Origin of the sequence: Flavobacterium difficile (genome assembly GCF_011392115.1) — a bacterium.
Classification (GTDB): domain Bacteria; phylum Bacteroidota; class Bacteroidia; order Flavobacteriales; family Flavobacteriaceae; genus Flavobacterium; species Flavobacterium difficile.
Genome location: NZ_JAAJBT010000001.1, coordinates 403,700 through 461,370, shown reverse-complemented (window position 1 = coordinate 461,370; position 57,671 = coordinate 403,700). Strand labels below are relative to the sequence as shown.

General features: G+C 33.0%; 43 protein-coding genes and 1 other RNA gene (1 of these 44 cut by a window edge). 22 read left to right on the top strand and 22 right to left on the bottom strand.

The genetic code is table 11. The features are described from left to right. Positions 1 to 26 precede the first annotated feature (26 nt). From G4D72_RS01940 to G4D72_RS01930, 3 genes are all read right to left on the bottom strand, one after another. A complete protein-coding gene (locus G4D72_RS01940; RefSeq protein WP_166075903.1) occupies positions 27 to 1,895 on the bottom strand; it encodes a putative porin in 1,869 nt (622 codons plus the stop codon). Between the two features lie 89 nt (positions 1,896 to 1,984). Further along, the gene (locus tag G4D72_RS01935) at positions 1,985 to 3,550 is read right to left on the bottom strand and encodes a RagB/SusD family nutrient uptake outer membrane protein (protein WP_166075902.1); all 1,566 of its coding nucleotides are present in this window, start codon (positions 3,548 to 3,550) and stop codon (positions 1,985 to 1,987) included. A 12-nt stretch (positions 3,551 to 3,562) separates the two neighbouring features. Further along, entirely contained in the window at positions 3,563 to 6,643 is a 3,081-nt protein-coding gene (locus G4D72_RS01930) for a SusC/RagA family TonB-linked outer membrane protein (protein ID WP_166075901.1), read from the bottom strand. Between the two features lie 200 nt (positions 6,644 to 6,843). Between G4D72_RS01930 and G4D72_RS01925 the strand changes: the two genes are divergently transcribed. Further along, positions 6,844 to 7,545 (top strand): ribonuclease HII, encoded by a 702-nt coding sequence (locus tag G4D72_RS01925; RefSeq protein ID WP_166075900.1) that lies wholly within the window; start codon positions 6,844 to 6,846, stop codon positions 7,543 to 7,545. Here G4D72_RS01925 and lipB read toward each other — a convergent pair. After that, positions 7,542 to 8,237: a lipoyl(octanoyl) transferase LipB gene (lipB, locus tag G4D72_RS01920; protein WP_166075899.1), complete on the bottom strand. Its 696-nt coding sequence runs from the start codon at positions 8,235 to 8,237 to the stop codon at positions 7,542 to 7,544. The genes G4D72_RS01925 and lipB overlap by 4 nt on opposite strands. Positions 8,238 to 8,316: 79 nt before the next feature. Next, positions 8,317 to 9,234: a hypothetical protein gene (locus G4D72_RS01915; RefSeq protein ID WP_166075898.1), complete on the bottom strand. Its 918-nt coding sequence runs from the start codon at positions 9,232 to 9,234 to the stop codon at positions 8,317 to 8,319. Between the two features lie 114 nt (positions 9,235 to 9,348). Between G4D72_RS01915 and lysS the strand changes: the two genes are divergently transcribed. Next, complete coding sequence (gene lysS / locus G4D72_RS01910) at positions 9,349 to 11,043, top strand: lysine--tRNA ligase (RefSeq protein ID WP_166075897.1); 1,695 nt, start codon at positions 9,349 to 9,351, stop codon at positions 11,041 to 11,043. An 82-nt stretch (positions 11,044 to 11,125) separates the two neighbouring features. On the opposite strand, the gene G4D72_RS01905 is transcribed toward lysS, so the two are convergent. The 5 genes from G4D72_RS01905 to ffs form a co-directional block, all read right to left on the bottom strand. Next, entirely contained in the window at positions 11,126 to 13,591 is a 2,466-nt protein-coding gene (locus tag G4D72_RS01905) for a DUF5686 and carboxypeptidase regulatory-like domain-containing protein (RefSeq protein WP_166075896.1), read from the bottom strand. Between the two features lie 77 nt (positions 13,592 to 13,668). After that, positions 13,669 to 14,421: a head GIN domain-containing protein gene (locus G4D72_RS01900; RefSeq protein WP_166075895.1), complete on the bottom strand. Its 753-nt coding sequence runs from the start codon at positions 14,419 to 14,421 to the stop codon at positions 13,669 to 13,671. Positions 14,422 to 14,482: 61 nt separating this feature from the next. Next, positions 14,483 to 14,896: a type II 3-dehydroquinate dehydratase gene (locus tag G4D72_RS01895; protein WP_166075894.1), complete on the bottom strand. Its 414-nt coding sequence runs from the start codon at positions 14,894 to 14,896 to the stop codon at positions 14,483 to 14,485. Beyond that, complete coding sequence (locus G4D72_RS01890) at positions 14,896 to 15,936, bottom strand: M28 family metallopeptidase (RefSeq protein WP_166075893.1); 1,041 nt, start codon at positions 15,934 to 15,936, stop codon at positions 14,896 to 14,898. Before G4D72_RS01890 ends, G4D72_RS01895 begins: the two co-directional genes overlap by 1 nt. A gap of 85 nt (positions 15,937 to 16,021) precedes the next feature. Next, positions 16,022 to 16,119, bottom strand: an RNA gene (gene ffs / locus G4D72_RS01885) — signal recognition particle sRNA small type. Positions 16,120 to 16,207: 88 nt separating this feature from the next. On the opposite strand from ffs, the gene G4D72_RS01880 reads away from it, so the two are divergent. The 8 genes from G4D72_RS01880 to G4D72_RS01845 all read left to right on the top strand — a co-directional run bounded on the left by G4D72_RS01880 (position 16,208) and on the right by G4D72_RS01845 (position 26,361). Next, entirely contained in the window at positions 16,208 to 17,257 is a 1,050-nt protein-coding gene (locus tag G4D72_RS01880; RefSeq protein ID WP_166075892.1) for a glutaminyl-peptide cyclotransferase, read from the top strand. A 161-nt stretch (positions 17,258 to 17,418) separates the two neighbouring features. Then, a complete protein-coding gene (locus G4D72_RS01875) occupies positions 17,419 to 19,476 on the top strand; it encodes a S9 family peptidase (protein ID WP_394367563.1) in 2,058 nt (685 codons plus the stop codon). Positions 19,477 to 19,764: 288 nt separating this feature from the next. Next, on the top strand, positions 19,765 to 20,805 hold the full coding sequence (locus G4D72_RS01870; RefSeq protein ID WP_166075890.1) for a PLP-dependent cysteine synthase family protein: 1,041 nt from the start codon (positions 19,765 to 19,767) through the stop codon (positions 20,803 to 20,805). Between the two features lie 107 nt (positions 20,806 to 20,912). Next, positions 20,913 to 21,578 carry a hypothetical protein gene (locus tag G4D72_RS01865; protein WP_166075889.1) on the top strand — a complete coding sequence of 222 codons (666 nt, stop codon included), beginning with the start codon at positions 20,913 to 20,915 and terminating at the stop codon, positions 21,576 to 21,578. Between the two features lie 4 nt (positions 21,579 to 21,582). Beyond that, on the top strand, positions 21,583 to 22,206 hold the full coding sequence (locus tag G4D72_RS01860) for a hypothetical protein (protein ID WP_166075888.1): 624 nt from the start codon (positions 21,583 to 21,585) through the stop codon (positions 22,204 to 22,206). A gap of 507 nt (positions 22,207 to 22,713) precedes the next feature. Continuing rightward, a complete protein-coding gene (locus G4D72_RS01855; protein WP_166075886.1) occupies positions 22,714 to 23,196 on the top strand; it encodes a T9SS type A sorting domain-containing protein in 483 nt (160 codons plus the stop codon). A gap of 12 nt (positions 23,197 to 23,208) precedes the next feature. Further along, entirely contained in the window at positions 23,209 to 25,398 is a 2,190-nt protein-coding gene (locus G4D72_RS13450; RefSeq protein ID WP_207784835.1) for a collagen-like protein, read from the top strand. A 135-nt stretch (positions 25,399 to 25,533) separates the two neighbouring features. Continuing rightward, entirely contained in the window at positions 25,534 to 26,361 is an 828-nt protein-coding gene (locus G4D72_RS01845) for a M28 family peptidase (protein ID WP_166075884.1), read from the top strand. 69 nt (positions 26,362 to 26,430) lie between these two features. Here the strand turns inward: G4D72_RS01845 and G4D72_RS01840 are convergent, their stop codons facing one another. The 4 genes from G4D72_RS01840 to G4D72_RS01825 all read right to left on the bottom strand — a co-directional run bounded on the left by G4D72_RS01840 (position 26,431) and on the right by G4D72_RS01825 (position 29,836). Further along, positions 26,431 to 27,423 (bottom strand): transporter family protein, encoded by a 993-nt coding sequence (locus G4D72_RS01840; RefSeq protein WP_166075883.1) that lies wholly within the window; start codon positions 27,421 to 27,423, stop codon positions 26,431 to 26,433. Positions 27,424 to 27,433: 10 nt separating this feature from the next. Beyond that, on the bottom strand, positions 27,434 to 28,501 hold the full coding sequence (locus tag G4D72_RS01835; protein WP_166075882.1) for a cytochrome-c peroxidase: 1,068 nt from the start codon (positions 28,499 to 28,501) through the stop codon (positions 27,434 to 27,436). Between the two features lie 11 nt (positions 28,502 to 28,512). Further along, positions 28,513 to 29,304: an MbnP family protein gene (locus tag G4D72_RS01830; RefSeq protein ID WP_166075881.1), complete on the bottom strand. Its 792-nt coding sequence runs from the start codon at positions 29,302 to 29,304 to the stop codon at positions 28,513 to 28,515. 157 nt (positions 29,305 to 29,461) lie between these two features. Further along, on the bottom strand, positions 29,462 to 29,836 hold the full coding sequence (locus tag G4D72_RS01825; RefSeq protein ID WP_166075880.1) for a hypothetical protein: 375 nt from the start codon (positions 29,834 to 29,836) through the stop codon (positions 29,462 to 29,464). A gap of 83 nt (positions 29,837 to 29,919) precedes the next feature. Between G4D72_RS01825 and G4D72_RS01820 the strand changes: the two genes are divergently transcribed. Next, positions 29,920 to 30,339: a hypothetical protein gene (locus G4D72_RS01820; protein ID WP_166075879.1), complete on the top strand. Its 420-nt coding sequence runs from the start codon at positions 29,920 to 29,922 to the stop codon at positions 30,337 to 30,339. Between the two features lie 65 nt (positions 30,340 to 30,404). After that, positions 30,405 to 30,734 (top strand): hypothetical protein, encoded by a 330-nt coding sequence (locus tag G4D72_RS01815; protein WP_166075878.1) that lies wholly within the window; start codon positions 30,405 to 30,407, stop codon positions 30,732 to 30,734. A gap of 49 nt (positions 30,735 to 30,783) precedes the next feature. Here G4D72_RS01815 and hemL read toward each other — a convergent pair whose 3' ends face one another. Genes hemL through G4D72_RS01795 form a run of 4 tightly spaced genes read right to left on the bottom strand, consistent with a single transcriptional unit; the run spans position 30,784 to position 35,799 of the window. Continuing rightward, complete coding sequence (gene hemL / locus G4D72_RS01810; RefSeq protein WP_166075877.1) at positions 30,784 to 32,070, bottom strand: glutamate-1-semialdehyde 2,1-aminomutase; 1,287 nt, start codon at positions 32,068 to 32,070, stop codon at positions 30,784 to 30,786. Further along, entirely contained in the window at positions 32,070 to 32,936 is an 867-nt protein-coding gene (locus G4D72_RS01805; protein WP_166075876.1) for a glucosaminidase domain-containing protein, read from the bottom strand. Before G4D72_RS01805 ends, hemL begins: the two co-directional genes overlap by 1 nt. After that, positions 32,933 to 33,829: a 1-aminocyclopropane-1-carboxylate deaminase/D-cysteine desulfhydrase gene (locus G4D72_RS01800; RefSeq protein ID WP_166075875.1), complete on the bottom strand. Its 897-nt coding sequence runs from the start codon at positions 33,827 to 33,829 to the stop codon at positions 32,933 to 32,935. The genes G4D72_RS01805 and G4D72_RS01800 overlap by 4 nt, the downstream gene beginning before the upstream one ends. Positions 33,830 to 33,882: 53 nt before the next feature. Next, complete coding sequence (locus G4D72_RS01795) at positions 33,883 to 35,799, bottom strand: T9SS sorting signal type C domain-containing protein (RefSeq protein WP_166075874.1); 1,917 nt, start codon at positions 35,797 to 35,799, stop codon at positions 33,883 to 33,885. A 386-nt stretch (positions 35,800 to 36,185) separates the two neighbouring features. Here G4D72_RS01795 and G4D72_RS01790 point away from each other — a divergent pair, with 386 nt between their 5' ends. From G4D72_RS01790 to G4D72_RS01780, 3 genes are all read left to right on the top strand, one after another. Beyond that, positions 36,186 to 41,717, top strand: coding sequence for a GEVED domain-containing protein (locus G4D72_RS01790; RefSeq protein WP_166075873.1), 5,532 nt, complete (start codon positions 36,186 to 36,188; stop codon positions 41,715 to 41,717). Between the two features lie 217 nt (positions 41,718 to 41,934). Then, on the top strand, positions 41,935 to 43,551 hold the full coding sequence (locus G4D72_RS01785; protein ID WP_166075872.1) for a hypothetical protein: 1,617 nt from the start codon (positions 41,935 to 41,937) through the stop codon (positions 43,549 to 43,551). A gap of 306 nt (positions 43,552 to 43,857) precedes the next feature. Beyond that, entirely contained in the window at positions 43,858 to 48,786 is a 4,929-nt protein-coding gene (locus G4D72_RS01780; protein WP_166075871.1) for a GEVED domain-containing protein, read from the top strand. Here G4D72_RS01780 and G4D72_RS01775 read toward each other — a convergent pair. Further along, positions 48,783 to 49,109 (bottom strand): hypothetical protein, encoded by a 327-nt coding sequence (locus G4D72_RS01775; protein WP_207784834.1) that lies wholly within the window; start codon positions 49,107 to 49,109, stop codon positions 48,783 to 48,785. The two genes, G4D72_RS01780 and G4D72_RS01775, sit on opposite strands and share 4 nt — an antisense overlap. 28 nt (positions 49,110 to 49,137) lie before the next feature. On the opposite strand from G4D72_RS01775, the gene G4D72_RS01770 reads away from it, so the two are divergent. The 5 genes from G4D72_RS01770 (at position 49,138) to G4D72_RS01750 (ending at position 54,847) form a co-directional block, all read left to right on the top strand. Then, positions 49,138 to 49,314, top strand: a complete 177-nt coding sequence (locus G4D72_RS01770) for a DUF5522 domain-containing protein (RefSeq protein ID WP_166075870.1) — start codon at positions 49,138 to 49,140, stop codon at positions 49,312 to 49,314. Between the two features lie 41 nt (positions 49,315 to 49,355). Continuing rightward, positions 49,356 to 51,335, top strand: a complete 1,980-nt coding sequence (locus tag G4D72_RS01765) for a urocanate hydratase (RefSeq protein WP_166075869.1) — start codon at positions 49,356 to 49,358, stop codon at positions 51,333 to 51,335. A gap of 11 nt (positions 51,336 to 51,346) precedes the next feature. Then, a complete protein-coding gene (locus G4D72_RS01760; RefSeq protein WP_166075868.1) occupies positions 51,347 to 51,889 on the top strand; it encodes a DUF4136 domain-containing protein in 543 nt (180 codons plus the stop codon). A gap of 63 nt (positions 51,890 to 51,952) precedes the next feature. Further along, the gene (locus G4D72_RS01755; RefSeq protein ID WP_166075867.1) at positions 51,953 to 52,999 is read left to right on the top strand and encodes a DUF6340 family protein; all 1,047 of its coding nucleotides are present in this window, start codon (positions 51,953 to 51,955) and stop codon (positions 52,997 to 52,999) included. An 87-nt stretch (positions 53,000 to 53,086) separates the two neighbouring features. Further along, positions 53,087 to 54,847 (top strand): aromatic amino acid hydroxylase, encoded by a 1,761-nt coding sequence (locus G4D72_RS01750; RefSeq protein WP_166075866.1) that lies wholly within the window; start codon positions 53,087 to 53,089, stop codon positions 54,845 to 54,847. 71 nt (positions 54,848 to 54,918) lie between these two features. Here the strand turns inward: G4D72_RS01750 and G4D72_RS01745 are convergent, their stop codons facing one another. Next, positions 54,919 to 55,782, bottom strand: coding sequence for a winged helix-turn-helix domain-containing protein (locus G4D72_RS01745; RefSeq protein WP_235922421.1), 864 nt, complete (start codon positions 55,780 to 55,782; stop codon positions 54,919 to 54,921). A 135-nt stretch (positions 55,783 to 55,917) separates the two neighbouring features. On the opposite strand from G4D72_RS01745, the gene G4D72_RS01740 reads away from it, so the two are divergent. Continuing rightward, positions 55,918 to 56,469 (top strand): hypothetical protein, encoded by a 552-nt coding sequence (locus G4D72_RS01740; RefSeq protein ID WP_166075865.1) that lies wholly within the window; start codon positions 55,918 to 55,920, stop codon positions 56,467 to 56,469. A 118-nt stretch (positions 56,470 to 56,587) separates the two neighbouring features. Next, complete coding sequence (locus tag G4D72_RS01735) at positions 56,588 to 56,896, top strand: rhodanese-like domain-containing protein (protein WP_166075864.1); 309 nt, start codon at positions 56,588 to 56,590, stop codon at positions 56,894 to 56,896. Between the two features lie 37 nt (positions 56,897 to 56,933). Here the strand turns inward: G4D72_RS01735 and G4D72_RS01730 are convergent, their stop codons facing one another. Together G4D72_RS01730 and G4D72_RS01725 are read right to left on the bottom strand one after the other, a co-directional pair. After that, positions 56,934 to 57,377 (bottom strand): hypothetical protein, encoded by a 444-nt coding sequence (locus G4D72_RS01730; RefSeq protein WP_166075863.1) that lies wholly within the window; start codon positions 57,375 to 57,377, stop codon positions 56,934 to 56,936. A 12-nt stretch (positions 57,378 to 57,389) separates the two neighbouring features. Further along, positions 57,390 to 57,671: the final stretch of a T9SS type A sorting domain-containing protein gene (locus tag G4D72_RS01725; protein WP_166075862.1), read on the bottom strand. 1,449 nt of this gene lie beyond the right edge of the window; 282 of the gene's 1,731 nt are visible here — the last part of the coding sequence; its start codon lies off the right edge, out of view; its stop codon occupies positions 57,390 to 57,392.

The window sequence follows — 57,671 nt, the reverse complement described above, 5'->3', positions numbered from 1 at the left end:
ACGACCTGAAAGGGCACGCCCAATTATTATTTAAAGAAATTCCACTCTAATCCGAAACGCACATGAAAATCTCTAAAGGGATAATTAGGTGCGTTGTAATAATCTACTTTTTTGGTAAAAAGAGCGTTTAGATGTTCGGCCTTTAGGTAAATTCTACATTGTTGAACACGAGCATTCACGAAAAAATCTAAAACTGGAAAATTTCCAACTTTGGTAGTATTTTGAACAAAAAACTCTCCCAGAACAGGCATATAATCGTTAGCGTAATATTCACTAAAATAATTCACTGTAACTCCAGTTTGTAACAACATGGCCTTTTTAAAAACTTTGTTGGTATAATACAACGTATTACGAAGAATGAAATAAGGTAAATTTAAAATTTTATCGTCCTGTTGTACTTCTTGAAAAGTGATACGATTGTCTAAAGCCCAATTTTTATATTTAATTTCTTTAGCAAGATTTAGACTTAAGTATTGAATTGATTTATTGTATTGGAAAGGTTTTACTACTAAACTATCTATATTTATGTTTGTATTGAAGAAATACAAATGGTCGTTAAGATTTGTAAATTTTAATGAAGCTTCAAACCACTTGTTTTTTGTTTCTGCGGATAGAATACTTATTTTTTCATTTTTAAAAGGTGAATCCCAATTGTAATTATCATAATCACTAACCATAAAAACAAAGATATTATCTGGAAGTTTACTTGTTTGTTGGGCAGAAATTTTAACAAAATTATCCTCCGAAAAATCATATTTAGCGGTTGCTTCGTAATTTGATGTTGGCTGATTTAAAATTGCATTTTGTACTAAAACATTGAAATTCCATTTTTTAGCAGAAAACTCATATTGACCACCGACAGAATTAATAGATCTTTTAAGATTGTAATTAGCAGATGGATTAAAAGACACATCACTTTGATCTATCTTATATAGCTGATTAAAAGAATAATCATCTATAAAAAAATTAATTTGACCTAAATTTTTAGTATTGAAACTCAAAGCTACTTTATTATAAAAAACATTGAAACGAGTTTTATCGTTTATATTGGAAAATATAGAGTTTCCTAATCTTGAACTTTTTGTAGTTTGTAAGAACTCATAAAATTTACTTTCGTAATAGGTTTGATGTTTGATTTGTAAAGAATTTCGTTTATTAAAAAGGTAAGATTGCTCTAAAAAATAACGATTCCCTTTTAATTTTGAGGATGCATCGGTAAAATAGACATCTACTCTTTCACGCTGACTAAAAGAAGTATTAGTTCCATCTAATTGGGAAAGATCTATAATACCACCGTTTTCTTGATTAAATATATCTTGTCCAACAAAATTGGCTTTTAAAAAGTATTTTTTATTAAGAGAATTATAATTCGTGATAAATCTGAAATGTCCAGAGCTTGTTAGATTATTAAAATAATCTCCAATAGAGCGAATGGACTTATATGCTACAGTGAAATTTAAATTTGGTTTTGTATTTACTGAGATAAGTGCATCTAAACTTTGACCTTGACGCATTACCGTTTTAAAATAAATATCCGTCAAAGGAGTTGGTACGGAATAATAGTAAATGTCATCATTTTGTAAGTAAGTACTATGTTTAGCATGAAAACCAAATTGTGGTAAAACAAACTGCTTTTTTTTTGAATAATCTAATTGATTGAACAAATAACCTTCATTAGCAAAAGTAAATAAACCGAAATTGTCTTTTCTAAGATAATTATATTTATATTCATCTTGAATGGTAAGCGAAGTATCAATAAAAACGGTGTCCTTTTGAGTATTAAATGTTTTATATAATTTAATATCGGCTTTAAGTTCATTTACTGTTGTAGTATCAGATTCTTGCGCATTAATAACCACACAAAAAAAACTAAGCAAAATAATTAGGTATCTCATTTTTGTTATTTAAAAAGCAAATGTAATGAGAAATTATGGAAATAAAAAAACCCCGAATAAATCGGGGTTTAAATGTTATAAGCTAATGATTAATATCCAGGATTCTGAATTAATGAACCATTTGCATTGATTTCCTGATTAGGAATTGGTAAAGCTAATTTAGGATTATTAGCAAATGAGAATAATGATGGATTAGCACCAGGATAATTTAAACCAGTTGGAGCATAATCTGCAGGATCTCTATCAAAATTAGTAACACCAGCTAAAGAATATAAACGTTTGATATCAATAAAACGGTGACCTTCAAATGCTAATTCTTTTCTTCTTTCATCAAGAATAGCTTTCCAAGCTTGTTGTGCTGAAGTTAAAACTAAAGCAGCAGGAGGCGTTGTAAATCTGTTATTTGTAATAATTTGTAATTGCGTTGCAACACCAGCAAAGTCACCAGCATTTGCTCTTGCTTCAGCTTTAATAAAATACATTTCAGAGATTCTAACTTGAATAAAATCTGGATTGAAACCATTTGTAGCTGTAGCAGCACCAGCACCACCATGTTTAAAAGGAACTAAAATATCAGAATCTTTTACAGCAGTACTTGTTGCATAACTTGGATCAATTAAAGAACCAGTAGTTCCACCAGCAGGTCTTACAATGATATTTGTTCTTGCATCTGTACCAGGAGCATTAACTAAAGCATTATAAAGAGAACGAGATACTTCATAAAATGGAGAACCATTTCTAGCATTACCTACAGACACCCATCCATTGTGTAAGTTAGCACCTTGTGCATTTTGTTGAACTGTTCTTTTGAATTTATAAATAACTTCAGAAGTTGGTCCATTTGTATGCGTATGGAAAATTGTTGCTAACTGAGTTCTTGGAGCAATTACAACTGAAGAACTTATAACTTGATCAGCAAAAATTTCTGCATTAGCATAATCACCTTTGTAAGCGTAAGCTCTAGCTTTTAAAGCTCTAGCTAAAGTTAAACTTGGTGTAACGTTAACTGAAGCAGCAGCTACTGCAGGTAATGAATTAGTTGTATAAGTAGTAATAGCATCATCTAAATCATTATGAATAAATGCATAAGTATCACCATTTGTAGCTCTTGGAATAACCGCATTGAATGGAAAAACTCTATCAGCAATAACACCAGCTAAAGCAGCGTCATTTTTTAAATCAGTAGAGAAATAAGCCATTACTTTTAAGTGACCTAAAGCTCTTAAAATTTTAGCTTCAGCAACTAATCTTTTAATTAAAGCTTCGTCAGCAGCACTAACTGGAACAATTTCTTCTGCTTGTTCTAAAACAATGTTAATTCTAGCCATAGCAGCCAAATTTGATGACCAAATGTTAGCAGGAGCACCTGAAGAAGGATTTAAGAAAAATAAATAATAAGCATCTGAACCAGCAATACCTTGACCTCCGTTATTGAAACCTGGAACAGCCTCGTCAGTAAAAACAGAAGTGAAAACATACTCATCTCTGTTGGTCATAATATTTTGCGCAGAATTTAACATTCTTTGCATATCACCTGATGTTCTTACAGCAAGATCTACATCTGTAATTACTCCTGGGATAAAAGGGTCTAGCACTTCATCGCTACAAGAAAGTAACAAGAAAAGACCCATAAATAAACTAAAATATTTTTTCATAATTAAATAATTTTAAAATTTAACATCTATACCAAAAGTGTAAATTCTTGGAGTTGGATATTGATAGAAATCAGCAGTTCTTGTACTTTCTGCGTCAAAACCATCCCATTTAGTAAATGTGAATAAGTTTTCAGCTTGAAGAGTGAACGCTAAGTCAGTAATAAATAATTTTTTCAAATTTTTCTTAGGTAATCTGTAACCTAATTGAACATTTCTTAATCTGATGTAAGATGCATCTCTTAAGAATCTGTCAGAATTTCCTTGAGCTGCTAAATTAGTAGCTGACAAAGATGGGATGTTTGTGTTTGTATTAGAAGTAGTCCATGCATTTAACATATCTGAAGACACATTAAATTGACCAATATTTCCTACGTCATATAAATTTTCTTCATCTGTATCAAATCTCCAAACATCGTATACAAATGTAAAAGTAGAAGATGCAAAGAATCCTTTGTAATCAAAATCAAATCCGAAACCTCCTTGATATACTGGGATAAAACTCTTACCAGTCGCTCTTCTGTCAGTTGAAAAAGGATTTTCAGTTGGGTTACCATTGATATCAGCAAATAATAAGTTACCATTTGCAGGATTAACACCTACATAAGGATATACAAACGGCTCATAAATTGAACCACCATTTTGTGTGATTAAAGTATAACCTGCTGTGTTAACATCAAAAATCTTACCATCATTTGTTGTAATACCACCTACAGTGTTTTTGTTGTATGATCCGTTAGCACGTAAAGTAAACTTAAGATCTTTTTCAGGATTGTTAATTAAATCATAAGCGATGTTTAATTCAATACCTTTGTTAGTGATATCAGCTTCTGAATTTTTTCTAATAGTTGAACTACCTACAGCTGCTTGAACAGGAGAGTCTAAGAAAATATCTTCTGTTAATCTGTTGTAGAAATCTAAGTTCATTCTTAATCTTGATTTATACATTTCTAAATCAATACCAACGTTTGAGTTAGTAGTAACTTCCCACTGAACTTCAGGGAAACCTAAACCATAAGTAATACCTTGTTGTCCGTTGTATGTGTTATTTGCAACAGAGAAGTTGTTAGAGAAAGTTGGGTTAACAATACCAGCAAACACAGTACCACCAACAATTCTTTCATTACCTGTTGTACCATAAGAAGCTCTTAATTTTAAGACATCTATATTGTTGAAACCATCCATAAAGCTTTCCTCGTCAATATTCCAACGAGCACCTACAGAGTAAAAAGTACCCCATCTGTAATCTTCAGCAAATCTAGAAGTACCATCTCTTCTAATGTTAGCAGAAATACCATATTTAGATTTGAAGTCATAATCAAAGATACCAAAGTAAGAAACTAAGTCTTGTCTTAATTGTGACGCACTAATTTGTGGAACATAAAAGTCATTTGCCCCTGTATCAGCAACATAACCAGCACCAGTATTAGGTACGAAAGTTAATGGATTTAAACCTCTTTGTCTAAAGTTATTTGTATGTAATCTTGAGTGATTATATTCAAAGTTAGCAGAAGCAAAGAAAGTATGATCGTTGAATTTTTTATTGTACTCTAAAGCAAACAAGTTATTATAGTAAAACTCTCTTCTACTGTTAATATCTTCAAAACCATTAAAGTTACCACCATCTAATGAACTTACACCTGGAGTAGAAGAGAACAATAAAGCATTGAAAGAGTTTGGAAACTCAGCTTGGAAAAATCTGTTAGTTAATAACGTTCCATTCACTTTAGCTCTTGCTGTGAAATCCTTCATAAAGTTGTAAGAGAAATCTGTAGCAACATCAAATCTAGATTCATCAGTTAAGTTTTTGTAAGTTTGTAACTTATCAATAAGCATGATTGGAGTAGCTAATAAACCTGGAGTATTGTTGAAAAAGTCTAATGCAGATTGAGAACCTTGATAAACATCTGGTGATACGTGAGGAGCTGATAAATAAGCACCTAAAGCATAGTTTCTGTTAATAGCACCATCTCCTAAGTTAGTAGCTTCGTTATTTTTAGAATAACCAAAAGCAGTATTAACTTGGAATTTGAATTTTTCGTTTTCAGATTTACCGTTAATGTTATTTCTTAAGTTAAATCTTTGTAAACCTGTAGTTTCAAGTACACCATCTTGACTCATGTAACCTAATGAAGTGAAAGAAGACATCTTTTTAGATGAATTTTCAATACTTAAGTTATGAGATAAAGTTGTAGCTGGTCTAAAGAAATAGTCAACCCAGTCTGTATTAGTAGTGTATGAATCAATTTCTGCATCTGTTAAACCAGCACCAATTCCTACACCTAAACCTTGCTCTAATTTCAATAACTGTTGAGCATTAGCATATCTGTATTTTGGATCTTGTAAAGTTGCAACACCATACTGAGATGAATAACGGAATGTAGTTAAGTTGTTACCAAATTTAGCTTTTCTAGTTTTAACAACAATTACACCATTCGAACCTCTGTTACCATATTGAGAAATTGCAATCGCATCTTTCAATACTGTAACTGACTCAATATCATTAGAGTTAATAGTTCTAAAGTTATCAGCAGTAGTTGGGAAACCATCAATAACATAAAGAGGATCAGAAGAACCGTTGATAGTTGCAAGACCTCTAATAATAACTGATGATTTAGCACCTGGCTGACCAGTTGAAGCAGTAATATTTACCCCTGCTAATTGACCTTGTAAGGTATTGATAGCATTGGCATTTGGTCTGTTTTCAATTGTTTTAGCACTTACTGATGCATCAGCAACGTTAGAAGTTTTCTTTGTAACAGTACGGTAACCCGTAATCTGAACTACTTCAATTTCTGTAGCTGCTTTATTAGCCAACACTACATTTACAACATTACCTGCTCCTACGGTAACTTTTTCAGTGGCTTTGTCTAGAAATGAAATTTCTAAAACATCACCTTGAGCCGCTTTGATAGAGAATTTACCATTCTCATCAGTTTGAGTACCTAATTGTGTACCCGCTATTCTTACAGTAGCACCAGGCAGAGCTGCCCCTTCACTTGTTACTGTACCTGTAACAGTTTTCTGTTGCGCGAAAGAAAACTGCATTGTTAACGCTACTAAAAGCGTAAAAATCCATTTGAACTTCGATCTCATATTAATTTTATTTGAGTTAGTTATTCCGCAAACTTCTTAATAATTTCTTAAATAAACAAATAATAGTTCGTAAAATCATCAATTTAATTGTGTTAAATTTTTTTAGCTAAAAAAAATAGATTGTTGAAACAACTATACATGAGATGCAAAAAAGTGTTAAAGGTTGCGTAAAAATTATTTATTTTTGTAAAAAATATTTTATGTTAAAAAAATGTTACAGCAGTTTTTTAGTAGAGTGTGGTACTGATGAAGCTGGCAGAGGCTGTCTTGCTGGTCCAGTTACTGCTGCAGCTTTAATTTTACATTCTCCTAACTTTAACTTAACTAAAGAAGACAAAAAAATCGAGAAATTACTTTTTAAAAACCTTAACGACTCCAAACAACTTTCCGAAAAAAAACGTTTTGAATTAAGACCTATCTTAGAAAACTTATATGATTTTGCATTTACACATATTTATCCAGAAGAAATTGACGAAATAAATATACTTAATGCTTCTATGAAAGCGATGCAAGAAAGTGTATTGAAACTAAAAACATTACCACAATTCATAATCGTTGATGGAAATAGGCCTTTAAATGGGAAATTGGGGATGAAACAGCAAACAGGCAAAGTATTTAACACCCATGAAATTGAAATTTTAAAACAAATTCCAAATACCTCTATAATTAAAGGTGATGCAAATTATTTAAGCATTGCGGCAGCTTCGATACTAGCCAAAACTTATAGGGATGATTTTATGGATAAAATTCACGATGAATACCCAATGTACAATTGGAAAAAAAACAAAGGTTATCCAACTAAGGAACATAGAGAAGCTATTCAAAAATACGGCATAACAAAATACCACAGAAAAACCTTCAGATTATTTCCTGAACAACTTAGTTTGAATTTAGATGTTTAAATGAAAGAATTTTCAAATAGAGTTGAAAAATGTTTTAGAATTTTTTCTTTTACTTCTTGTTCGTTTATTTCTCTTCCTAACTCTACATGCATAGAGGTTACTGCTTTACCGCGGATTCCACAAGGAATAATATTATCAAAATAACCTAAATCGGCATTTACATTTAAAGCAAAGCCATGCATCGTTACCCAACGAGAAGCACGAACTCCTAAAGCGCATATTTTTCTCGCAAATGGAGTACCAACATCAAACCAAACTCCAGTTTCTCCAGGACTTCTTTCTGTTTGTAATCCGTATTCCGCTAAAGTCAAAATTATAGCTTCTTCTAAAAAACGAAGGTATTTATGTATGTCTGTAAAAAAATTTTCAAGATCTAGTATTGGATAACCAACTATTTGGCCTGGCCCATGATATGTGATATCTCCACCTCTATTTATTTTGTAAAAAGTTGCGCCTTTTTCTTCTAACTGTTTTTCAGAAAGCAATAGGTTTGAAAAATCACCACTTTTACCTAAAGTATAAACATGAGGATGTTCTACATAAAGAAAAAAATTAGGAGTAGCTTCTTGAACCTCCGAATTTCGATTTGAAATTTTCGCATCTACAATTTTCTTAAACAATTCTTCCTGATAATTCCATGTTGCTTTGTAATCTTTGATTCCTAAATCGAAAAGTTGAATTTTTTTATTCATAATTTATGTACACGATTTTTTTTGCCATTAAGACACAAAGTTTTGATTTATTTTTTTTGCGAGATGGACTCATTAGACTTTATTCAAATTCTATATTCAAATTCAAATCTTTTATTTTTTTTGAGAATGTTTCGAAATTATATTTTAGAAAAATTGTTTTTTTATCTTCACTTAATTTATAATTTGATTTAGACAAAGATACTTTTTTAATTTTTTTAGCAAATGTGTATTGAAACTCGAAACCCGATTCTTCCATTCCTTTTTTCATCATTTCACCAATTTTCGCAAACTCTTTGTTCATTTTTTCTATATCTTCCTTACTCATCTTCTCTTCTACTTCATTTTCATCCGTTTCCATTTCAACATCTTCCTCTTCATAATCTTCAGCTCGCAAAGTATCCATTTCATGCTCATAAACGGCAGTATCTGAAACTTCTTCATAAATAATTTCTTCTTCTTCAGTGTAAGGCTTCTCAACTACCGATCGTGAAAAACGTTTGCCATCAAATAAAAAAACAACTTCTGTATTCCCTTGTGGTGTAGCAGCATCTAATGCATTCGCTTTTTTTCCAGATAAACTTTTCATTGAAGATAAAGCCGAACCAACATTTCCTACTTCAGCAATCGATTTAAAATCGGTAGTCATTGTATATTTCATTTCACTTTTAGCTTTATTCACATACATTCTAAAAGTATAATTTTTCATAGACTCCATGTTTTTTATCTGTTCTGGAGTCAATGGTTTTCCATCAAGTACACGTTTAGCCAAAACATCTTTAATATCAAAAACGGTATCCATATCTTTTTCCGTATCTTCTGTCAACTCTTTTGTCATTTCATTAGATTTATCTAAATCCTTAGATAGCGCAATCATTTTGGACATGTCGACACTATAGGTCAATTTTCCAGAACCATCTTCATTAAATAGTATTTGTTCTGAAATTGAACAGCTAATTAGAGAAAAACTGACTAGTATGGCTAAACTAAATTTTTTCATTTTTGTAAGTTTAATTTTTTCAAAGATACAATTTAGAAATTATTCTCCTAAAAAATTCGGACTTTGAAACTATATTTCTATTAACTATCTTTGCAAGCTTAAAAACAAAAAGATATGCAACTTTCCGAACAAGAAATCATTAGAAGAGAGAAATTACAAGCCTTAAGAAATTTAGGCATCAATCCTTATCCTGCAGATTTATATCCTGTAAAACACACTTCAAAAAAAATAAAGGAAAATTTTGAAGAAGGAAAAAAGGTAGTAATTGCTGGAAGATTAATGAGTGTTAGAGATCAGGGAAAAGCTGCATTTGCTGAAATACAGGACAGTGAAGGCAGAATTCAAGTGTATTTTAACAGAGATAATATTTGTCCAGACGAAGACAAAACACAATATAATCAAGTATTTAAAAAGCTAACCGATTTGGGAGATTTCCTTGGAATTGAAGGAGAATTATTTACAACTCAAGTAGGTGCAAAATGTGTAAAAGTTGAAAAATTCACTTTCTTAAGCAAAACATTACGTCCACTACCCTTACCTAAAACAGATGAGGAAGGAAAAGTATACGATGCTTTTAACGATGCCGAATTAAGATACAGAATGCGATATGTAGATTTAGTAGTAAATCCGCAAGTGAAAGAAGTATTTGTAAAAAGAACAAAACTATTTTCGGCCATGCGAACTTTTTTCAATGAAAGTGGCTACATGGAAGTAGAAACACCTGTTTTACAAGCCATTCCTGGTGGTGCCGCTGCACGTCCTTTTATTACACACCACAACAGTTTAGACATTCCATTGTACATGAGAATTGCCAATGAGTTGTATCTGAAAAGATTAATTGTAGGTGGATTTGATGGTGTATATGAGTTCTCTAAAAACTTCCGAAATGAAGGAATGGACAGAACCCATAATCCAGAATTTACGGCTATGGAAATTTATGTAGCTTACAAAGACTACAATTGGATGATGGAATTTACCGAAAACCTTTTAGAGTATTGTGCCACAAAAGTAAATGATACTCCAGAAACAACTTTTGGAGAACATAAAATTAGTTTCAAAGCACCTTACAAAAGAGTTACAATGACGCAATCGATCATTGATTTTACAGGTTTTGACATCTCTGGAAAAACAGAAGCTGAATTGTTTGAAGCTGCAAAAGGAATGGGCATCGATGTTGATGAAACCATGGGCAAAGGAAAATTAATTGATGAAATTTTTGGAGCTAAATGTGAAGGCAATTACATTCAACCTACTTTCATAACGGATTATCCTAAAGAAATGAGTCCGCTATGTAAAGAACACCGTGATAATCCAGATTTAACCGAGCGATTTGAATTAATGGTTTGTGGAAAAGAAATTGCAAATGCCTACTCGGAATTAAACGACCCAATTGACCAAAGAGAACGTTTTGAAGCTCAAATGAAATTGGCTGAAAAAGGAGATGATGAAGCGAATGGTATTATTGATGAAGATTTCTTAAGAGCTTTAGAATACGGAATGCCTCCTACTTCCGGATTAGGAATTGGTATGGACAGGTTAATTATGTTTTTAACCAATAACGCGTCTATTCAGGAAGTTTTATTTTTCCCACAAATGCGTCCAGAGAAAAAAGTAACGTACGAGTTAACCGAAGATGAAAAATTCATTGTTTCTTTGTTAGAGAAAGAAAACAATCAACCTATAGCTATTTTAAAAGAAAAAGCAGCCTTAAGCGGCAAAAAATGGGATGCTGCCATGAAAGGTTTAGCCAAACATGGTTTAACAAAAGTTGTAGTTGATGGGGACAATAAATTAGTCGTACTAGTTTAAAAACTAACACATCATGAAACTAAAAACCTCGAAACAATTAAGTTTCGAGGTTTTTTTTATTTGAAGTATTTTAAGTTATGTCTTAAAATCTCAAGCCGAACATTAAACCGTCTTTAGCCACTCCGCCTTGAAAACTTCTCACATAATCTACACGGAAAATTTTTAGTTTACCAAAACCAATTCGGTCAAATCCGACAGTCATTTCTTGATAAGGCTTATTTTGTGGCGCAGCTAATTGATGAAAACCACCTACTAAATTCCAACCTAATTGATTTAATACTGGAATTTTATTCATAAAATATCCATTATCATTATAATTTACATGTGTTTCAAAATACTGATCATTTGTAGATTGAGTATAATAAGGCAATAAATTAAAACTGTTATTATATTGTCCGTCTATTCTAACATGTGTTTGATTGCCATTAAAATGTTTAAAATCTGCAAAAGAAATGTTATCGGCATTGAAAAATTTTCCAACTTTCATATTCAATTGTAAATCACCTTTATTCGCTAATGTTTTATTGTAATTTAAACGAGCTTCTACAAAATCATATTCATATCCTTTTGAAGTTGCTAAAAAGGCTTTCGTATAAGTTAAACCAAGTGTTGGATATTTTCCTTCATTAATATTTAACTTTCCATCTGGTCTTGTGATGTATTTCTGACCAAAAACGATTCTCGAACTCAAACTAAACTTAGTTAAATGATGCTCATCAAAAGCAGCAATAGCATCAGATAACGGATTTAACGGATTATTTGAACTGTATACATCACTAGTTTTATTGATAGCAAAATCAGTAGTATTAAACAGCGGTTTTCTGTTTTCATAAGCTAAATTTGCATTTAAAAAGAACCCATTAAAAACTTCTCTTCCAGATGCAATTTCAATAAATTCTTTTTCATACAATTTCATGAAATTATTTTTAAAAACTAATGAACTTACCGAGTTTTCTATACCAGATATAGGCTCTGAGCTATTAAATTGATTGACTTTATTTCCTCCAGTTAAACGAATGTAAGCATCATTTGTATTATTGAATTTATGATAAAACGAAGCGGTTGGTCTTATTCTTTCATCTGAAAATCCGTATTGAAAATCTGTTGCAATGGAAGTATATTTTCTTTTTTCTTCATTAAATTTTGTATAAGAAAATCCAGAACCTATATGATAACCTTGAACCGTATTAAAATTAAAAGCAGCCAAATTAAACAAACCTTGATAGTTAAATCTGGATTTTTTAAAGCTGTTTTTAAACGTATATCCTGTTATAATTTTTGAGATTTTAAACTTGTTTGAAACGACATCAACAGAATCTAAATACACTTGTGAATTTCTAACTTTATAAACACTATCTTTTTTAATATAGTTCGTAGTTTCTTCGTCTGTTAATGGTACAGGGCGATTCTCAGACCAATAGGAATCTTCTTTTTTGTTAGATTTTTCAGCAAACGTAACCAACTCACTTCCAAACGTTTTTTTGTCGAAACTGTCCACAAAATTATAATTACTAAATACATGAGTAAATTTTCCGTTAAATTTCATCATAAAAATTCCAGCCTTAAAATCTAAAGATTGTAAATTTTTGATCCAAATTTTAGTGTCTGGATTATAATTAAAATTCTGAGTCAATTTAAGCGTCTCTAAAAATTCACTTTGTGCTCTATAGCCTTTAATATCTAAATCTGTAGCATAAATAGCAAAAGAATCGTCTACAATGTATATGTACCCTTCAAAAACAGGTTCTTTATCTCGCTTAGGTGTAACTTTTATTTTATAAACAAAATTATTATAACCATCTGTAAAAGAATCTTCTATTTTGTATTTATAATAATTAAAAGCATTGGAAGCAATGGGAGAAATCATAGGGATTCCAAAATTTATCGTATTCTGATAAAAATCGTAATTGGTACTTAAAGCTGTATTGAAACTAAATCCATTATCGTTACCAGCTACTTTACTTGCAAGAATTTCTTCTTTTATGTTGTTTGGTTTTTCGAACTTAATTTTGGAAACGGTTTCCGATTGGTAAATAATTCCAGCACCAGTAGAATCAAGATTTCCTTCTAAATCTCCAATCTCCACACCCATAAATTTTTTCGGAATATCTTTTACTCTAAAAATTCCTCTTGAGTAAAAATCGGCCTCATATTTATCGGTTTTATCCGTGTTTTTTTTACGATTGGCAATGGCACTTCTTATAATTGCATTCGCAGGATTTTCACCATTTTTAACCACTACTTCTTCAATTGAATATTCTTCATCTGATAAAGTAGCGTTTATAACTGCTGGGAAAGCGTTAATTTCTTTACTAATGGTTTGCGTTTTGTATCCTAAAATTTTAAAAACTAAGGTATAAGTTCCTGTTTTTTTTACGGTTAGTTCGTATTCTCCATTTTCATTGGTTGAAGTTCCATTGTAGGTTTTTTCAATTGTTACACTTGCATAAGGCAAGGCATTTCCTTTTGAATCTGTAACTTTTCCTCTAATTTGTGCGAATGAAAAGTGAGAAATTAGGGCTAGGGCGAATAATACTTTTAATTTCATATTTGGCTTTTATTTAAATTTATTCTGATAAGTAGTAAGATTAGCTTTTTTGTTACATCAAATAATTTGCTGAAAAATTATTTCATTAGTTCTACAGAACCGGATGTATTTTCAGAAATTTTAACTTTTTCCAGTTTCCCATAATATTTTACAGAGGCACTTGTTGAAGCAGTTGCATCTAAACTTTTTAAAGGCAACACAACCACTTGAGAAGATGTACTTGCTAATACTTGAATGGAATTCGAATTCAATTCCTTTGCATCACAATCTGACGAACTAGAAGCGTCAATTGCTAGATTATTTGTTTTCCCTTTAAGCATTACACTTGCGCTACTACTTAAATTTACTGCAATATCATCTGTAGCCATTGTTAAGGCAATGTTTGAACTTGATGAAGCATCAACAAAAATGGAATTACATGTAACCGTTCCTGAAAAATCCGAACTAGTAGTTGTATTAATTTTCAACAAACTTACATTCAAATTTCCTTTTATAGAAAAAGTTGCAGAAGTGCTCAAAGAAATGGTTCCAATACCTCTATTGGATACAGATACCAATAATTTACTTGTATCGATAGTATTTAAATTTGAATCGTTTTCAATATAAATTTTGAGTATATTATTTTTAGCTTCAATTTTTAAATATTTCATGAACTCTTTTTCCCAGGTGACTTCAATGGCTTGTGTGGCACTTTGAGAATACACCACATTTACACTTCCAGAAGCTCTTATCGCTGTAAAGTTGCCAACTGTTCTGCTTTCTTTAACTTGTCCGAATGCTGCAGAAATTAAAGTAAAAAACACAATAACAAACCCGTTGATTTTTTTCATTTTAATATTTTTTTTTAAGATTTTAGTGTAATGTATGATGAAATTTAAAAAATGGTAAACGTTATAAAAAACTTTGAATTCCTAAGACATAACTTTCTAAGCCAAAACCTATGATAACCCCTTTTGCATTTGGTGAAATATAGGACTGATGACGAAATGTTTCTCTTGAAAAAGTGTTGGAAATATGGACTTCTATTACCGGTGTAGTGATCGCTTTTATACAATCGCCAATAGCTACAGAAGTATGTGTATATGCACCAGCATTTAAAATAATACCTTCATATGAAAAACCAACTTCTTGTAATTTATTGATAATTTCACCCTCAATATTCGATTGAAAATAATCCAATTGAACTGATGGAAATTTTGAAGTTAGTTCTTTAAAAAAAGAATCAAAATCTTGGTTGCCGTAAATTGACGTTTCACGTTGCCCCAATAAATTCAAATTCGGACCATTTAAAAGTAATAATCGCATTATTTACCGTCTTTATCTACTACAATTTTATTTTCTCTGTTTGCTAATTCCCACGCCAAAGTAAAAGCTAATTTAACACGCAGGGTTAACAAATCATATTCAATCTTATCAGCTGTGTCATTCGGACCATGGTAATCTTCATGCACGCCATTGAAAAAGAAAATAGAAGGCACTCCTTTTTTAGCAAAGTTGTAGTGATCAGAACGGAAATAAAACTGATTCGGATCATTTCTAGCATTAAAAGTATAATCTAAATTTAATCCCACATATTTGGCATTCATTTGTTCATTAATAGCATGTAATTCAGAACTTAATCTATCAGATCCAATTACATAAATATATTTTCCGTTTTCTTTGTGCGTACCAATAGTATCTCTACGTCCAACCATATCAATATTTATATCGGCTACTGTATTTTTTAATGGAAATAACGGATTTTCAGAGTAATATCTAGAACCATGTAAACCATGTTCCTCGCCAGTTACATGTAAAAAAAGTATTGATCGTTTTGGCGCAAAACCTTCCTTTTTGGCTTCCATAAACGCTTTAGCAATTTCGATTAACGAAACCGTTCCCGAACCATCATCATCAGCTCCATTAAAAACTTCCCCGTTTTTCATACCAACATGGTCGTAATGTGCAGATATTACTAGTACTTCTTCTGGTTTTTCGGCACCTGGAATAAAAGCCCAAATATTTTCAGAATCTCCTAATTTCGGAGAAAATCCTTTTTTCATAAATTCAGAAGGCACTTTCTGATAATAATCTGTAGAACCTGGAGGATTTTTTATTCCTAATGCTTTATATTGTTCTATAATGTATAACCCAGCTTTTTTCTGTCCGGGTTCTCCTGTATTTCTTCCTTCCATTTCATCAGAAGCAATTACATGAAGATTTTTAGACAAGCTGGCTTCATTGATTGTGTTCATGTATTTTGTTGGGTCTACAACTTTACTTTCACGAACAGAAACAATATTTTTTTTGGTAGAACAACTAAGTAAAAACAAAGATGCTGCAAATAGATAGAATGACTTTTTCATTTGTAAGGATTTATTACCATACAAATCTAATTAAAAAAGTTAATACAAATAAAATTTATGAAATTTTTATAGCGAAGAAATAAAAAATGGCAAGCGACCTACATCGCACCGCTACAACCACATACCTTTGCTGCGTTCCCACCCTGGAGGATTTTGTAGGAGCTGGTCGTGTAGGACTTGCCGATGCAAATATACAATCTTTTATTATTTTTACAAATCAAAAAATTAGTTTAAAATAAATTGTAATATTGTAGTATTAATTATTAGGAAAATGAAAAAAATTAACTTACTTATAATCACATCTTTAAGTGTTTTTTTATACAATTGTGGCACTAAAGAAAATTTATTTTCAATTGCTTCAAAAGACTTAAAATTGATTTATAAACCTAGTGAAAGTGTAAATTTACGTATTGAAAACACAGAAAACATAGCTATTGATTCTGTGGTTTACTCTTCAAATGATGAAAAATTAGGTACAGCTGTGGCGAACAAAACCTTTGTTTATAAATTAGATAAATTACCTTTTGGCAATCATAACATTAAAGCTATTGTTCATTTTGAAGGCAAAGAAATGGCTTGTGAAGTCTTTTTTGATTTAGTTTCTAACATTACTCCAAAATTATATGAAACTAAAGATTACACTATTTTAAACACTTATTCTCATGATGTTAATGCTTATACACAAGGTTTAGAGTTTTATAATGGAATTTTATTAGAAGGAACAGGGCAAAATGGCGAATCAACGCTAAGAAAAACCGATTACAAATCGGGAAAAGTTTCCAAATCTGTTTCATTGTCTCCAGACTATTTTGGTGAAGGAATTACTGTTTACAACAACAAGATTTATCAGCTAACATGGCAAAATAAAGTAGGATTCATTTATAATGCGGAAACTTTAGCTCAAGAAAAAACGTTTAATTATTTTGCTGAAATTGAAGGCTGGGGTTTAACACACAACGACAAGCATTTGATTATGAGCGACGGAACTAGTAAAATTTATTTTCTAAATCCAAACACTCAAAAAATGGAACGCTCTATAAATGTATTTACTGACACTAATGCTATTCCAGAATTGAATGAATTAGAATGGATTGATGGAAAAATATGGGCTAACGTATATTTAAAAGATGTTATCGTTATTATTAATCCAGAAAATGGTGCTGTGGAAGCTGCTATTGATTTTTCAGCCTTAAAAACGAAAAACGCCAGAACATTACTTGATGGTGAAGTTTTGAACGGAATCGCTTACAACCCTGTATCAAAAACAGTATTTTTAACTGGGAAAAATTGGGACAAAATGTTCGAAATTAAATTGAAGTAAAATATTAAAATTCAATCACTACAACAATAAGAAAATTAAGAGAAACGAGATATAAATCACTTCGTATCTCTCAAAAACCAACTACTATGAAAAAAATCATCATCGCATCAGTTTTACTAGTATTTAGTATACAATTACATTCACAAAATAAAAAGAAAAAAATGAATACGATTCAACCGCCTAAAGCGAAAATAATTCCAAAAAAATTAGAAAAACACGGAGATGTAAGAACCGATAATTACTATTGGTTAAATGAAAGAGAAAATCCGGAAGTAATTGATTATTTGAATAAAGAAAACGAATATTACCAACAATCAACAGCGCACACCAAACCCTTACAAGACGATTTGTTTTTAGAAATGAAAGCAAGAATTAAGGAAGACGACAGTTCGGTTCCTTATTTTTACAACGAATATTGGTACATCACACGTTTTGAAACTGGTAAAGATTATCCCATTTACGCCAGAAAAAAAGGAAGTCTAGACGCCAAAGAAGAAATTTTATTCGATTGTAATGAAATGGCAAAAGGACAAGCCTATTTCAATTTAAGTGGAATGAGCGTAAGCGGCGATAATAAATTAGTAGCTTTCGGTTTAGATTTAGTTTCAAGAAGACAATACACCATTCAGATTAAAAATTTAGAAACTGGAGAAATTCTTCCAGATAAAATTGAAAACACTACTGGTGGTTCTAGCTGGTCAACAGACAATAAAACTTTGTTCTACACAGGAAAAGACGCGCAAACTTTACGTTCTGACAAAATTTTCAAACACAAATTAGGCACAAATGCCTCTGAAGATGTTTTAGTTTTCCACGAAAAAGACGATACATACAACACATTTGTGTACAAAGAAAAATCGAAAAAATACATCATCATTGGTTCTGGAAGTACGCTTACTACAGAATATCAAATATTAGAAGCAGATAATCCTGATGGAAAATTCAGAGTCTTTCAACCTAGAACAAGAGGTTTAGAATACTCTATTTCTTTCTATAAAGATAAATTCTATATTTTAACGAATGCAGATAAGGCAACCAATTTCAAATTGATGACGACGCCTGAAAACGCAACGGCTAAAGAAAATTGGACCGATTTAATTCCACACAGAAAAGAAGTTTTACTTGAAGGGATTGAAATTTTCAAAAATTATTTAGTGGTTGAAGAACGTTCTAACGGATTAAACAAAATTCAAATTAAACCTTGGGATGGTTCGGGCGACTATTACTTGCCTTTTAAAAGTGAAACTTACACTTGTTTTACAACTTCCAACGTTGATTTTGATACTGATATTTTACGTTACGGCTACCAATCTATGGCAACTCCTTCGTCTGTGATTGATTTCAATATGAAAACTAAAGAAAAAACCATCTTAAAAGAACAAGCCGTTTTAGGTGGAACATTCGATAAAAACAACTACATCGAAGAAAGAATTTGGGCTACCGCAACAGACGGCACGAAAATTCCAATGAGTATGGTGTACAGAAAAGGCATGAAAAAAGATGGAAAAAACCCACTTTTACAATATGCTTACGGTTCTTATGGTTCGTCTATGGATCCTTATTTTTCAAGCACACGTTTGAGTTTAATGGACAGAGGTTTTATCTATGTAATCGCACACATTCGCGGTGGTGAAGATTTAGGAAGAGAATGGTACGAAAACGGAAAATTATTAAAAAAGAAAAATACATTTACCGATTTTATCGATTGCAGTAAATTCTTAATCGCAGAAAAATATACCTCAGCCGAACATTTATATGCGGAAGGTGGTTCTGCAGGTGGTTTATTAATGGGTGCGATTGTAAACATGGCTCCAGAATTATACAACGGTGTAATCGCTCAAGTTCCTTTTGTAGATGTAATCACTACAATGTTAGACGATACTATTCCGTTAACTACTGGAGAATATGACGAATGGGGAAATCCGAACGATAAAAAATATTACGATTACATGTTGTCTTATTCGCCATATGATCAGGTGAAAGCACAAGATTACCCAAACATGTATGTGTCGACAGGATTACACGACAGTCAAGTGCAATATTTCGAACCAGCTAAATGGGTTGCGAAATTAAGAGTGATGAAAACGAACAACAAACAATTATTTTTAGATACGAATATGGAAGCCGGTCACGGTGGTGCCTCTGGACGTTTTGAAGCGTTAAAAGAATTGGCTAAAGAATTTGCGTTTTTATTCGATTTAGAAGGAATTAAAAAATAAAGTATTGAATTTTGAAACACATAGGCACATAGAATTATTTTAATTTTTAGTCATTTCATTTAAAATAGTAAACATAGTTATAAAGACAATTTTAAGCGAAGCGACTCCATACAATTTTAAAAAAACTATGTGCTTATGTGTTTAAAAATAAATTAAGTTCATAGCTAATAAATTGAAGTAAAGTCTTTCCAATAAAAATATACACCACACTTATGTAAACTATTTTAAGCGAAGCGACTCCTTACAATTTTAAAGAAACTATGTGCCTATGTGTTTAAAACAAAAAAGATGAAAAACGAAATCAAGGCCCACAATTCTGTTTTAGAGTTAGTTGGGAACACACCCATAATTAAGCTAAATAAAATTGCCGTCGGATTAACCGGAAACTTTTACGCTAAAGTAGAAGCTTTCAATCCCGGACATTCGGCTAAAGACCGTATTGCGTTACATATTATCAACAGTGCAGAAGAAAAAGGCATTTTAAAACCTGGGGCAACTATCGTAGAAACTACTTCTGGAAACACCGGTTTTAGTTTGGCCATGATTAGCATTATCAAAGGCTACAAATGTATTTTAGCGGTTAGCGATAAAAGTTCACCTGATAAAATAGACATGCTGAAAAGTATGGGTGCAAAAGTATATGTTTGTCCAGCAAGTGTAGCAGCAGACGACCCAAGAAGTTATTATGAAGTAGCCAAAAGAGTACACGAAGAAACACCCAATTCCATTTACATCAATCAGTATTTTAATGCGTTGAATATTGATGCGCATTATTGCAGTACAGGTAAAGAAATTTGGGAGCAAACTAACGGATTAGTCACTCACGTGGTAGTGTGCAGCGGAACGGGTGGCACCATTTCAGGTATTGGAAAATACTTAAAAGAAAAAAATCCTGCGATTAAAATTTTAGGTGTAGATGCTTACGGATCTGTGTTAAAAAAATACCACGAAACCAAAGAATTTGACGAAAAAGAAATTTACTCGTACAAAATTGAAGGTTTGGGTAAGAACTTAATTCCAACCGCAACCGATTTTGACATTATCGACCAATATGTAAAAGTTACAGATAAAGAAAGTGCCATTATGGCCAGAGAAATTTCTAGAACGGAAGGTTTGTTTGTAGGTTATACTTCTGGTGCAGCCTTTCAAGCGGTGAAACAATATGCAGAAATGGGTGCTTTTGACGCAAACAGCAACGTAGTTGTAGTATTTCCAGACCACGGCTCGCGTTATATGAGTAAAATTTACAGCGACGAATGGATGCAAGAACAAGGTTTTTTAGACTCCGAAAACATAGATGAATCGTTGAAAATAGAAATCATAAAATAATATTTTTTAAAATTTCATTACACTAAATCCTCTCTTTATAACATAAGTGAGGATTTTTTTGTGAGAATTTTCTATATTTACTGAAAAAACTAAACTTTTATTACAAAATGAAATTATTTAAATTAACTCTTGGTTGCTTCTTATTATTTATGGTTACAAGTTGTGTGACTAGTTTACCTATAAATCAACAATTTTACAACACAAAAAAAGTAGGTGTAATTTTACAAGTAGATGAAATCGGAATGGCTAAAGCGGGTGGACAAGGCTTGTTAGATATGGCTTTAACACCTGGTAATAAATTTACAGAACCCTTAAAAAGTATCGAGCCAAAATTAAAATTAAATGAAAAAATTAAGGCCGAAATAACTTCTATTCTAAAATCTAAAAATAAAGAATTTGTATTTATAGACCAGAAATTTGATTACCAAACACTTGAGAAATTCGATAAACCAAAATCTGATAAAAAATTTAATAAAAAGGATTTTAGAAAATTTAAAACTACAAATAATGTGGATGAAATTTTATATGTGAAAGTAAAACATGGAATATTAGTAACGTATCAAGGCGTAATTGAAATAAATAAACAAGGTTATGTAAGCATAGGAACCGAAATTATAGATTTAACTGACAATTCGCTGCTACTACAAGATAATTTTCAAACAGCTGCTAAAATTGATGGAAATTGGAAAAAAGGAGAAGATTTTTCAAACCTTTCCTATTCTATTCAAAATGCAATTAATTCTTCCATAACAATTTTGAAAACTAAATTCTAAATACATGAAAAAATTTGCATTTATCCTAACGCTACTATCTGCAAGCGTGTTCGGTCAAACTTTCGAAGGCAAAATATTTTATAATACTACGTATGAAAGTAAACTCCCAAATATGTCAAGTGAACAATTTACTGTAATGATGGGAAACAATCAAGAATATTTAACCAAAAACGGAAATTATAAATCTATTACAAATGGTAAGTTCTTACAATGGCAACTTTACTCTAAAGCAGACCGTAAACTTTATACTAAAATGGCTAATTCTGAAATTATTTTTTGGAATGATGTTTCTATAAATGCAGATGAAGTAGTAAAAATTGAAATAAATAAAGCAGTGACTAAAGTTTTGGGGTACACTTGTGATGAAGTAGTTTTAACTTGCAAAAGTGGCATTCAAAAATACTATTTCAATACAGCATTTGGAGTAGACATTAGCTTATTTGAAGAACATCTTTACGGAAATTGGTACAATTATTTAAAAGAAGCTAAAGCATTTCCTTTAAAATCAATTATAGAAAATGCTCAATTTACACTTGTCAGCACGGCAACAGAAATTAAAGAGATGAAACTTGACGATAAAGAATTTCAACTTCCAGAAAATAGTAAGACCGAAAAAAGTACTTTTTAATAAAATGATATCAAAAAGCGATCGAATTTAACTCGGTCGCTTTTTTTTAGACTAAAACTGTAATGCTCGTCAACTTTAAACAATTGATATCGCAACTTAAAAAAAATATAATCGTTTAAAATTCTTTACTAAAAAGCAAACAAGTCTAATTAAAACCACTATTCAGATTTGTGATCCTAACCAAAAACAAGTTAACTTTACTTGAAAACCTTAGTCAAAATATTAACTTTTTGTCATTTCATAACACATTATCTCTAGTTCATGACAAAAATTTACTTTTTTTGTTAAAATATTCATATATTTGAATATCAACTATTTATTAAAAATACCTACTGATAAATACGTTAAAAAGATGAAGCTTAATCCCAAATAAGCGATTTCATCACTCTATATAGGGTTGCCCATTTAGAAAAAAAACACAAAAGAGTTAAACAAGTACAAAATGCTGTGTATACAGTTCTCTTTTATATTCATGAAAATTTAAGTCAACTATAAAAACAATCCAAAATGAAAAAAAACACAAAACCAGTTGCATTACTGTTATTAGGCTTTGGCTTAACCACAGTACAAGCACAACAAGCACCCAACACCTCTGGTGGTGATGCTTCAGGAAGCGGTGGTAGCGTAGCTTACACCGTTGGTCAAGTAGGTTACACCACACAAACAGGAACAACGGGTTCTGTAGCGCAAGGTGTACAACAACCCTTTGAAATATCTATTGTATTGGGAATAGAAGAAAATCAAATAAGTTTGAATATGCAGGCTTATCCTAATCCAACTTCCAATTATTTAACACTAAATATTGGAGATTTTGACCGTACTAATTTAAGTTTTCAATTATTTGACATAACAGGTAAATTAATTGAAACCAATAAAATTACAAAGTCGATTGAGACCATCCGCATGGAAAATTTATCTAGTGGCAGTTATTTTTTAAAAGTAACCCGAAACAATAAAGAAGTAAAAACATTCAAACTTATTAAAAATTAAAAATATTAGAATATGAAAAAAATTTATTTTGCAGTAATAGGTTTACTTATATCAGCTAGCGCATTAGCACAAGCCCCACAAAAAATGAGTTACCAAGCAGTAATTCGCAACAGTAGTAGTGCTTTAGTGACGTCAACACCAGTGGGCATGAGAATAAGTATTTTACAAGGTAGCGCTACTGGAACCGTAGTTTATGAAGAAACTCAAGCAGCAAGTACCAATGCGAATGGTCTAGTAAGTGTAGAAATAGGAACAGGGACAGCAGTAACTGGTACATTCTCTGGTATTAATTGGGCAACAGGACCTTATTTTATAAAAACAGAAACCGACCCAACGGGAGGAACAACCTATAGTATAACAGGTACAAGTGAACTAATGAGTGTACCTTATGCTCTATTTAGTGCCAATGGCACACCAGGGCCAGCGGGACCTCAAGGACCGGCGGGAACAAACGGAATCAATGGTGCAGTTGGACCAGCAGGACCTCAAGGACCTCAAGGACCAGCAGGACCAACGGGAACACAAGGAACACAAGGAGCTATTGGTGCAACTGGACCGATGGGACCGCAAGGACCAGCAGGAACAAATGGACTTGATGGCGCGACTGGACCAATGGGACCGCAAGGGCCGCAAGGAATACCGGGGGCTAATGGTGCTACTGGACCTACAGGACCTGCAGGAATGAATGGTATCGATGGAGCTCCAGGACCTCAAGGACCAATAGGACCTCAAGGACCAGCGGGAACAAACGGACTTGATGGAGCAACTGGACCAACAGGACCACAAGGACCAACAGGTGCTACAGGACCAATTGGTGCTACAGGACCTCAAGGACCAGCAGGTTTAACAGGTGCTACTGGACCAACAGGACCTCAAGGACCAGCTGGTGCTACAGGACCTGCAGGACCAGTAGCAGGTGCTGATACACAAATTATATACAATAATGCTGGAGTAGCTGGCGCTAGTGCCAATAACACATGGAACAATGGTACAAGTACGCACACAGTTACAGGAACGTCTGTAACAACTAATGAACGTGTGACAGCTTTGGCTGGTGTGGGTAGCCGTGTTGTATTAACTGATGCTGCAGGAAATTTATCTGCTGGAGCTGCTGGAGCTGTTACTGGTACAGGTACAAATAACTTCATGACTAAATGGACAAATGGTCCAGGCTCTGTTATTGGTAATTCATTATTTCAAGACAATGGTACAAGTACTTCTGTTGGTCTTGCAACACCATCTATTATTTACCAATTATATACATACCGCCAGCAATTAACTGCTAACGGAGATGGTCAACATTCATTATTTGGATACCGTACACGCGACTCACAAAACGATGGTACAGCTTATTCTCAAATAGCTGCTAACTCTGCAACTGCTGGTTACAACTTCTGGGGTGATGTGTACACATTTGGTGTAGCAGGTTGGAATTATAATGACTATTCTCGTTGTGGTGGTACATTTGGTGCTGAAGTAAATGGTACTTATTGGGGTTCTCTTGGATACCGTAGTAGTGGTTTATTAAACTATGGTGTATACGGTTCTGCTGCTTACGCAAGTGGTGGTGGATATTTACCTACTTCTGAATTAACAGGTGTTGGTGGTGGTTTCTTCGGAGCGATGATTGGTTCGGTTACAAAAGGTCGTGTTATCGGACAATTGAACTCAGGTGACTTATTTGCTTCATACAACTCAGGAAACACTTATACAACTGGAAAAAATGTAGAATTAGTTGGCGCTGAAGGGGCTCCAAAAACTGCAGTTTACGCAGTAACAAGTATCGATGCGACTATTTATTCTAAAGGAAATGCTCAATTGGTAAACGGTGAAGCATACATCGCATTTGATGCTAACTATAAAGCTTTATTGGGTGAAAATCCAGTAGTAACAGTATCACCAAATGGAAACTGTAATGGTGTTTACATCGCTTCAGTAGACAAAAACGGATTCACCGTTCGTGAAATGAATAATGGAAACAGTACTGTGGCGCTTTCTTGGATTGCTGTAGGTGATCGTATTGATAACCGTATGGAAGAAGCTACAAAAATGGTTTCTGATCCTTCTTTCAACCGTAATATCCAACAAGTATTATTTGATGATGGAAACAAAGATGCTAACGGAAAAGCTATATGGTGGGATGGAACAAATATCCAGTTCGGAACTCTTCCAGCTCACATGGCGAAAGTAAACCGCAAATAATTCAATATTTATTCAATTAAATTGAGGATTCTAAGTATATTAGAGTCCTCATTTTTTTATATGAAAAACCTCATCGTTATTTTTATTTTTTGTTGTTCATCCCTACTTGCTCAAAAGAGTAAGGATTCGATAACAATGCAATTGTTTAAAAAAGTAATTTATACTTTAGCCAATGATAGCATGAAAGGCCGAGCTTCAGGTTCACCGGAAGCCATCAAATCTCTTAAATTTATCAATAAACAATTCCAATTGCTGACTCACAAAAAGCTTAACCAACAAATTTTTGTGGCACAATTAAACGATTCTACTCAAATTCAAGGTGTAAATGGTTATTATTTCATCAATAATAAAGCTAAAAAAACCATTATTGTGGGTGCACATTATGATCATATCGGTTTGGGTGGTCCCTTATCTATGAGTAAAAAATCTGATGTAGTTCACAATGGCGCGGATGATAATGCATCGGGTGTTGCATTACTTTTAGGGATGTCGGAATTTCTCATCAAACCACAAAAAGAAACGGTAAATTATCTTATAGTATTTTATGCGGCACATGAAATCGGATTGTTTGGCTCGGAAGCCTTTGCGAAATTGATTGAGCAGAAAAAACATCAATTCAAATCGATAAGCGGTGTAGTCAACTTCGACATGGTAGGCAGAATGGCTGATGATCAAAAAAAAATAAAATGTATGACTTCACCAATTTTCAATTCTATCTTAAAAGAAATTGATACACAACCCTTCGGATTTTCCTTAAATATAACCGATGAAGACAAACTCTCTCAATTAGACACTAAAGTTTTTTATAACAAAAATGTTCCTTGTATCAATTTTACGACAGGCATACATAACGATTACCATGCTACCACAGATGATCCAGATTATATTAACTATAACGGAATGCTTACTATTTATAATTACCTATCTGTACTTGTTCCAAAATTAGGAAATACTGCTAACTAACATCAGAAGAAAATTTGCTGATCAATAATAAAAATAAAAGCGACCTGTTAAAATTAGGTCGCTTTTTAATTATAATTTATAATTGATGTTCAAACTCCATCTCGACTTAGCTTCCACTAAACCGTTTAACAAATTCTGATGTATTGGCACTTGTACTGTAGTTCCAAAAGACCATTTTTTATAGCCTAGTTCAAATCCAAACTTACTAAAAACTACATCACCGCTAGTATTTTTCACTTCCTGATTGAATTGCGAATTACTTTCATATACTTCTCCCGAAATTCCAACCTGTGGAGCAAAAGCCAAAAGTTCATTTTCTAACAAATAAAAAAGCGTAGAAGCATAATTAAACTGATTCCCAAATTGATAGTACTTTTCATTTTGGTTTTTTACAATGTAATTCACCATATTGTTCCAACCCAATTTATTTTTCTTCAATACATATTCAGTAGTGAATAACACATCCCAACTTCCTGTTCCCAATTGAAAACTAGGATTTATACTTCCAGAATTAGTTTCTTTATATTCACCTGTTGGAAGTTTCACTCCTACACCAGCTTGTATGTTATGCTGAAATGAATTTGAAATGGTGTCGACTTTAGTTTTACAAACTGTCGCTAATGCTAAAACCGTTATATCGCCCAGACCACGAATCGATTTTTTACCTGTAGTTGTTTCTCTATCATGATAATTATAAGGCACAAAAGCAGAAATTTGAAAACCTTTATACACCGGAATTCGAGCCCAAACTTGCACCGTATTAAAATTTTCTTCTAACCAAGGCGAATTGGTATACAATCCGTCATTAGAACGGTATTGCTGATTGAAATAACGCATGCCAATAAAGTTAGAATTTAGCATCGAAGCAAAACCCATACTTCCACCACTAGCTCCACAACCGCAACCATCACAAAAATAAGTTGGCACCGCTGCATTTTGTTTCTTTCCAAAATAATACGGACTTTCCATAACCGACTTAAGTGGAAAAGGATTTGATGCTTTTGGTTTTTCATTTGCAAAACTTACTGCAACTATAAAAAACACAATTAGTATATTTTTCATTTTTTACATTTTAATATTCTGAAAACTTTGGATTGTTCAAAAACTCGTTATCCGTTAAGGTTTTCAAAAAGGCAATTAATTTTGCCTTTTCCTGACTAGTTAATGGAATTCCTAACGTTCCATTATTAGTTAAACTAGGATCTAAAGTGGCTGAGTTCACCATTCCAGAAGAATAATGATTTAAAACAGCTTCTAATGTATAGAATCTACCATCATGCATATATGGAGCTGTTTTTTCAATATTTCGCAAACTTGGGACTTTAAATTTATATTTGTCACTTTCTATTTGAGTTACATTATAACGTCCTAAGTCATTAATCTGAATATTTATAGGTAAGCCATTATTTCTAAAACTGTTATCCGTAAACAAATCGGTGGCATGACACGATGCACACTTCTGATTAAAAATAGCATACCCTTCCATTTCTGTTGTAGTTAAAGAAACGTTATTCTCATTTCTTCTGTACTGATCGAATTTAGAATTACTTGAAGTAAGAAGCGCTAAAAACTGCCCTAATGCTTTAAGCATGTGTTCGGTATCTATAGGCTTTCCGGGAAATGCTTGTTGAAATAATTTTCTGTAAGCCGGATCAGCAGAAAGCGATGCTAAAATCGTATTGAAATTTCCATTCATTTCGATATGATTTGAAATAGGAAGAATTGACAATAAATTTAAATCATTAGTTGCACCATCCCACATGTATACATCTTGAAAGGCCATGTTTTGAATAGGTGGTGCGTTTCGTGTTCCAATGTTATCACCGACACCATGACTAAAAGAATGTCCATGATGCGTAAAAGCATCGCGTTGAATATGACAAAAACCACACGATATGATTCCGTCAGAAGACAATCTGCCATCATAAAATAACTTTTTTCCTAACTCGAAACCTTTTTGAGTTAAAGGATTATTTTCAAAATTAAATGTAGTATTGGGAAAATTAGCTGGTTTTTCAAACACTATTGGCAAATTTTCATATTCTTCTTCCTCGTCTTTTGAACAACTTAATAAAGTGGTAAAAAAAACAAAAAACAGGCAATACTTACAAATAATCTTAACTTCTAAGTTAAAATTCATGTTAGTTCTTATTAATCGTTGTGTACGTGATGTACTTCAAACATTTCAGAAAGATTCTGAGTAATTAAAGATACTTTTGGTCCACCATGAATACCTGCGCCTTCAGACAAATTAATGGTATTCGTTCCGTCTAATACTTTAGACAAATCAGCCATTACATGAATTTGTGGAGTAATTGAACTTCTTACTAAAGCTTTATCGCCTGTTGGAAAACTTAAGTTAATTGTGGTGTAATTATAACTTTGAGAAGTACGTCCTGTATGTGCTTGAAAATTTGTTGGAGTTGCATTAGTTGGAGTTGTAAATGTACCTTCTAATACAAGAAAACGATAACCTGCTGTCCAACCCCACTCCATTCCTGCTTGTTGTGCTTGCGCCCAAAAGTTACCTTGTCCCGTTACTCCTAATTCCCATTGTGCTTGATCTACACCGATTCCAAAAGATATGGCAGCATAATCACCAGCTGGAATGTTAGGCAAGGTAACAACAGTTGAAGCAGCAGTAGCTTCGTCAATGATAAAATAACTTTCACTTTTTGGAACTGTGTAAGTAGAACCATCTGTTTTAGTTAAAACAATATTACTAACAATATATTTTGCTTTATCCACTTGTATTACTTCTCCGTTTGAATTTGTATAATTTGTAGCAAATGCCAAATTTGCTCCACCATACGTATTATCAAATTCAACTTTTAAAGCACCTTTTTCATCAGCAGCAACTGCAGGTGTATCGTCATTATTACAAGATGTCAATGCGAAAGCCATAGCTATTACAGCTACTATATTTTTTATTTGAAATTTCATTTTTTTATTAATTAAAGTGTATGTAAAATGTGTTCGAAAAGCGTGCTTTTCAAATATTTTGGACATAAAAAGTCCATTCAAATCTTTATTAGAATTGAAAACAATTTACGATTAAGAAACAATTTAGGAATGAAACTGTTCTCTTATTCTTGAAACTTTAAGAAATACTTGTGGGTGGATGAAAAATCTGAGAACTATTTAAGTGAAAATAGTTATTGAAATAATAAGTAGGTGTTTGAGTGCAAACAAAATGTACTTTTTTAGATTCCAATTGAAATGATTCTTTATAAAAAAGAATTTCAATTTCTTGTTTGCTTACTTGTTTTTTATCTTTTGTAGGAGAAGAGTCTTCAGTAGCTGCTTTCGCTAATTCTTTTTTAAGATGACATTTACCGTTACATTCTAGTTCAGGTTGGTCTTTGTTTTCGCAGAGCTCATTCGCAATGTACTTATAATTAACCCAATAATCTAAAAAAGGCAAAATAGGCCTTGCCAACAATAAAAAGGTTACTATAATTGCGATTTTTTTCACCCTGTAAAGATAATAAATTTTACATTCTTAGTTAAACCTTATACAATAATATTTGTCAAATACTAAACTTTAAAATTGATATTATGAAAAATGTTGTAAAAAAATTAGTTGTGGCTGTGGCGTTAGTATTTTCAATTGGAATTTCGGCTCAGGAAAGAAAAGAAAAGATTAAAAATGCTACTCCAGAAGAAAGAATAGCAATAAGAACCGATAAACTTACAGAAGAATTAGGCTTAGATGAAAACCAGAAAAAGAAAGTTAGCGAAATACTTGTTTCACAACAAAAAGAAAACCAAGCTTTAAGAGAAGACATTAAAAAGGAAAAAGAAAAAGTTCGTGCCGAAGCAATTGAGGCAATGAAAAAACAACAAGCAACTTTAAAAGCAAAAATGAAAACGGTACTTACAGAAGAACAATTTAAAAAATGGGAAGCCTTACAAAACGAAAATAAAGAAAAAATTAAAAAAGTTAGAAAGGCAAAAAAAGAGAAAAAAGATAAATAATTGATAAAAAGGCTTTAATATTAAAAATATTTTTTATTTTTGAAGAAACTATTAAACAAATTACAATGAAAAATTTATTAGGTGCTCTTGTATTATTCTTAGCTTTCTCAATGAATGCTAGTGCACAAGAGAAGTTTAGAAAAGTTGACGAAAAAGTTGAGGCTAAAACTAATTTAGAAGCGCTTTCGCAAGTTATTCAATTGGATGCAAAATTAAGTCAAGATTTAATTGGCTTATTTGAATACAAATACAGAACTTTAAATGAAAACTTATCTGCTGAAAGAAAGGCTGAATTAACTAGAATAATCGAATTAAAGTTAAGAGCAACACTTACACCAGATCAGATGTTAAGTATTGAAAAGAAAGAAGGCTTGCTGAAAAAGCTAACCAACTAAAATAAAAAAATTCCCATCTAATTGATGGGAATTTTTTTTAACCTATTTTCTATAAAACTTTTGCTACTTCGTCAATACATTTTATGGTATAATCTAAATCTTCATACGTTAATGCATCGGTTATAAACCAAGTTTCATATGCAGAAGGTGCAATGTATATGCCGCGTTTTAACAACTCGTGAAAGAATTTTTTAAAAGTTTCGTTATCACCATTTTTAGCTGTTTCAAAATCGTACACTTCGTTTTTATCAAAATGTACAGAAATCATTGATCCTACTCTATTTATAGTAAATTCGATATTATTTTTGGATAAAACTTCATGAATACCTTTTTCTAGGTAAGCTGTTTTTTCATCTAAACGTGTAAAAATTTCTGAACTTGCATTTAATTCTAGTAACATTTGGTAACCTGCTGCCATTGCAAGTGGATTTCCAGATAAAGTTCCTGCTTGATATACAGGACCTAGTGGCGACAACATGTTCATAATTTCATTTCTAGCAGCAAAAGCACCAACAGGTAAACCTCCACCTATTACTTTTCCAAAACAAACAATATCAGCATTTACATTGTATAATTCTTGAACTCCACCTTTAGCTAAGCGAAATCCAGTCATTACTTCATCAAAAACTAACACTGCGCCATTTTCTTCACAAAGTTGTTTTAAACCCGCTAAAAAACCTTCTTTTGGAGGAATACAACCCATATTTCCTGCAACAGGCTCTACGATAATTGCAGCAATTTCATTTTTATTCGCTTCAAAAAGACCTTTTACATTTTCTAGATCGTTGTATTTTGCTAAAAGTGTATCTTTTGCAGTTCCAACAGTAACTCCAGGGCTATTTGGCACACCAAAAGTACTTAAACCACTTCCAGCTGCAATTAAAAACGAATCGGAATGCCCATGATAACAACCAGAAAACTTGATAATTTTATCGCGCTTAGTATAGCCACGTGCCAAACGAATGGCACTCATACAAGCTTCAGTTCCCGAATTTACAAATCGGATCTTATCAATATTAGGAACCATTGAAATGGCTAATGCCGCAATTTTAGTTTCTAATTCTGTTGGTGTTCCGAATGATGTTCCTTTTTTAGCTTTTTCAACAATAGCATTTACAACAGGTTCATGAGCGTGACCCAAAATCATTGGCCCCCACGAGTTGATGTAATCGATATACCTGTTTCCATCTTCATCAAATAAATAAGCTCCTTTAGCTTCTTTTATAAAAATAGGAAAACCTCCAACACCTTTAAATGCTCTTACTGGTGAATTCACACCACCAGGAATTACTTCATTAGCTTCAACAAATAACTGACTACTTCTTTGATATAACATTATTTCTTTACTTTTAATTTTTGACCAATTGATATTCCAGAATCTAGAATATTATTTAAACTTTTTAACTCCTCTACAGTTAAATTATACTTTTTTGATAAGGAATACAAAGTATCTCCTTGTTGTACAATATGTTCTCCATCAACTGAAGTAACAACTTTCGGCTTAGGCACAAAATTTCTTCCTAAAACTTCATTATCAATTTTATACAATTCGTAGCGTTCAATAATCCCAATTAATTTTGTAGGATATAAAACATCGGTTGCATAACCTGCTTGCTTTAAACCATTGGCCCATGCTTCGTAATCGCCTTTATCTAACTTAAACAAATTTTCATATCGTTTTCTTGTTGATAAAAAAGTAGAATGATCTTTATAAGATTCAGCTGGATCTTTATACTTTCTAAAACATTCTTGTGCTGCATCATCATCGTATTTTACAGATTCGCCAGTCCAACCCGTATGACATTTAATTCCGAAATGATTATTGGCTTCCTTGGCCAACTGACCAAAACCAGCACCCGATTCTAAAATTCCCTGAGCCATTGTTATACTTGCCGGAACACCATGAACTTTCATGTTATTTTTAGCTGTTTCTTTAAAATCCTCAATATATTTTTTAACATCTTCGGTTGTTGCTTTTACCTTAGAAGTCGCCACTAATACTTCACTACCTGTTGCTTTAGTTTCTTTTGTAGGATTTTCTTTTGGAGAATTCTCTTTAGCAGTAGGAGCAGTTTTAACAGGATACCTTTTAGTAACCGGATAACTCTTAGTACTTGTGGTTTTTTTTGTTGTTCTTATTTTAGTACTTCCGCAACTCACTAAAAGAAGCGAAATCAATACTATTACAATTTTCTTCATCATATTATAAGCGTCGTTTTTCCTTTTTTCTCTAAAGCCTTATTCATACCAACTATACCTTGCAAACCACCAGTATGAATGGCAAGTATTTTAGAATTGGCAGGGAAATAATTATTATGTATTAAATCTAGAATACCAAACATCATTTTTCCAGTATAAACAGGATCTAATGGAATTTGTTGTTCCAAGTAAAATTTATTTATAAAATGAATCAACTCATCTGTTACTTTTCCATAACCTCCAAAATGATAATTGCAATTTATTAACCAATTTTCTTTATTTGCAAATTTAGCAATATCCTTTTGTAAAAAATCACCTTTTAGTGAAGAAAATCCAATAATTTTATGTTTATTTTTAGAACCATTAATTATTCCCGAAATTGTACCACCTGTTCCTACAGCTGAACAAATATGAGTGTACTCTAAATCTAAATTGCTTACAATTTCTTCGCAACCTTTTACAGCTAATGAATTGGTCCCTCCTTCTGGCAATAGGTAAAAATCACCAAATTTTTCCTTTAATTCTGCTATAAAACTTTTAGTTTCTTTAAGCCGATAAGTCGTTCTTGAAACAAAGTCGAACTTCATTCCTAGTTGTTCTGCCAATTTTAAAGTTGGATTTTCCGAAATCTTACCAGAAAGTTCTTCGCCTCTTATTATTCCAATTGTTTCAAATCCAAATTCTTTTCCTGCACCAGCTACTGCCAAAATATGATTAGAAAATGCACCTCCAAAAGTTAAGATCTTTTTTTTACTTAGATTTTTTGCCTCTTCAATATTATATTTTAATTTCCTAAATTTATTTCCCGATATTATAGGATGTAACTCATCTTCTCTTTTTATAGATAAAGAAATGTTATTGGGAAATTCTTGATTGATGATTTGAATTCTTGCCATAAAAAAAACCCGAACAAGAATAACTTATTCGGGTTAAATATAATTATTTATTTTTATTTTGTTCCTACTATAATTTTCTTTTCAACAGAAACAGCATCACTTGTAACTACTTTTACAATATAAACCCCATCACTTAAAACATTTGTTGGAATTTCAATTAAACTATTTTTTCCTAAATTTTTCTTAGAGATGATTAATTTTCCAGATACATCGAATACAGAACAAGTAGCAATTTCTTTAGCTGAATTATTCACGATATTCAACATAGAAGTAGTATTATTTTGAAATATATTGAATGAGTTTGCAACCAAATTTAAATCGTTATTAAGTAAAACATCATAGTTTTTAAAAGTGATTTCATATTGAGAAACATTTTCGCCTGCAGCAACATTCAAATTACAAAAACCATTTGTGATATCATGATACAAACCAGATATTTTATCATGTAGATACACCTCATTTGAATCATAAAAATTAATCAATTCCGATACTTTTACTTTGTAAGTTGCATTTTCTGCCGCTTTAAAAGCAATTGGAATTCTTTTATCAGAATGAAATGGCAGCGTTGTAATTACAGCTTTTTTGGTATTTTCATTTTGATTAAAATAAACTAAATTAGGACTAGTTGTATCATCTGGAGCTATAGCATCATAACCAATATCGTAACCATCGGTAGTGTTTGGATTAAAAGCCATTACAACTTCTCTTGATTGTGTATCATTTAAAACAACTTCCAATTTAATTTGAGGCACAGGTAATTTAGAAATTTGTGTATAGTCTAAGCCCGCAACGTTTGGAATGTCTTCCCAATTTTGAGAAGTAGAAACCGAAGTTGATGTTACCAAAGCATTTCTTTCAAAAGTAGATTGATTAGACAAACCTTCTCTAACAAAAACTCTGTATAAATTTTTCATAGTTACAGATCCTGCCGCAACACCTTCCACCATAAAACCTTGCCCTATTGGAGAAAATTGTCTTCTAAAATCCGAACCTGTTGATGGTCCAGTTGTATTAACAGTACCTGATGCGTTATATGTATTCCAAGTTGCTGAAGCCCAAGTACCTGGAGTTCCAACATTCGAACCATTTGCTACATAAGTACCATAACCGCCTACATACGTATTTAGGTTGTGTGAAGCACCTGATTTACTATGCTCCCAGAAATAGGCTTCACCCCTAATTACATTAGGATTACCACCTGCAGAAACAACTCCAGTAGAAGCATTGAAAGAACGTCCACTATTTTCAATTAAAAACATATTTAAATTGATTGCACTTGGATAAGGATTACCAATTAAAGTTCTATTACCAGTAGAAACCGCTACAATAATATTTCCATCATTAGGTCTCCCTCTAAAATCATATCTTTGTGCCAAACCTGTTTTATTTGCTACACCATCGGCGTCTACAACTAAAGCATCTGTTCCAGATGTCCCTTTCATTGTGAAACCTTCACCTGGATTTAAAGTTGTAGTATTTCCTACAAACTGCCAATTTGCATAAACTGGAGTTTGATTGACAAATTTCCATATCCAATAAGGTGCAATTTGTATTGTTCCACCAACACCACCTGTAGCAGTACCATTATAATTACCTAATGGTAAAATTTCTGCAGAAGTTGATGAAATTAATCCTGTTGGTCTATTAAATAATGAAATACCAAATGGATTTCCAGCAGCACCAGATCCTACTGGAGAACACCAATAATTATATTGAAAATTATTAACTGTACCTTCTTGAAAAACAGATAGAGCTCCTGTTCCTGAATTTGATGAACTACCAGTACCTCTCTGCAATAACTGAGAAGTATTTCTTAAAAAAATGTTACCAGTGTTATTTAAATTTACATCTTGTGTAACCGTTATAAATTGATTAGTAACAAAAACATAAGAACCATCTCTTACAAATAACTGAGCACTAGCTACATATGTTGAAAAAAGCAAGATACCTGAAAGTAATATTTTTTTCATATTTTAGTATTATTACGACTTGGTTTAAAATCAAAAGTACGATTAATTTATTATATTTTAAAGTTTTATTAAAAATATTTTAATTTAAAAATATATTTTTTTTTGATATATGTATTTATATGTTAACATTTTACGATATCAAAAATGCATTAATCATAAGTAAATCTATCATAAATATAAGAAAAACATCAATTGGGTTTATTATAATGATAAATTTTAATCTACAAAAAAGAGAGTTTTTTAGTAAAAAAAGATAAAAAACAAAATAAACACAAAATTTTAACAAAAAAAAACAAGTATATGTTGTTAAATTTGGTTTTTATTTAATAACTTTGAATAAACACATATTGTTCTAAAATAAAAAACAAACCCAAATGCCCCCGCGTATGAAAAAAAAATACACCTTCCAGGTTCCATGTAATTTTTTCTTAAAAACACTAGATTGGAACATATTCAAACCACAAATTAACATCTTATTCTTTTTAATTTTCGTTCTATTAGGAACTATAAAATCTTACGGTCAATCACCTTTTATAGATAACACACCTAACGGAACAGAAACTTTTGTTGTTCCTGCAGGTGTAACCTCAATTACAGCCTCTGTATGGGGTGCTGGCGGTGGTGGTGGTGGATCTAGCCTTAATGGAGAAGGTGGATCCGGTGGTGGTGGTGGTGGTGCCACAACACTTACGATCGCTGTAACTCCTGGCGATGTTTTCACCTATACTGTAGGAGCTGGAGGACCCGGAGGTCTTGCCAATGCAACACTCGCAGGAAATGGAGGGAATTCAACTTTTATCAATATTGGTTTAGGAATAAACCTACTTGGAAACGGAGGTACTGGTGGCGCAAGAAATAGAGGTGCTGCGGGAACAGGCGGAACTGCAACAGGTGGAATCATAAATTCCTCAGGACAAAACGGAACAATAGGAGACGCATCTGGACAAGTAGGTGGTAATTCCGGAGTCGTGATAGGGATATTTGGAGGTGGAGGTGCTGCCGTTACAAACGCTACTGGTTCTAATGGAACCGTACCTGGCGGTGGAGGTGGTGGTGCTGAAAGAACCGGAGGTGGGTCAAGAAATGGTGGTAACGGTGCTAATGGTGAAGTTCACATCACATTTACTTGTCCTTTAATTTCAGCTAATGCAGGAGCAGATCAAAATCTTGGGACATGCATAACTACTACAACTTTAACAGGTAGCGCTATACCAGCCGGAATGACTGGCACATGGTCTATTGTCACAGGACCAGGAACAATAGCTTCCCCAAATTCTGCTACAACAGCAATTTCAAATTTAGTACCTGGTACTAGCACAACATTTCGTTGGACTATTTCTAATGGTTCATGCGGATCGGTTTTTGACAATATAGTAGTAAATACTCTATCTGGACCTGCTTGTTCACCATATTGTTTGAATACATATACAACTGCAGTTCACCCAATTACAAATGTTACATTCTCAAACATCATTAACAATACCTCAAATGTTGTAAACGGAACACCTGATCATGAAATATTTTTTATGCCTGTAGGACAAACTGAAAGAGGTGAAATTTACCAACTTTCAATGTCAGGCAATACAAATGGAGCTACTGAACACTCAGTTATAGCTTTCTTTGACTGGAATAAAGATGGAGATTTCATTGATGCAGGTGAATCATTTGGCATGGGATTAATTGATAATGTCACTTTCAATACATCCATATATGTTCAAGTTCCTCTAACAGCTTCTTTAGGACAAACCAGAATGAGAATTGCCATGCACAACAACAACATGGCTTACCCAACAGCTTGTCAAGTAGGAGCAAGAACCGGACAATCAGAAGACTATATAATAAATATAAACCCAGAAACATGCACTAGTCCGACAGCAGGATTCTCATTTACAGCAGTTACTGGTACAACAGCAACAATAAGTTGGACAGCCGCAACACCTGCACCTGCTAACGGATATGACCTTTATATTTCACCTATAAATACTGCGCCTAACCCATTACCTCCTCTTGAAACCATTCCAACAGTAAACGACTTAGCCTCACCATATAACGCAACAGGACTTACTCCTGGTGTGAGGTATTATGTATGGATAAGAGGAAATTGCGGAAGTGGCGATTATGGTGTTTGGAATAGTATGGGTAACTTCATTACTACTTTAACCAATGACACTTGCGCAGGAGCAATAGTAGTACCTGTAAATGCAGGAACAAATTGTGATGTTGCAGTTGAGGGAACATTAGAAAATTCTGTTACACCCAATGCTACTATTTGTGGCTCAAACAACAATGTAGATGTTTGGTATAGATTTACAGCAACTGCTGTTACACATAGAATTACAGTTGTTCCACAACCTTTTATTGATTATGTAGCTTCAACCATAACAGATGCAAATTTAAGATTTCAAGTTCTTTCAGGAACTTGTGGCACTCCAGTAAGCGTAGCATGTGTAAATAATAATGCAAATAGTACTGAATCACAATCCATTGGTGGCTTAGTTATTGGTACCTCTTATTTTATTAGAGTACACAGTTCAGGAGCAAATAGAACAAAATTTACAGTTTGTGTAACAACCGGAAACGCAACACATAGTAGCAATTCAGCTGCACCCGCATCCTATACTATTCATCCAACTGCTGGATTCAGCAATAGATTTATTCAAGACTATAATACTACAGGAACTTTAACTAACACGGTTAATATGAATACCGGAAGAAGTATTACAGGTTACAAAAATTACACAGGATTAACAGCAGCTGTAGGAGTTGCCGGAGGTGGTATAAACGTTGACCTAGGCTTGAGGGAATCAAGGCAATTAATAAAAGCATGGGTAGATTGGAATAGCGACGGATTATTTGATGATGCTACAGAAACGGTTTACAATTCTTCTGGGATATTATCAATAGCGACTTCATTTGGATTTGTAATTCCAGGACCAACTGCCGTAGGAAATTATAGATTTAGAGTGAGATCAACAAATTTCAACAGAACTTACACACCTGCTATTGTAACTAATTTATTACCATATGGATTTACAGTTGATGGAGAAACGGAAGACTACACCATTAGCGTAATTCAAGATTGCGTACACCAAATAGCAACTGTTACAGACAACAGTAGATGTGCTGCTGGTACTGTAACATTAAACGTAACAACAAATGGAGTACCGCCCGCAACACATGTAAGATGGTATGATGCTGAAGTAGGCGGAACATTACTAGCTACAACTAACGTTGTTGCTAATGCTTCTTCATGGACTACTCCAATTATATCAGCCACAACCGAATATTGGGTTACGGCCTTTAATACCGTTGGAGGTTGTGAAAGTTTATATAGAAAGAAAATCATTGCAACAATCAATCCAGTAGCAAATATGTTTATTACTCCTTCTACACCTGAAGTATGTGGAGAAAATAATATCATTTCAATTACAGCAGCTGGAGATTATGTTGTTGATTATTTAATTGATGAAAATTTCAACACAAACTTAGGAGCTTTAACCTCTGTAATAATCGGTGGAGCTGGCGACGCCTTAACAAGATGGCAACGTCAAGTAAGTCCATACGTTCCAGCAGGTGGAGTTTGGAAACCAGCAATTATTTCCAGAAGTGCTGGCGATGGTTTCGCTATGGCTACATCTGACTATAACTTAGACGTAAACACTGCATTAGAATCTATAATTTTAGATTCTTCTCCATACTCAGATTTAACTCTAACATTCAGACATTACTACTCTTACTATGGTGTTCCATATGACGTGGGGTATGTTGAAGTATCAACAGATGGGGGTACAACCTACATTCCTTTACAGACTATAGTAGCAGATGATGGACAAGCAAGTAACTTTGTTTCAGAAACAATTAACATGAACGCTTATATCAATCAAACTAATTTAAAAGTTAGATTTAGATATAATGCTAAATTTTGTGACGGTTGGGCAGTTGATGATGTTAGGCTATACGGTACTAAACCACTGAGTACTTCATTTACTTGGGGCGGTGCTCCAATAGATGTATTTATAGACCCTGCTTGTACAATTCCATATGTTGCTCAATTAGTACCAACAGTCTATGTTAGACCTACTCCACTACAATTAGCATCAACAAGTTGGTCATTTACAGCAACAGCAACTTTAAATAATGGATGTGCAGTTTCCATACCGATTACTATTGAAAATAAAACAAAACTTTGGAAAGGTACTGTAAATACAGACTGGAACGACGCAAATAATTGGGAACCTGCAGGTGTTCCGGATGCAAATACTTGTGTTATTATTTATGACGGACCAAATGACTCAAGAATTATTGGATCATTTTATAATGCTTTTGCAAAATATGTAATTGTGAGACCCAATGGAGATTTATTAGTTAATAGTAACAATACACTTACAATTACAGACAATCTTAATGTGGAAGTTGGTGGTACCGCTACTTTTCAAAATGGATCTAGCTTACTTCAAACTAGCAACATGCCTAATATAGGCAATATAATTTATAGAAGAACTACAAATATTAGAAGATTAGATTATGTATATTGGTCTTCACCTGTTGCTGGTTTTTCTAACAGTGCAGTTTCGCCCGGAACACCATTGGGCTTCCAATTAAAATGGCTTCCAACTACTGGTGGCATAAACAATTTCGGAAATTGGACAAATGCGAATGAAACGATGGTTCTTGGGAAAGGATATGCTATCAGAGGAGACAATAGTCTTCCTAACTCAACTTTTACTAATTATACAGCTTCTTTTGTTGGTGTACCCAATAACGGCAACATTACAATCCCAATTAGTAGAGGAACTTGGAATGGCGGCCCTTATTCCACAGGCGTTTCTTCAACTTTAGGATTAAATGAAGACGACAACTGGAACTTGGTAGGAAACCCATTTCCATCAGCTATCGATGCTATAGATTTCTTAACTTTAAATACAAATATTGAAGGCTTTGTAAATATTTGGACTCATGGAACTTTACCTTCAAATGCAATTTCAGATCCTTTCTATGCAAATTATGTCTTTAATTATACTGCAACCGATTACATTACTTATAATTCATTAGGCGCATCAAGTGGTCCCGGAACATTCAACGGATATATTAATGCTGGGCAAGGATTTTTTGTTTCAATGAGACACGGTTCAGCAGCTACAACTGAAAATTTAATATTTAATAATTCACTTAGAAGTAATGGATATAACAATAATCAATTTTACAAAACAACTGGTAATTCAAAATCACCACAAACTAAAAGCATAGAAAAACACAGAATTTGGTTTGATTTAATCCCACCAACAGGTTCAAGTGTAAGAGCACTATTAGGGTATTCCGAAAATGCAACTAACGATGTCGACAGATTATTCGATGCTTTTTCAAACGAAAAATTAAGTCTAAACATTTTTTCTATTACCAACAATGAAAAAATGTTAATTCAAGGTAGAAAATTACCTTTTGACCCTAAGGATGAAGTGAATATCGGTGTTACAATTCCGCAAGATGGCCTTTATAAAATTGCTTTAAGTGCTGTTGACGGATTATTTTTAGAAGCTAACCAAAATATATACTTAGAAGATAAATTAATAAAGGTCATTTACAATTTAAAAGAAGCTCCTTATTCGTTTATTGGAAATAAAGGAACAATCTCTGATAGGTTTGTTATACGTTTTGAGAAAGATAATGAAACTTTAAATACTAATGAACTTCCAAATTTGATTCAAGTATATGATAATAAAGTATTAACTGTAGCATCTGGCAAAATGAAAATTAAAAAAATTGAAATTTTCGATCTTTTAGGGAAACAACTATTTTACAAAGATAATATTGATGATAAAAATATAGAAATCAACTCCCTGATCAGAACAAACAGTTTAATTGTAGTAAAAATAGTATTAGAAAATAATACAGAAGAAATTAGAAAAGTACTTTATTAAAAAATTATTTCAAATTAAAAAAAAGACTTCTATAAATTAATAGAAGTCTTTTTTTGTGCCAATAAGTGAAAATAGTGATAATTTAAAAAAAAATCAATCTAACATAAAACAAAAAAAAAACAAATTAATCAAAAAAACACCAAAAAATTACACTATTATTTGTATTTTATACATAAAATTATACATTTGCATATATTTATCATAAAACCCCCCAAATATGAAAAATTTATTACTCTCAACTTTACTAGTTGGCACCTTTTATATGGGCCATTCTCAAGTAGGTATCGGAACTACCGCACCAAACGGAGCATTAGATATCAATTCAACCACACAAGGTATGGTGCCACCAAGAGTAGCCCTAACTTCAACAGCTTTAGCAGCACCAGTTGTAAACCCTACTGGCGGACCTTTAGTAGCTGGTACTTTAGTTTGGAATACTAACACAAATTCACCAACCGTTGCTACTGCTGTAGCGCCTGGAATGTATTATTGGAATGGAACCCGTTGGATTTCATTAGCCGGATCACCAGGTGGATTAGATTGGTCTATTATTGGAAATGGAGGTATCGATGGAGGTACTGCCACTACTGGTGGAACACACTTTCTAGGAACTTATGACAATACCAATATGGATATCAGAACTAACGGATTACACAGAGCACGTGTTTCTGCTCTAGGTGAATTTTTTATTGGAGCATTCAATACGGTATTACCAGGAGATTTAATGAACGGTGTTAGTTTAGGCAATGCAACTTTCCCTTTCGCAATTAATGGGTATACAGACCAAGACGGAGCAGCAACCTACGGACTTGTACAAGGTGGAAATACTGCTTTTGCAGGTGTACAAGGAGAATACGAAGGTACAAACTCTGCAGGACCAGGAGTAAGAGGTTTAAGTAATTCAACTGGAGCCGGTTCAACACTAAATGATTCAAATACAGGTGTTAATGGACAATTAGGTACCACTTCTGATTTTGCTTTTGGTATTAAAGGACAAACTACCGGAAATACCGCTAGAGTTGTTGGAGGTGTTATGGGAATAAACAATACTAATGGAACTTATGGGATTTTAGGTTACGAAAGAAGTAATGGTAACAATATTGGAGTATTAGGAAATACGGCTTATACAAATGCTACTTTTAAAACAGCTTCACAAGAAAATAATTCTTCGATAGGTTTAGCAATTAATGGCGGCTTTTTAGGCGGTCATTTAAAAGGGAATCAATACGGTTTAATTACGAAAGGAGATATAGTAGGTCAGTATACAGATGGTTCATCAATTTCCAACAAAGGATATGCAGTGGTAAACACAAATTCAAATGGTGAAAAAGTTGCCACTTACGTCCCTACCTCTACAACTGTTGATGTTTCCACAAAAGGAACAGGAAAATTAGTAAATGGAACAGCAAGAATATATTTTGACAAGAATTACGCCAGCTTAACAGATAAAAACAAACCTACAATCGTTACTGTATCTCCAATGGGAGAAACAAAAGGTGTTTATGTATCTGAAGTTACTGCTGATGGTTTTGTAGTTAAAGAAAATGGAAATGGTAACTCAAATGTTTCTTTTTATTGGATTGCGATTGGAGAAAAAAATAACGCTCAAGCAATGAACGTTCCATCTGAACTACTAACAAAAGATTTTGATGCCAATTTAGACAACTTTTTAACTATCGATGAAGAAGCAAAAGAAACTTCTAAGGCTATGTGGTGGAATGGTACTTCATTAGAATTTGGAAAAATAGCACCAAAAGAAAGTCACGAAGGTACAAACATTCCTGAATTAGCAAAAAGACCGAAAACCAAAAAGAAAGAAGAAGTAAAAAATTAATAAAATCACTAATAATTTCAAAAGCCTTAACATATGTATGTTAAGGCTTTTTTTTTGTACAAAAAAGTAATTATTTAACATTATTTTATAAATAATTAAAAAAAATAGTAAAAAAAATACGCATTATAACCCATAAAGGTGTTTTTTGTCGATAAAATGTGTTTTGTATCGAAAAAAATACACATTTAATACCAAATATGTTTAATTTTTATATATTGCTCAAAGAATATACAATATAAATTAAAATAATTTAATTAATCAAATAAAAAATAATTAATTATTTGACAAATACATAATAAAAATAAAATGAGAACGACCCCCCCTAGTTTGAAACTCGTACTACATGTACTACTTGTATTATTATCATTTATTAGCACTAAAACTTATGCCCAAGGTGCTAATTGTGCTGCTGCAACACTGCTAACCGTTAATGCAGCTCCGATAACAGGCACTATAAGCGACGCAACAGTAAACGATCCAGCAGCTGCAGCATGTGCCGGAGGTGGTGTTTCTAGAGACGGATGGTATCGATTTGTTGCCACAAATACTACAGCCACAGTAACAGTTAGTTCAACCAACAGACAATTAGTTATATATGCTTACTCTGGAATATGTACTGGCTTGACTCAAATTAATTGTGCAAATACTAATACCGCTGCTGGCGCACAAGTTGAAACCATGAACCTAACAGGTTTAACAGCCTTAACAACTTACTACATTAGAGTTGTCAATTCTGCAAATAACAACATGAACTTAGATGCTGTTAGTGTTAGTAGTCCTCCCTCTAATAACACATGTGCTAGTGCAACAAATCTACCTTGTGGCACAACAAATCTAGCAGGTACAACTGTAGGCACTACAAGTATTACTAATAACACAGGTTGTTCTATATCTGATTATGGAGTTTGGTATACTTTCGTTGGTGATGGACAACAAACCACTATAACTTCTACTGCAGGAGCAGGTTATGATCACGAAATGTCTGTTTCATCAGGAAGTTGTGGTGCTTTAACCAATTTAGCATGTGAAGATTCAGGATTGAGTGGTGGCGTAGAATCATTTACTTTTACTACTGTAGCTGCAACAACCTATTATGTTTATATTGCAGATTATGCATCAGGCAGTACAACTACTGGAACATTTACGATCTCAAGAAGTTGTGCTCCCGCACCTGTCCCACCAGCAAATAACTTATGCACCAATGCAACTGTTTTACCTTGCGGAACAACAAACTTAGCTGGTACAACTGTAAATACTGCAAACATAGTACACGGATCTGGATGTCTTATGTCTAATTATGGGGTTTGGTATACCTTTGTTGGAGATGGAAACCCTACAACCATAACTACAAACCCTGCCTTTGATATCAAATTATCAATTTCTACAGGAACTTGTGCTTCAATGACAAATATAGTTTGTACAGATATATCGCCAGAAACTGCAACATTTACAACAGTTCTAGGAACTACTTATTATGTTTATGTAGCTTACTGGACATCAGGAACTACAACAGGAACTTTTACAATATCAAGAAGTTGCATAACTTGCGCTCCTCCTACCGCTACTGCTGCAACAAATATAACTTTTACAACCGCAACAGTAAATTGGACAGCACCAACAGCTTATACTCCTTCAAATGGCTATCAATATGCCATAACTACAAGCGCAACTCCTCCAGGTTCTGGAACTGCAACTACAGCAACATCAATAAATGCTACGGGTTTAACAGCTAATACTTTATACTATTTACATGTTAGAAGTGATTGTGGAGCCATCAACGGATTTAGCACATGGAGTACTATAAGTTTTACTACTGGTTATTGTTCATCAACGTCAACTAGCACTGGAAATTATATTAGCAATTTCACAACAGTTGGTGGAACAGCTAATATAACAAACGCTACAGGTTATTCTGCTACAGGTTATGGTAACTTTATTGGACTGGCTGTAAGTAAAGAACAATTGGGATCAGTAAGTTTTTCTACAACTTTAGTTGGAGGTTCGTCTGGTTTTAACATTTGGATAGATTGGAATAATGATTTTGATTTTAATGACGCAAATGAATTAGTATTCGCCTCAGGTAATTATGTTACCGCTGCATCAGGAACATTTACTGTACCTATTACAGCTACAATAGGAAATCATAGAATGAGAATTAGATCCGATTTTAATTCGACTAACCCATCTTACTGTGGATCCATATCAGCTGGAGAAACTGAAGATTATACATTTACAGTATTAGCTCCGTTACCTTGTAGTCAGAACCCATCTGCAGTAACTTCCTATTTAAATTCACAAACATCTGTTACATTAAGTTGGTCAGCAGCAGCTCCTGTTCCAGCTAGTGGCTATCAATATTTTAATACAACAAACGCAAACGCACCTTCAAATGCAACAGCTCCAACAGGAGCTACAGCATCTACGGTTACATCTGCTACAATAACAGGATTAACACCTGGTACTACTTATTATTTTTGGGTAAGATCTAATTGCGGAGGCACTGGTTCTGGTACTTGGATTGGTCCTACAAGATATACAATGCCAACTTGTGCAGTAGGTCCAGGCACTGGCACAACTTCTTTGGGATGTCCTCAAGTAGTTTCAGGAGGATTAGGATTAAATGGTGCCGACCCTGCGAGTATTGCATGTGGTGCAGGATCGACTTGCACGGACTTAGAAGCAAGTTATTTATCAATAGGAAATACAACTAGTTACACTGTACAATCTATACCATATGCACCACCTTATCAATTCAATTGCTTAAGAAATCAATTGAATGTAACATTAGATGATAGATGGTCAGATGTTGTAAATTTACCTTTTGATTTTTGTTTTTATGGCACAAATTATAACCAGTGTTTGATTAGCGCCAATGGAGTAATTACATTTGATTTAGTAAATAACCAACCTTTAGATTTTTCAACTTATGTAATAGATGATAACTTACCTAATCCAAACTTATATTTAAGTTCTATATTCGGAGTTTATCAAGATATCAACCCTGCTCTAGGTGGAGAAATAGGGTGGGAATTAATTACTTTAAATACAGGTTGTAGAGCTTTAGTAGCCTCTTGGAGCAATGTCCCAATGTTTAGTTGTACCACAAATATTTATCGTGGAATGATGATTTTATATGAAAACACAAATATTATCGAAGTATATATCAACAACAAACAAATTTGCTCTACTTGGAATGGTGGAAATGCAATTGTTGGAGTACAAAACGGAAATGGTACCATAGCAACAGTAGCACCAAACAGAAACGGTTTATCTGCAGATTGGACAGCAACCAATGAAGCATGGAGATTTACACCATCTGGACCATCAATAAGTACAATTACTTGGTATGAAGGATCAGGAACATCAGGACCAGTTGTTGGAACTACAGACGTTATAAATGTTTGTCCAGCTACAACTACAACTTATACAGCAGAAATTGAATATAGTTTATGTAATGGAACTTCCTTAATAGAAACTGACGAAGTTACTGTAACCGTATCTGGTAATAAAATTTGGGATGGCTCTACTAGTACCGATTGGAACGTTGCTTCTAACTGGACACCAGTTGGGGTACCAACTAGTACAGATTGTGTTGTGATACCAGATGTTACAAATGATCCAGTTATTGTTGGAACTAATTTCAATGGTTTAGGAAGAAGTTTAGCTGTAAATGCCAATGCATTTTTAAACATAACCGCTTCTAACTCTGCAACTATCACAGATGCCATAAATGTTAACCCAACCGGAACATTAATTGTACAAGATGATGCTAGTATTATTCAAACCAATAACGTTCCAAATGTTGGAAACATACAATATAGAAGAACTGCTAATGTAAGAAGACAAGACTATGTGTATTGGTCTTCACCAGTTGCTGGTTTTGCTAATAGTGCTGTATCTCCAGGTACAGGTTTAGGATTTCAATACAAATGGACACCAACCATACCTACAAATACTAATTTCTTCGGAAATTGGGCTTTTGCAAACGAAACAATGGTTATTGGAAAAGGATATTGTTTAAGAGCTCCTGATTCATTCTCTTATTCAGTAGCAGCAAATTATACAGCAACTTTTATCGGCGTTCCAAATAATGGTAATATTGTTGTGCCAATTAGTAGAGGAACTTACAATGGTCCTAATTACTCAACTGGAGTCTCAACAACATTAGGAACTCAAGAAGATGACAATTGGAACTTAGTGGGTAACCCATATCCATCAGCCATTCATGCCATTAACTTCCTAACCTTAAATACAAATATTGCTGGTTTTATCAATGTATGGTCTCATGGTACTCTACCTTCAACAGCAATTGCAGATCCGTTTTATGCTAATTATACGTATAATTACACCCCTACAGATTACATCACCTATAACGCACTTGGCTCAACACCTCCCGGTTATAATGGTAGAATTGCAGGCGGACAAGGTTTCTTTGTTTCAATGTTACATACAAGTACTGCTACAACAGAAAACTTAAACTTTAATAATTCATTAAGAAGTAGTGCATACAATAACAGTCAATTTTACAGAAATTCTTCAGAAAATAATACTACCGAAGGTGAAAGTGAAGAAAAACACAGGATTTGGTTCGATCTAGTAACGCCTTCAGGAACAAATGTAAAATCCCTATTAGGATATGCTTCTGAAGCCACAAACGAAAAAGACAGATTATATGACGCCTTCTCTAATCAAAAATTGTCATTCAATATTTTCTCATTAATTGATGAAGAACATTTTCTAATTCAAGGTAGAAAACTTCCATTCGATACAAACGACCAAGTTAAAATCGGTGTAAGTCTTCCTCAAGATGGTCTATATAAAATAGCATTAAGCCAAGTAGACGGCCTGTTTTTAAATCCACAACAAAATATCTATTTAGAGGATAAAACAATAGGCATAATATTTAATTTAAGAGAAGCTCCTTATTCATTTATTGACAAAAAAGGAACAATAACTGATCGTTTCGTAATTAGATATAAAAAATCGACAGAAAACACAATTGAGTTAACAAACCAATTGACGGTTTATGACAATTCCGTTATGACTATTGAATCTGGAAAACTAAAAATTAAAAATATAGAAATTTTTGATACTTTAGGAAAACTCTTACTTAGTAAGAACAACGTTAACCTAAATACTTTTGAAGTTAACAACTTAAACAGAACAAACAGTTTAATGATTGTAAAAGTTACTCTAGAAGACAACTCCGAAGAAGTAAGAAAAATTATTTACTAATAGTATTTTAAGAAACTCCAAAAAGACCTTTGCTTTAGATAGTAAAGGTCTTTTTCATTGGCATAAGCTTCACGCTCGAAAGAAATATTCTTATAAGCCAAATGCCAATTCTTGTATTTAACATAACCTATAAAAAATTCTGTAATATAAATAATAAAAAAAGGAAGCACCAACATTTCCAATTGCTGTCTGATATGAATTTTCTCATGATTTAATAAAACAACATCATTTCTATCCAATTTCTCAGATAAAAGTATAAAAGGAAATAAAGTTATTCCTCTCACCCATTTTGGCGTTAAATATTTAAAAACTATTACAATCATTTGATGCAAAGTTGCTAAATTTGCGAATATGAACAATGAAATAAATCCAAATAATTTAAAAGAAGGTGAAGATTTTTATTACACACCCGAAGGATACAAATGTTTTACTGAAAAATACCATTTAAAACGCGGATATTGTTGCAAAAGTGGCTGCCGTCATTGTCCGTATGGATTCGACAAAAAAACAGGAACTAATAAAAAATAAAAAGCCTAATGCGTATTGCATAAAACTTAAAGCCAAAACAAATGACTTTCAAAGAACAAATACAACAAGGTATTCCATCAGTTTTACCACAACCAAAAGTTTACGAAACTGCTATAAATCATGCCCCAAAGCGAAAAGAAATATTAACTGCTGAAGAAAAAAAATTAGCACTTAAAAACGCATTACGTTATTTCGATCCAAAACATCACGCAGAATTAATACCAGAATTTAAAGCGGAGTTAGAAACTTACGGAAGAATTTACATGTACCGTTTTCGTCCAGATTACGAAATGAAAGCCCGACCAATTTCAGATTATCCTGGAAATTCGGAGCAAGCAAAAGCTATTATGTTGATGATACAGAATAATTTGGATTATGCGGTAGCACAACATCCACATGAACTAATTACCTATGGTGGAAATGGAGCCGTTTTTCAAAATTGGGCGCAATATCTATTAACGATGAAGTACTTGTCTGAAATGACAGACGAACAAACTTTATCTATGTATTCTGGTCATCCTATGGGGCTATTCCCATCTCACAAAGATGCACCAAGAGTCGTAGTTACAAACGGAATGGTAATACCCAACTATTCGAAACCAGATGATTGGGAAAAAATGAATGCCTTAGGTGTTTCGCAATACGGACAAATGACAGCAGGAAGTTACATGTATATCGGACCACAAGGAATTGTACACGGAACAACTATAACGGTATTAAATGGTTTTAGAAAAATTAAAAAATCTCCAACTGGTGGTTTATTTGTAACTTCAGGATTAGGTGGCATGTCTGGTGCACAACCAAAAGCGGGAAATATAGCAGGTTGTGTAACAGTTTGCGCTGAAGTCAATCCAAAAATTACTCACATTCGTCATTCACAAGGTTGGATCAATGAAATTGTAGAAGACATTACACTTTTAGTGACTAGAGTTCGAAAAGCATTAGAAAATAAAGAAGTCGTTTCCATTGCATACTTAGGTAATATAGTTGATGTTTGGGAACGATTCGATCAAGAAAATTTACCTATCGATTTAGGTTCAGACCAAACTTCTTTACACAATCCTTGGGCTGGTGGCTACTACCCTATTGGTTTTACTTTTGAAGAATCGAATGAAATGATGGCCAATCAACCGGAAAAATTCAGAGAAGAAGTCCAAAAAACCTTACGTCGTCATGCAATAGCCATAAATAAACATACAGCAAAAGGAACGTATTTCTTCGACTATGGAAATGCTTTTTTATTGGAAGCGTCTCGTGCTGGTGCAGATATTATGGCAGAAAATCATATCGATTTTAAATACCCAAGCTATGTACAAGATATCATGGGACCAATGTGTTTCGATTACGGCTTTGGCCCATTCCGTTGGGTTTGTGCTTCAGGAAACCCAGAAGATTTAGCTAAAACAGATCAAATAGCTTGTGAGGTTTTAGAAGAAATGATGAAAAATTCGCCAGAAGAAATCCAACAACAAATGGCAGATAATATCCAATGGATAAAAGGCGCTCAAGAAAACAAATTGGTTGTAGGATCGCAAGCACGTATTTTATATGCCGATGCTGAAGGTCGAATTAAAATTGCAGAAGCTTTCAATCAAGCTATTGCTCGTGGTGAAATCGGAATGGTAATTTTAGGTCGTGATCATCATGATGTATCAGGAACTGATTCTCCATATAGAGAAACTTCTAACATATATGACGGTTCTCGTTTTACTGCAGATATGGCCATTCAAAACGTAATTGGAGATAGTTTCCGTGGTGCTACATGGGTTTCTATTCACAACGGCGGTGGAGTTGGCTGGGGCGAAGTCATAAACGGAGGTTTTGGCATGCTTCTTGATGGAACTAAGGAAGCCTCTAAACGTTTGGAAATGATGCTGTTCTGGGATGTAAACAACGGAATATCTAGAAGAAATTGGGCAAGAAATGAAGGTGCTATATTTGCAATCCAACGCGCTATGGCTACACAACCATTATTAAAAGTAACGCTTCCAAACCTAGTGGATGAAAATTTATTAACTTAAATACAAATGCTATGAAATTATTAAAACTACTTACCGTTTTAGGATTTTTCATCCTAACTTCTTGTGCTACTGTATCAGTAAATACAGATTACGACAAAAAAGCTAATTTTGCTTCTTACAAAACTTACGCTTTCAGCAAATCTAGCATTGACAAATTAGAAATCTCAGATTTAGACAAAAAGAGAATTCTATATGCAATTGACAACGCCATGCCTGCAAAAGGATTCACCAAATCTGAAACTCCAGATGTACTGATTAGTTTGTTTACTAAAGAACGTGAAAGAGTGGACGTTTATAACAACATGGGCTGGGGATTTGGCGGAGGTTTTGGCTGGGGCTGGGGCTGGGGACCAGGTTGGGGAATGGGTTACACCAGAACCACCACCACGCCTGAAGGAACATTGTACATCGACCTAATTGATGCTAAAACAAAAGAATTAGTATGGCAAGGTATTGGAACAGGCTATCTAACCACCAATTCTGAGAAAAAAGACGAAAGAATTGCAGAGTTTGTAGCTAAGATTTTAGAAAAATATCCGCCTATTATAAAATAAAACTATATTTTTAAAACCGCAATCACATTGCGGTTTTTTTATTCTAATTAAATACTAGAAAATATGACACAAAAATACATTTCAAAATTAGCAGTAATATTAGTCGTAATTTTAAGTTCATGTAGCGCTACTAATGACTTAACACTTCCTGTTACGCAACCAGCTCCAGTTTACATTAACAAACAAATTACAAAAATAGGAATAATTAACAGAAGCATAACTGATAAAAAATATGAAGCCATTGATGCGGTTGATAAAATTCTAACGATCGAAGGAAAAGAATTAGACAAAAAAGGAAGTCTTGTTGCAATCGAAAATTTAAAAGACGAATTATTAAAAAACAACAGGATTAAAAATGTAGTTTTAATTGATAGTATCGATTTTAAAAAATATGGAATTGATCAATTTTCAGCAGAATTATCTTGGGCAAAAATTGATGAAATTTGCAAGAAACACAATGTTGAAGCCATTTATGAACTTTCCTTTTTTGATACCGATTCTAAAATTGCTTATCGTACAATTACAAGTCAAGTTAATAACAATTTAGGCTTGAAAATTCCGATTATAGAACAAGAAGCTACGGTTTCAACACTAGTAAAATATGGCTGGCGAATTTATGACAATGTAGATAAACAAATTAGAGATGTATATTCAGACGCTACAACATTAACAACTACTGGCAGAGGAATAAATCCAATGAAAGCTTTTGAAGCAATTTTAACTAGAAAAGATGCTGTTTTAGATGCAAGTAAAAATATCGGAATCAATTATAGCTATAGAATTTTACCCTTTAACATCAGAGTTTCAAGAGATTATTATGTAAAAGGAACTAACAATTTCGAAATCGGAAAAAGAAGAGCACAAGCAGGAAAATGGGATAGCGCGGCCGAATTATGGCTTTTAGAAACCAATAATAGAGATTCTAAAATTGCAGGAAGAGCTTGTTATAACATGGCAATTATAAATGAAATTAATGGCGATTTAGACAAGGCTATTGATTGGGCAACCAAATCATATACAGATTATGGCGACAAAATTGCTTTACGATATATCAATATTCTTAAAAACAGAAAAGCAAAAAATTACCAACTCGAACAAGAAACCAATTAAGATACAAGATTTTTATTTTGCATGATAAAAATCATAAATTGATATAAAATTTATCGTAATTTTACATCAAACAACATAAAAACCATTATGGAAGCAAATTTTGAAAGTAACCCATTGATTGACAGGTTACCTAAACATTTAAAACAATTCATAATCCCACAAGATTATAACGACTACACACCTATAAACCAAGCGGTTTGGAGATATGTAATGCGTAAAAACGTAGATTACTTATCAAAAGTTGCGCACAATTCTTATTTAGAAGGTTTAGATAAAACCGGATTAGAAATAGATAATATTCCTAACATGTACGGTATGAATCGTATTTTAAAAGAAATTGGTTGGGCTGCAGTCGCCGTTGATGGATTTATTCCACCAAGTGCTTTTATGGAATTTCAAGCCTATAATGTTTTAGTTATAGCTTGCGACATTCGTCAATTAGAACATATTGAATATACACCTGCTCCAGATATTATCCATGAAGGAGCTGGTCACGCTCCTATTATTGCCAATCCAGAATATGCAGAATATTTACGTCGTTTTGGTGAAATTGGTTGCAAAGCGATTTCTTCTGCACGTGATTACGAATTGTACGAAGCCATACGTTTACTTTCCATCTTAAAAGAAGCCGAAGGAACGCCAGAAGCAGAAATTAAAGCTGCAGAAGACCAAGTAGAGTTTTTACAAAACAACATGGGCGAATTGTCTGAGATGTCAAAAATTAGAAATTTACATTGGTGGACAGTAGAATATGGTTTAATCGGAACTGTCGAAAATCCAAAAATATATGGTGCTGGTTTGTTGTCTTCTATCGGAGAAAGTGCTTGGTGTATGACAGATAATGTAACCAAAATTCCTTATGATATTTCGGCTGCAGACCAAAGTTTCGATATTACAAAACCTCAACCACAACTTTATGTCACACCAGATTTTGCACAATTAAGCTCTGTTTTAGAAGAATTTGCTAATAAAATGGCTTTAAGAACTGGTGGTTTATCTGGAATTAAAAAACTAATAAATTCAAAAAATTTAGGAACTGTAGAATTAAGTACTGGTTTACAAATTTCAGGAGTTTTTACTAATGTAATTGAAAACGAAGGCAAACCAGTTTATATCCAAACTACTGGAAAAACCGCTTTGTCTTACAGAGAAAAAGAATTAGTAAGTCATGGTACAGATGCACATCCTGACGGTTTTGGCTCGCCAGTCGGCATGCTAAAAGGGATCAATTTAGCGATTGAAGATATGGGTCCTAGAGATTTAAGAGCTTACGATATTTATGAAGGCGAACAAATTACTTTAGAGTTTGAAGGTAACATAAAAGTTTCTGGAGAAATTATTACCGGAACAAGAAATTTACAAGGTGAAATTTTACTGATTAAATTCAAAAATTGCACTGTTACTCATGGCGAAACGGTATTATTTGCTCCTGAATGGGGAATTTATGATATGGCCGTTGGTAAAAAAATCACCTCAGCTTTTTCTGGACCTGCTGATGTAAATAGTTTTGATATGATTAGCCATGTGCCTTCAAGTCATACTATCAAACAAAAAAAATCAGCAAAAAGAGAAGAATTAGAAAGTTTATACAAAAATGTCAGACTACTTAGAGAAGGTAAACCAGCTGAAATCACTTTAAAAGAAGCCTTTGGTGCCGTTACTGCTTCTCACGAAAATGATTGGTTACTTTCTGTTGAGATTGCTGAATTAGCCAAGCAAGAAAACCATTCTGACTTAATTGATAAAGTATTAAATCATTTAGAAAAATTAAAAATCAATCGTCCAGAAGTGGCCCATTTAATTGATGGTGGTTTAGAATTGATTTTCGAAAAAGCAACAGAAATCTAATTCACTTTTCGATAAATTTTACTAAAAACATCCTTGTAACTATATTTCAAGGATGTTTTTTTTAATACAACTTATGTTGTTACTTCTAGTTTATAACCCTTGCCGCGAACTACTACTAGACTTATGTTAGAGTCTTGTTCTAATTTTTTTCTAAGTTTTGAAATAAACATGTCTAAACTTCGGCCTACGATAACACCTTCATCTTCCCAGATTTCTTTTTGCAAACGACTTCTTTCAATAATTGCATTTGGAGATGAGGCAAAAATAAGTAACAAACGTGTTTCAGTTTTTGTTAAATCTACAGTAGCATCATGAAATTGCAACTCTCGTTTCTGCACATCAAATACTGTTAGACCAATATTAAATCTCTTATCATATTCTTCTTTAACTATAGCTTTTTTAGCCTTATTTCTTTTTGAAAAAATAAAACCCATACAAACTAACAAACATAAACCAGCCCATAAATATAGATAGTTTCCTATCGATTTAGGTGGCGTTTTAAATTTAACACTAATCGTATAACAAGCTTTGGGTTGTTTTCTTCCTATACAAGTTATTTGCGCATCTTTTTTATTTTTAGAAATGGTAAAACCATAAACAATGGAAGAGTTATTACAGTTCAAGACATTAACTAAATATTCATCTGATAAAACATCTTTTATTAAAAAACGCTTCGATATAGTTACTAGTGCTTCAGGTTTAAAAGTAAACGTATTTTCAAATTTAATTTGATATTCATGGTCTGATATTTTTTCAATTGGAAGTATTCTTGATGTACTGTCGCCCGATTGCAAAAGTACTTCGTGTCCTATTCTTCTGAGTAAAACTTCCCTTTTAGCCAAATCGAAAGCATCGCTACCAGTTGCATTAAATGAAGTACAAAACACAAACAATAAGGAAAATAAAATCAATCCAAAAATACATTTTCGATTCATACTATTCTGATTTAAAACAAAATACATCTGGTCAATCATTTATTTACAAAGTTTACAATTATATTTACAATTCCGATTTCACTAACCAACATAAATCAATTTATTTTAGCACTATAATTTTAAAATAATAAACTTATGAAAAAAATCATTTATGTATTATTCGCATCGCTAGTTGTGGTGAGTGCAGTAATCTTCGCAAATTACAAAATTAAAAATGAAACAAATCCTTCAGAAAAAGAGCTAACTCTAACTGAGAGAAAAATCAAAATGTTAAAAGAAAGAAAAAAATGGGAAGCTTCTCCTGATGGTATAAAGTTTAAAGAATGGGAAAATTCATCAGAAGGTAAAAAAGTAAATACGAGTTACGATAAAATAAAAAAGAACTTAAAAACATTCTCAGCTATGGAAGCTACAGTTTCATCTGTTACTTTTAAACGTGAAAACGCGAATTCATCCGGACCAAAATGGCTTTTAGTTGCTATCAATAATGAAACGTACATGCTGCAATTTATTGAAAAGGATTTTGAAAAGTTAAAAAGCTTAAAAGTAAATGACAAAATAATTCTAAAAAGTCACAGCGCCTCCAATTCGCCAAATCATCCTTATTTAATTTTATCTAGCGATTACATTTCAAAAGATAATAAGATACTTTTTCAACGAGACTTGAGTAAAAATAAAGGTTGTTAATTGCAATAATATCAGCAAACATCTAAACCTTAAATTAATCCAATTATTTCGAAGTTATGTAACAAATGTAACCGTTTGTGAAAAATCGAGTCTGTATTTTTGAAATAAAATTATATATATGGGAATTTTAGATTTTTTAGGTTTTGGAGATAAGTCCAAACAAATTGCAGAATTTACAGCCAAAAATGCAATAATAATTGACGTAAGAACGTATGAAGAATTTGCTGGCGGACATATTAAAAACTCCAAAAACATGCCTTTGCAAGTTATCGAATCAAAAATAAACGACATAAAAAAACTAAACCAACCCGTTATTGCTTGTTGCAGAACCGGAAGAAGAAGCGGAATTGCAGCTATGATTTTAAAAAAACACGGAATCGAAGCTATGAATGGCGGCGGCTGGAATAGTTTACAAAAAAAATTATAAAAGAAATCCCGATATCAATCGGGATTTTTCTTTATCGCTATTGCATCACTACATCTGTAAAACTACCATAAATTCTGGTAAGTCCTGTACCTGATCTAAATGCTTCAAAAGTTCCAGATATCTTACCACTAGCATTAGTAGTGATTACAACCTGTCCTCCAGTTGCTACATACATCGGATTAACACCTGTATAAGTAAAAAGCACACTAGAATTATCAATTGCATAAGTTCCGGGACTAGCACCTGTTAAGTTAATTTCGAATAGCGTAATATTGTTGGCATCTTTTGCAATTAGAGTATTAAAAGCAGCTGTAAAATAAGCACTACTGGCACTATTAAGAGGAGCATCTATAAGGTTTTCACGCCAAACAAAACCTGTTGGGTTTGGTGAGGTATCGTTATTATTTTCCTGATTATCATTAGAACAAGAAGCAATTACCATTGCACAAAGTATTAGTAAAATTTGAATTCCTTTTTTCATGTGTTTAAGGTTTTAGTTTTTTATAATTTTTAAAGTTTTAGATTGTAGATTTTCAGTTTGAATGTGTATTAAATAAACTCCAGATTGTACGGCTGAAAGATCCATTTCATACTGAAACGCATTACACTTTTGCTTCGAAATTTGTTTTCCATCTAATGAAAATAAGGCAATCTCATTTATTGCGTCATTTGCCGTAATAAAAACTATGTTTGAAGTTGGATTAGGAAAAACATCGAACCTAACATTAGAAAAATCTGAAAGTGAAAGTGTATTTTCTGTTAACCTCAAAATGTA

Coding starts and splice junctions, on each gene's coding strand:
- G4D72_RS01860 (WP_166075888.1), top strand. CDS start 21,583: ATGAAAAAATTTGCATTTATCCTAACGCTACTATCTGCAAGCGTGTTC.
- G4D72_RS01805 (WP_166075876.1), bottom strand. CDS start 32,936: ATGATGAAGAAAATTGTAATAGTATTGATTTCGCTTCTTTTAGTGAGT.
- G4D72_RS01835 (WP_166075882.1), bottom strand. CDS start 28,501: ATGAATTTTAACTTAGAAGTTAAGATTATTTGTAAGTATTGCCTGTTT.
- G4D72_RS01830 (WP_166075881.1), bottom strand. CDS start 29,304: ATGAAATTTCAAATAAAAAATATAGTAGCTGTAATAGCTATGGCTTTC.
- G4D72_RS01765 (WP_166075869.1), top strand. CDS start 49,356: ATGACTTTCAAAGAACAAATACAACAAGGTATTCCATCAGTTTTACCA.
- G4D72_RS01785 (WP_166075872.1), top strand. CDS start 41,935: ATGAAAAATTTATTACTCTCAACTTTACTAGTTGGCACCTTTTATATG.
- G4D72_RS13450 (WP_207784835.1), top strand. CDS start 23,209: ATGAAAAAAATTTATTTTGCAGTAATAGGTTTACTTATATCAGCTAGC.
- lysS (WP_166075897.1), top strand. CDS start 9,349: ATGCAACTTTCCGAACAAGAAATCATTAGAAGAGAGAAATTACAAGCC.
- G4D72_RS01915 (WP_166075898.1), bottom strand. CDS start 9,234: ATGAAAAAATTTAGTTTAGCCATACTAGTCAGTTTTTCTCTAATTAGC.
- G4D72_RS01840 (WP_166075883.1), bottom strand. CDS start 27,423: ATGAAAAATATACTAATTGTGTTTTTTATAGTTGCAGTAAGTTTTGCA.
- G4D72_RS01795 (WP_166075874.1), bottom strand. CDS start 35,799: ATGAAAAAAATATTACTTTCAGGTATCTTGCTTTTTTCAACATATGTA.
- G4D72_RS01735 (WP_166075864.1), top strand. CDS start 56,588: ATGGGAATTTTAGATTTTTTAGGTTTTGGAGATAAGTCCAAACAAATT.
- G4D72_RS01870 (WP_166075890.1), top strand. CDS start 19,765: ATGAAAAACGAAATCAAGGCCCACAATTCTGTTTTAGAGTTAGTTGGG.
- G4D72_RS01900 (WP_166075895.1), bottom strand. CDS start 14,421: ATGAAAAAAATCAACGGGTTTGTTATTGTGTTTTTTACTTTAATTTCT.
- G4D72_RS01935 (WP_166075902.1), bottom strand. CDS start 3,550: ATGAAAAAATATTTTAGTTTATTTATGGGTCTTTTCTTGTTACTTTCT.
- lipB (WP_166075899.1), bottom strand. CDS start 8,237: ATGAATAAAAAAATTCAACTTTTCGATTTAGGAATCAAAGATTACAAA.
- G4D72_RS01775 (WP_207784834.1), bottom strand. CDS start 49,109: ATGATTGTAATAGTTTTTAAATATTTAACGCCAAAATGGGTGAGAGGA.
- hemL (WP_166075877.1), bottom strand. CDS start 32,070: ATGTTATATCAAAGAAGTAGTCAGTTATTTGTTGAAGCTAATGAAGTA.
- G4D72_RS01815 (WP_166075878.1), top strand. CDS start 30,405: ATGAAAAATTTATTAGGTGCTCTTGTATTATTCTTAGCTTTCTCAATG.
- G4D72_RS01905 (WP_166075896.1), bottom strand. CDS start 13,591: ATGAAATTAAAAGTATTATTCGCCCTAGCCCTAATTTCTCACTTTTCA.
- G4D72_RS01940 (WP_166075903.1), bottom strand. CDS start 1,895: ATGAGATACCTAATTATTTTGCTTAGTTTTTTTTGTGTGGTTATTAAT.
- G4D72_RS01730 (WP_166075863.1), bottom strand. CDS start 57,377: ATGAAAAAAGGAATTCAAATTTTACTAATACTTTGTGCAATGGTAATT.
- G4D72_RS01780 (WP_166075871.1), top strand. CDS start 43,858: ATGAGAACGACCCCCCCTAGTTTGAAACTCGTACTACATGTACTACTT.
- G4D72_RS01855 (WP_166075886.1), top strand. CDS start 22,714: ATGAAAAAAAACACAAAACCAGTTGCATTACTGTTATTAGGCTTTGGC.
- G4D72_RS01820 (WP_166075879.1), top strand. CDS start 29,920: ATGAAAAATGTTGTAAAAAAATTAGTTGTGGCTGTGGCGTTAGTATTT.
- G4D72_RS01925 (WP_166075900.1), top strand. CDS start 6,844: ATGTTAAAAAAATGTTACAGCAGTTTTTTAGTAGAGTGTGGTACTGAT.
- G4D72_RS01800 (WP_166075875.1), bottom strand. CDS start 33,829: ATGGCAAGAATTCAAATCATCAATCAAGAATTTCCCAATAACATTTCT.
- G4D72_RS01930 (WP_166075901.1), bottom strand. CDS start 6,643: ATGAGATCGAAGTTCAAATGGATTTTTACGCTTTTAGTAGCGTTAACA.
- G4D72_RS01750 (WP_166075866.1), top strand. CDS start 53,087: ATGGAAGCAAATTTTGAAAGTAACCCATTGATTGACAGGTTACCTAAA.
- G4D72_RS01770 (WP_166075870.1), top strand. CDS start 49,138: ATGAACAATGAAATAAATCCAAATAATTTAAAAGAAGGTGAAGATTTT.
- G4D72_RS01895 (WP_166075894.1), bottom strand. CDS start 14,896: ATGCGATTATTACTTTTAAATGGTCCGAATTTGAATTTATTGGGGCAA.
- G4D72_RS01865 (WP_166075889.1), top strand. CDS start 20,913: ATGAAATTATTTAAATTAACTCTTGGTTGCTTCTTATTATTTATGGTT.
- G4D72_RS01890 (WP_166075893.1), bottom strand. CDS start 15,936: ATGAAAAAGTCATTCTATCTATTTGCAGCATCTTTGTTTTTACTTAGT.
- G4D72_RS01740 (WP_166075865.1), top strand. CDS start 55,918: ATGAAAAAAATCATTTATGTATTATTCGCATCGCTAGTTGTGGTGAGT.
- G4D72_RS01755 (WP_166075867.1), top strand. CDS start 51,953: ATGACACAAAAATACATTTCAAAATTAGCAGTAATATTAGTCGTAATT.
- G4D72_RS01875 (WP_394367563.1), top strand. CDS start 17,419: ATGAATACGATTCAACCGCCTAAAGCGAAAATAATTCCAAAAAAATTA.
- G4D72_RS01845 (WP_166075884.1), top strand. CDS start 25,534: ATGCAATTGTTTAAAAAAGTAATTTATACTTTAGCCAATGATAGCATG.
- G4D72_RS01745 (WP_235922421.1), bottom strand. CDS start 55,782: ATGAATCGAAAATGTATTTTTGGATTGATTTTATTTTCCTTATTGTTT.
- G4D72_RS01760 (WP_166075868.1), top strand. CDS start 51,347: ATGAAATTATTAAAACTACTTACCGTTTTAGGATTTTTCATCCTAACT.
- G4D72_RS01880 (WP_166075892.1), top strand. CDS start 16,208: ATGAAAAAAATTAACTTACTTATAATCACATCTTTAAGTGTTTTTTTA.
- G4D72_RS01790 (WP_166075873.1), top strand. CDS start 36,186: ATGAAAAAAAAATACACCTTCCAGGTTCCATGTAATTTTTTCTTAAAA.